The organism is Streptacidiphilus jiangxiensis (assembly GCF_900109465.1).
In the GTDB taxonomy this organism is placed as follows: Bacteria; Actinomycetota; Actinomycetes; order Streptomycetales; family Streptomycetaceae; genus Streptacidiphilus; species Streptacidiphilus jiangxiensis.
Genome location: NZ_FOAZ01000027.1, coordinates 1 through 53,937, shown reverse-complemented (window position 1 = coordinate 53,937; position 53,937 = coordinate 1). Strand labels below are relative to the sequence as shown.

The 53,937-nt window shown below is 72.1% G+C and carries 59 protein-coding genes, 2 tRNA genes, 2 rRNA genes, 1 pseudogene and 2 riboswitches (1 of these 66 only partly in view); of the genes and pseudogenes, 24 read left to right on the top strand and 40 right to left on the bottom strand.

Going from position 1 to position 53,937, the window contains the following annotated elements; all coding sequences use genetic code 11:
- Positions 1-566, bottom strand: the 5' portion of a protein-coding gene (locus tag BMY61_RS36630) for a hypothetical protein (RefSeq protein ID WP_042455970.1). The gene continues 325 nt to the left of window position 1, outside the view; the window shows 566 of its 891 coding nt (coding positions 1-566); the start codon lies at positions 564-566; its stop codon lies off the left edge, out of view.
- 246 nt (positions 567-812) lie between these two features.
- Between BMY61_RS36630 and BMY61_RS45580 the strand changes: the two genes are divergently transcribed.
- Both BMY61_RS45580 and BMY61_RS36620 read left to right on the top strand, forming a co-directional pair.
- Positions 813-1,067 (top strand): hypothetical protein, encoded by a 255-nt coding sequence (locus tag BMY61_RS45580; RefSeq protein ID WP_042455968.1) that lies wholly within the window; start codon positions 813-815, stop codon positions 1,065-1,067.
- Between the two features lie 9 nt (positions 1,068-1,076).
- Positions 1,077-1,685 (top strand): cysteine hydrolase family protein, encoded by a 609-nt coding sequence (locus BMY61_RS36620; RefSeq protein WP_042456045.1) that lies wholly within the window; start codon positions 1,077-1,079, stop codon positions 1,683-1,685.
- A 15-nt stretch (positions 1,686-1,700) separates the two neighbouring features.
- Here the strand turns inward: BMY61_RS36620 and BMY61_RS36615 are convergent, their stop codons facing one another.
- Entirely contained in the window at positions 1,701-1,880 is a 180-nt protein-coding gene (locus tag BMY61_RS36615) for a DUF6126 family protein (protein WP_042455966.1), read from the bottom strand.
- Positions 1,873-2,481 (bottom strand): helix-turn-helix domain-containing protein, encoded by a 609-nt coding sequence (locus BMY61_RS36610; protein ID WP_042455964.1) that lies wholly within the window; start codon positions 2,479-2,481, stop codon positions 1,873-1,875. The genes BMY61_RS36615 and BMY61_RS36610 overlap by 8 nt, the downstream gene beginning before the upstream one ends.
- Before the next feature lie 153 nt (positions 2,482-2,634).
- Here BMY61_RS36610 and BMY61_RS36605 point away from each other — a divergent pair, with 153 nt between their 5' ends.
- Entirely contained in the window at positions 2,635-4,932 is a 2,298-nt protein-coding gene (locus BMY61_RS36605) for an ATP-binding SpoIIE family protein phosphatase (RefSeq protein WP_042455962.1), read from the top strand.
- Here BMY61_RS36605 and BMY61_RS36600 read toward each other — a convergent pair.
- A complete protein-coding gene (locus tag BMY61_RS36600; RefSeq protein WP_042455960.1) occupies positions 4,917-5,339 on the bottom strand; it encodes a DUF3224 domain-containing protein in 423 nt (140 codons plus the stop codon). The genes BMY61_RS36605 and BMY61_RS36600 overlap by 16 nt on opposite strands.
- Before the next feature lie 89 nt (positions 5,340-5,428).
- Between BMY61_RS36600 and BMY61_RS36595 the strand changes: the two genes are divergently transcribed.
- The 3 genes from BMY61_RS36595 (at position 5,429) to BMY61_RS36585 (ending at position 7,309) form a co-directional block, all read left to right on the top strand.
- Positions 5,429-6,196: a Mut7-C RNAse domain-containing protein gene (locus BMY61_RS36595; protein ID WP_042455956.1), complete on the top strand. Its 768-nt coding sequence runs from the start codon at positions 5,429-5,431 to the stop codon at positions 6,194-6,196.
- Positions 6,197-6,231: 35 nt separating this feature from the next.
- Complete coding sequence (locus BMY61_RS36590; RefSeq protein WP_042455953.1) at positions 6,232-6,918, top strand: class I SAM-dependent methyltransferase; 687 nt, start codon at positions 6,232-6,234, stop codon at positions 6,916-6,918.
- Between the two features lie 67 nt (positions 6,919-6,985).
- Positions 6,986-7,309 carry a hypothetical protein gene (locus BMY61_RS36585; protein WP_042455950.1) on the top strand — a complete coding sequence of 108 codons (324 nt, stop codon included), beginning with the start codon at positions 6,986-6,988 and terminating at the stop codon, positions 7,307-7,309.
- On the opposite strand, the gene BMY61_RS36580 is transcribed toward BMY61_RS36585, so the two are convergent.
- Entirely contained in the window at positions 7,310-7,768 is a 459-nt protein-coding gene (locus tag BMY61_RS36580; protein ID WP_042455943.1) for a universal stress protein, read from the bottom strand.
- Positions 7,769-7,902: 134 nt separating this feature from the next.
- The gene (locus tag BMY61_RS36575) at positions 7,903-8,232 is read right to left on the bottom strand and encodes a hypothetical protein (protein ID WP_052439248.1); all 330 of its coding nucleotides are present in this window, start codon (positions 8,230-8,232) and stop codon (positions 7,903-7,905) included.
- Positions 8,233-8,348: 116 nt separating this feature from the next.
- Between BMY61_RS36575 and BMY61_RS36570 the strand changes: the two genes are divergently transcribed.
- Positions 8,349-9,482 carry an FAD-dependent oxidoreductase gene (locus tag BMY61_RS36570; protein WP_042455940.1) on the top strand — a complete coding sequence of 378 codons (1,134 nt, stop codon included), beginning with the start codon at positions 8,349-8,351 and terminating at the stop codon, positions 9,480-9,482.
- A gap of 391 nt (positions 9,483-9,873) precedes the next feature.
- On the opposite strand, the pseudogene BMY61_RS36565 reads toward BMY61_RS36570, so the two are convergent.
- The 3 genes and pseudogenes from BMY61_RS36565 to BMY61_RS36555 form a co-directional block, all read right to left on the bottom strand.
- Positions 9,874-10,716: pseudogene (locus tag BMY61_RS36565) on the bottom strand (DMT family transporter); the annotation flags it as partial.
- 92 nt (positions 10,717-10,808) lie between these two features.
- A complete protein-coding gene (gene lgt, locus BMY61_RS36560; protein ID WP_042455937.1) occupies positions 10,809-11,834 on the bottom strand; it encodes a prolipoprotein diacylglyceryl transferase in 1,026 nt (341 codons plus the stop codon).
- Positions 11,835-11,946: 112 nt separating this feature from the next.
- A complete protein-coding gene (locus BMY61_RS36555; RefSeq protein WP_042455934.1) occupies positions 11,947-12,360 on the bottom strand; it encodes an organic hydroperoxide resistance protein in 414 nt (137 codons plus the stop codon).
- Between the two features lie 104 nt (positions 12,361-12,464).
- Here BMY61_RS36555 and BMY61_RS36550 point away from each other — a divergent pair, with 104 nt between their 5' ends.
- Both BMY61_RS36550 and BMY61_RS36545 read left to right on the top strand, forming a co-directional pair.
- On the top strand, positions 12,465-12,953 hold the full coding sequence (locus BMY61_RS36550) for a MarR family winged helix-turn-helix transcriptional regulator (protein WP_042455930.1): 489 nt from the start codon (positions 12,465-12,467) through the stop codon (positions 12,951-12,953).
- Positions 12,954-13,015: 62 nt separating this feature from the next.
- The gene (locus tag BMY61_RS36545) at positions 13,016-13,243 is read left to right on the top strand and encodes a DUF5302 domain-containing protein (protein WP_052439247.1); all 228 of its coding nucleotides are present in this window, start codon (positions 13,016-13,018) and stop codon (positions 13,241-13,243) included.
- 362 nt (positions 13,244-13,605) lie between these two features.
- Here the strand turns inward: BMY61_RS36545 and paaE are convergent, their stop codons facing one another.
- The 6 genes from paaE to BMY61_RS36510 all read right to left on the bottom strand — a co-directional run bounded on the left by paaE (position 13,606) and on the right by BMY61_RS36510 (position 18,804).
- Entirely contained in the window at positions 13,606-14,673 is a 1,068-nt protein-coding gene (paaE, locus tag BMY61_RS36535) for a 1,2-phenylacetyl-CoA epoxidase subunit PaaE (protein WP_236656572.1), read from the bottom strand.
- Positions 14,673-15,122, bottom strand: a complete 450-nt coding sequence (gene paaD / locus BMY61_RS36530; RefSeq protein ID WP_201777634.1) for a 1,2-phenylacetyl-CoA epoxidase subunit PaaD — start codon at positions 15,120-15,122, stop codon at positions 14,673-14,675. The genes paaE and paaD overlap by 1 nt, the downstream gene beginning before the upstream one ends.
- Positions 15,123-15,199: 77 nt before the next feature.
- Positions 15,200-16,039 (bottom strand): 1,2-phenylacetyl-CoA epoxidase subunit PaaC, encoded by an 840-nt coding sequence (gene paaC, locus BMY61_RS36525; protein WP_042455918.1) that lies wholly within the window; start codon positions 16,037-16,039, stop codon positions 15,200-15,202.
- A 14-nt stretch (positions 16,040-16,053) separates the two neighbouring features.
- Complete coding sequence (paaB, locus tag BMY61_RS36520) at positions 16,054-16,338, bottom strand: 1,2-phenylacetyl-CoA epoxidase subunit PaaB (RefSeq protein WP_042455915.1); 285 nt, start codon at positions 16,336-16,338, stop codon at positions 16,054-16,056.
- Entirely contained in the window at positions 16,335-17,315 is a 981-nt protein-coding gene (gene paaA, locus BMY61_RS36515; RefSeq protein WP_042455913.1) for a 1,2-phenylacetyl-CoA epoxidase subunit PaaA, read from the bottom strand. Before paaA ends, paaB begins: the two co-directional genes overlap by 4 nt.
- A gap of 121 nt (positions 17,316-17,436) precedes the next feature.
- On the bottom strand, positions 17,437-18,804 hold the full coding sequence (locus BMY61_RS36510) for an aminotransferase class I/II-fold pyridoxal phosphate-dependent enzyme (RefSeq protein ID WP_042455910.1): 1,368 nt from the start codon (positions 18,802-18,804) through the stop codon (positions 17,437-17,439).
- A 49-nt stretch (positions 18,805-18,853) separates the two neighbouring features.
- On the opposite strand from BMY61_RS36510, the gene BMY61_RS36505 reads away from it, so the two are divergent.
- A complete protein-coding gene (locus tag BMY61_RS36505) occupies positions 18,854-19,471 on the top strand; it encodes an FMN-binding negative transcriptional regulator (protein WP_042455907.1) in 618 nt (205 codons plus the stop codon).
- 237 nt (positions 19,472-19,708) lie between these two features.
- Positions 19,709-21,151 carry a sugar porter family MFS transporter gene (locus tag BMY61_RS36500; protein WP_425314732.1) on the top strand — a complete coding sequence of 481 codons (1,443 nt, stop codon included), beginning with the start codon at positions 19,709-19,711 and terminating at the stop codon, positions 21,149-21,151.
- A 45-nt stretch (positions 21,152-21,196) separates the two neighbouring features.
- On the opposite strand, the gene BMY61_RS45575 is transcribed toward BMY61_RS36500, so the two are convergent.
- Complete coding sequence (locus BMY61_RS45575; protein WP_143094698.1) at positions 21,197-21,427, bottom strand: hypothetical protein; 231 nt, start codon at positions 21,425-21,427, stop codon at positions 21,197-21,199.
- An 88-nt stretch (positions 21,428-21,515) separates the two neighbouring features.
- On the opposite strand from BMY61_RS45575, the gene BMY61_RS45570 reads away from it, so the two are divergent.
- A complete protein-coding gene (locus BMY61_RS45570; RefSeq protein ID WP_042455903.1) occupies positions 21,516-21,824 on the top strand; it encodes a hypothetical protein in 309 nt (102 codons plus the stop codon).
- Positions 21,825-21,950: 126 nt separating this feature from the next.
- Here BMY61_RS45570 and BMY61_RS36490 read toward each other — a convergent pair whose 3' ends face one another.
- Complete coding sequence (locus tag BMY61_RS36490) at positions 21,951-22,652, bottom strand: TetR/AcrR family transcriptional regulator (protein WP_042455900.1); 702 nt, start codon at positions 22,650-22,652, stop codon at positions 21,951-21,953.
- Between the two features lie 131 nt (positions 22,653-22,783).
- Between BMY61_RS36490 and BMY61_RS36485 the strand changes: the two genes are divergently transcribed.
- Positions 22,784-24,007, top strand: coding sequence for a saccharopine dehydrogenase family protein (locus BMY61_RS36485; RefSeq protein ID WP_042455898.1), 1,224 nt, complete (start codon positions 22,784-22,786; stop codon positions 24,005-24,007).
- A gap of 36 nt (positions 24,008-24,043) precedes the next feature.
- Here the strand turns inward: BMY61_RS36485 and BMY61_RS36480 are convergent, their stop codons facing one another.
- Positions 24,044-24,601 (bottom strand): EF-hand domain-containing protein, encoded by a 558-nt coding sequence (locus BMY61_RS36480; RefSeq protein WP_042455896.1) that lies wholly within the window; start codon positions 24,599-24,601, stop codon positions 24,044-24,046.
- Positions 24,602-24,800: 199 nt separating this feature from the next.
- Between BMY61_RS36480 and BMY61_RS36475 the strand changes: the two genes are divergently transcribed.
- A complete protein-coding gene (locus BMY61_RS36475) occupies positions 24,801-26,384 on the top strand; it encodes an alkaline phosphatase family protein (RefSeq protein WP_052439246.1) in 1,584 nt (527 codons plus the stop codon).
- A gap of 37 nt (positions 26,385-26,421) precedes the next feature.
- Here BMY61_RS36475 and BMY61_RS36470 read toward each other — a convergent pair whose 3' ends face one another.
- Positions 26,422-26,628, bottom strand: coding sequence for a hypothetical protein (locus BMY61_RS36470; RefSeq protein ID WP_042456033.1), 207 nt, complete (start codon positions 26,626-26,628; stop codon positions 26,422-26,424).
- A gap of 104 nt (positions 26,629-26,732) precedes the next feature.
- Here BMY61_RS36470 and BMY61_RS36465 point away from each other — a divergent pair, with 104 nt between their 5' ends.
- A complete protein-coding gene (locus BMY61_RS36465) occupies positions 26,733-26,939 on the top strand; it encodes an antitoxin (RefSeq protein WP_042455893.1) in 207 nt (68 codons plus the stop codon).
- A gap of 121 nt (positions 26,940-27,060) precedes the next feature.
- Here the strand turns inward: BMY61_RS36465 and BMY61_RS46740 are convergent, their stop codons facing one another.
- The gene (locus BMY61_RS46740) at positions 27,061-27,594 is read right to left on the bottom strand and encodes a Clp protease N-terminal domain-containing protein (RefSeq protein WP_052439244.1); all 534 of its coding nucleotides are present in this window, start codon (positions 27,592-27,594) and stop codon (positions 27,061-27,063) included.
- A gap of 485 nt (positions 27,595-28,079) precedes the next feature.
- On the opposite strand from BMY61_RS46740, the gene BMY61_RS36455 reads away from it, so the two are divergent.
- Positions 28,080-28,583 (top strand): HAD domain-containing protein, encoded by a 504-nt coding sequence (locus tag BMY61_RS36455; RefSeq protein WP_177240404.1) that lies wholly within the window; start codon positions 28,080-28,082, stop codon positions 28,581-28,583.
- On the opposite strand, the gene BMY61_RS36450 is transcribed toward BMY61_RS36455, so the two are convergent.
- Positions 28,519-29,172, bottom strand: a complete 654-nt coding sequence (locus BMY61_RS36450) for a PadR family transcriptional regulator (RefSeq protein ID WP_075004202.1) — start codon at positions 29,170-29,172, stop codon at positions 28,519-28,521. The genes BMY61_RS36455 and BMY61_RS36450 overlap by 65 nt on opposite strands.
- 202 nt (positions 29,173-29,374) lie before the next feature.
- Between BMY61_RS36450 and BMY61_RS45565 the strand changes: the two genes are divergently transcribed.
- The 4 genes from BMY61_RS45565 (at position 29,375) to BMY61_RS36435 (ending at position 30,506) form a co-directional block, all read left to right on the top strand.
- Positions 29,375-29,605, top strand: coding sequence for a hypothetical protein (locus BMY61_RS45565; protein WP_143094697.1), 231 nt, complete (start codon positions 29,375-29,377; stop codon positions 29,603-29,605).
- Positions 29,606-29,722: 117 nt separating this feature from the next.
- Complete coding sequence (locus BMY61_RS36440) at positions 29,723-30,301, top strand: hypothetical protein (protein ID WP_174514561.1); 579 nt, start codon at positions 29,723-29,725, stop codon at positions 30,299-30,301.
- Positions 30,302-30,332: 31 nt separating this feature from the next.
- A tRNA-Leu gene (locus tag BMY61_RS46735) sits at positions 30,333-30,405 on the top strand.
- A gap of 16 nt (positions 30,406-30,421) precedes the next feature.
- Positions 30,422-30,506, top strand: a tRNA-Ser gene (locus BMY61_RS36435).
- Between the two features lie 23 nt (positions 30,507-30,529).
- Here the strand turns inward: BMY61_RS36435 and BMY61_RS36430 are convergent.
- Together BMY61_RS36430 and BMY61_RS36425 are read right to left on the bottom strand one after the other, a co-directional pair.
- Positions 30,530-30,787 carry a hypothetical protein gene (locus tag BMY61_RS36430; RefSeq protein WP_143094696.1) on the bottom strand — a complete coding sequence of 86 codons (258 nt, stop codon included), beginning with the start codon at positions 30,785-30,787 and terminating at the stop codon, positions 30,530-30,532.
- 40 nt (positions 30,788-30,827) lie between these two features.
- On the bottom strand, positions 30,828-31,760 hold the full coding sequence (locus tag BMY61_RS36425) for a hypothetical protein (protein ID WP_236656571.1): 933 nt from the start codon (positions 31,758-31,760) through the stop codon (positions 30,828-30,830).
- 245 nt (positions 31,761-32,005) lie between these two features.
- On the opposite strand from BMY61_RS36425, the gene BMY61_RS36420 reads away from it, so the two are divergent.
- Positions 32,006-32,854 (top strand): PhzF family phenazine biosynthesis protein, encoded by an 849-nt coding sequence (locus tag BMY61_RS36420; RefSeq protein ID WP_042455883.1) that lies wholly within the window; start codon positions 32,006-32,008, stop codon positions 32,852-32,854.
- Between the two features lie 30 nt (positions 32,855-32,884).
- Here BMY61_RS36420 and BMY61_RS36415 read toward each other — a convergent pair whose 3' ends face one another.
- Together BMY61_RS36415 and BMY61_RS36410 are read right to left on the bottom strand one after the other, a co-directional pair.
- Positions 32,885-33,679, bottom strand: a complete 795-nt coding sequence (locus BMY61_RS36415; protein WP_042455881.1) for a CPBP family intramembrane glutamic endopeptidase — start codon at positions 33,677-33,679, stop codon at positions 32,885-32,887.
- 149 nt (positions 33,680-33,828) lie between these two features.
- Positions 33,829-35,331: a glutamate-cysteine ligase family protein gene (locus tag BMY61_RS36410; protein ID WP_042455878.1), complete on the bottom strand. Its 1,503-nt coding sequence runs from the start codon at positions 35,329-35,331 to the stop codon at positions 33,829-33,831.
- A 388-nt stretch (positions 35,332-35,719) separates the two neighbouring features.
- Here BMY61_RS36410 and BMY61_RS36405 point away from each other — a divergent pair, with 388 nt between their 5' ends.
- Both BMY61_RS36405 and BMY61_RS36400 read left to right on the top strand, forming a co-directional pair.
- Positions 35,720-36,340 carry a hypothetical protein gene (locus tag BMY61_RS36405; RefSeq protein WP_042455876.1) on the top strand — a complete coding sequence of 207 codons (621 nt, stop codon included), beginning with the start codon at positions 35,720-35,722 and terminating at the stop codon, positions 36,338-36,340.
- A 240-nt stretch (positions 36,341-36,580) separates the two neighbouring features.
- Complete coding sequence (locus BMY61_RS36400) at positions 36,581-36,772, top strand: DUF5999 family protein (RefSeq protein ID WP_042455874.1); 192 nt, start codon at positions 36,581-36,583, stop codon at positions 36,770-36,772.
- A gap of 148 nt (positions 36,773-36,920) precedes the next feature.
- On the opposite strand, the gene gcvP is transcribed toward BMY61_RS36400, so the two are convergent.
- Positions 36,921-39,806 (bottom strand): aminomethyl-transferring glycine dehydrogenase, encoded by a 2,886-nt coding sequence (gcvP, locus tag BMY61_RS36395; RefSeq protein WP_042455871.1) that lies wholly within the window; start codon positions 39,804-39,806, stop codon positions 36,921-36,923.
- Between the two features lie 53 nt (positions 39,807-39,859).
- Positions 39,860-39,975, bottom strand: a riboswitch (glycine riboswitch).
- Position 39,976: 1 nt separating this feature from the next.
- A riboswitch (glycine riboswitch) is annotated at positions 39,977-40,077 on the bottom strand.
- A gap of 205 nt (positions 40,078-40,282) precedes the next feature.
- Here gcvP and BMY61_RS44495 point away from each other — a divergent pair.
- Complete coding sequence (locus BMY61_RS44495; protein ID WP_143094695.1) at positions 40,283-41,752, top strand: PRC and DUF2382 domain-containing protein; 1,470 nt, start codon at positions 40,283-40,285, stop codon at positions 41,750-41,752.
- Positions 41,753-41,758: 6 nt separating this feature from the next.
- Here BMY61_RS44495 and BMY61_RS48085 read toward each other — a convergent pair whose 3' ends face one another.
- The 14 genes from BMY61_RS48085 to BMY61_RS36310 form a co-directional block, all read right to left on the bottom strand.
- Positions 41,759-42,115, bottom strand: coding sequence for a helix-turn-helix transcriptional regulator (locus tag BMY61_RS48085; protein WP_236656569.1), 357 nt, complete (start codon positions 42,113-42,115; stop codon positions 41,759-41,761).
- Between the two features lie 315 nt (positions 42,116-42,430).
- Entirely contained in the window at positions 42,431-43,828 is a 1,398-nt protein-coding gene (locus BMY61_RS36370) for a DNA polymerase IV (protein ID WP_042455865.1), read from the bottom strand.
- A gap of 34 nt (positions 43,829-43,862) precedes the next feature.
- A complete protein-coding gene (locus tag BMY61_RS36365) occupies positions 43,863-44,549 on the bottom strand; it encodes a SanA/YdcF family protein (protein WP_042455863.1) in 687 nt (228 codons plus the stop codon).
- Positions 44,550-44,603: 54 nt separating this feature from the next.
- Positions 44,604-45,143 carry a MerR family transcriptional regulator gene (locus tag BMY61_RS36360; protein ID WP_425314731.1) on the bottom strand — a complete coding sequence of 180 codons (540 nt, stop codon included), beginning with the start codon at positions 45,141-45,143 and terminating at the stop codon, positions 44,604-44,606.
- Positions 45,144-45,479: 336 nt separating this feature from the next.
- A complete protein-coding gene (locus tag BMY61_RS36355; RefSeq protein ID WP_042455857.1) occupies positions 45,480-45,956 on the bottom strand; it encodes a bifunctional nuclease family protein in 477 nt (158 codons plus the stop codon).
- Between the two features lie 212 nt (positions 45,957-46,168).
- Positions 46,169-46,915: a transcriptional regulator FtsR gene (gene ftsR / locus BMY61_RS36350; RefSeq protein WP_042456018.1), complete on the bottom strand. Its 747-nt coding sequence runs from the start codon at positions 46,913-46,915 to the stop codon at positions 46,169-46,171.
- 70 nt (positions 46,916-46,985) lie between these two features.
- Positions 46,986-47,825 (bottom strand): zinc-ribbon and FHA domain-containing protein, encoded by an 840-nt coding sequence (locus BMY61_RS36345; RefSeq protein WP_075004199.1) that lies wholly within the window; start codon positions 47,823-47,825, stop codon positions 46,986-46,988.
- Between the two features lie 106 nt (positions 47,826-47,931).
- On the bottom strand, positions 47,932-48,810 hold the full coding sequence (locus tag BMY61_RS36340; protein ID WP_042455851.1) for a DUF881 domain-containing protein: 879 nt from the start codon (positions 48,808-48,810) through the stop codon (positions 47,932-47,934).
- Between the two features lie 117 nt (positions 48,811-48,927).
- Entirely contained in the window at positions 48,928-49,260 is a 333-nt protein-coding gene (locus tag BMY61_RS36335; RefSeq protein ID WP_042455848.1) for a small basic family protein, read from the bottom strand.
- On the bottom strand, positions 49,257-50,168 hold the full coding sequence (locus BMY61_RS36330) for a DUF881 domain-containing protein (protein WP_042455846.1): 912 nt from the start codon (positions 50,166-50,168) through the stop codon (positions 49,257-49,259). The genes BMY61_RS36335 and BMY61_RS36330 overlap by 4 nt, the downstream gene beginning before the upstream one ends.
- Before the next feature lie 220 nt (positions 50,169-50,388).
- The gene (locus tag BMY61_RS36325; protein ID WP_042455843.1) at positions 50,389-52,893 is read right to left on the bottom strand and encodes a mannose-1-phosphate guanyltransferase; all 2,505 of its coding nucleotides are present in this window, start codon (positions 52,891-52,893) and stop codon (positions 50,389-50,391) included.
- A gap of 16 nt (positions 52,894-52,909) precedes the next feature.
- On the bottom strand, positions 52,910-53,527 hold the full coding sequence (gene clsA, locus BMY61_RS36320) for a cardiolipin synthase ClsA (RefSeq protein WP_042455839.1): 618 nt from the start codon (positions 53,525-53,527) through the stop codon (positions 52,910-52,912).
- Positions 53,528-53,645: 118 nt separating this feature from the next.
- Positions 53,646-53,762: ribosomal RNA gene (gene rrf, locus BMY61_RS36315) — 5S ribosomal RNA — on the bottom strand.
- Positions 53,763-53,821: 59 nt separating this feature from the next.
- Positions 53,822-53,937 (bottom strand): 23S ribosomal RNA (locus BMY61_RS36310); the annotation flags it as partial.

Genomic DNA, 53,937 nt, shown 5'->3' with positions numbered 1-53,937 from the left:
CGCGGTCCGGCCTTCGTGTCCACCTGGTCGATCTCGCCGTCGACCTTGGGCAGCCAGTCGCGGAACGGGCCCTTGACGTCCAGACGGTGGAAGACCGGCGGCGGCGCGTTCGGGACGAAGAACTGGCCGAAGTCGAAGAACCAGTAGGTCCCCGCGCAGAGCGGGATGGTGTCGTCGACGACCGTGCTGGGCTCCACGGCCGCCCCGCCCACCAGCGTCGCGTCGCGCTGGACCTGCCGGATGCCCTTGGCGGCGGTCTTGGGGTCGGGGCTGACCGCCAGGCGGATGTCGGCGATCAGCTGCGCCTGGGTCACGCCCTTGTGCAGCCGGACGCCCTGAAGATCGTGTCCGTTGGCGTCCTTCGTACTGACCTCGAAGGTGACGAAGCCGGCCCGGACCTCCCTGGGGAGGGTGAAGCCCTTGTTGGTCATGTCGACAGTGACGGTCCGGCCATGGGGCTTGTCCGGGGTCGCCGCCTGGGCGACAGGTCCGGCGACGAGCGCCGGGCCGACGAGAGCCACGGCAGCCGTGGTGATCGCGGCAGCGAGCTTGGTCGGTCTCAGCATGCAGCGTCCTCTTTTCGGTTTCCGCGGGGCCCCTCCGCAGCCCTGAACGTGCGGCAGCCCCGCGACCATGCTCCGACCGGGCCTGGTGCGCGACGGCCTCGTCGCCACCGTGTCCGAGCCAAATCGCCCGAACGGGCGCCAAGGCGGAACATGAGTTCCCACATGGCACATGAGGACGAATCACCCAGGCACGTCTGAGTAGGAACGCCCTGGTTCGACCAGCCGTCCTGCCAAGAGGATCACGGCATGCAAGCTTTCCTGGGTCTGCTGCTGCGCCGACGCGCCCACGTCTGCGTGAGCAGCGACGAGATCATCGTGCTCCGTGCCCGCCTGGAGGCGGCCGAGACGGCCGTCGCGGCGCTCTCCGCCGAGACCCGTCGCCTGGCCCGGGAGCACGACCAGCTCGCGGTCCTGCTCCGACGCCGCGGGGGCGCGCGGGTCCCCGAGCAGCGGGCGGATCACCCGCAGGTGGTCTCGTCACCACCCGCCGCGCATGCTTGAGTGGAGGCCATGACGACTCTCGAACCGGCCACCACCGCCCTGCTCCTGATCGAGTTTCAGAACGAGTTCGTCTCCGAGGGCGGGGTGCTGCACGAGGCCGTGCGCCCGGTCATGGAGGCCACCGGGATGCTCGACAACACCCGTGCGCTGGTCGCCTCCGCCCGCGAGGCGGGCGTGACGATCGTCCACGCCCCGATCTCCTTCGCCCCCGGCTACCACGAGATCACCCGCCACCCGTACGGCATCCTCAAGGGAGTCGTCGACGGCAACGCCTTCGTCAAGGGCACCTGGGGAGCGGAGATCGCCGACGCCCTCGCGCCGCAGCCGGGCGACATCGTGGTGGAGGGCAAGCGCGGCCTCGACACCTTCGCCAGCACCAACCTGGACTTCATCCTCCGCAGCAAGGGCATCACCACGCTGGTGATCGCCGGCTTCCTCACCAACTGCTGCGTCGAGTCGACGATGCGCACGGGGTACGAGAACGGCTACCAGGTCGTCACGCTGACGGACTGCATGGCGGCGGCCTCCAAGGAGGAGCACGAGAACGCGATCGCCTACGACTTCCCGATGTTCTCCACCCCGCAGACCTCTGCGGAGATCGCCGCGCGCCTGCCGTGAGCTCCGGCCCGGGGCTCAGCCGCGGTGGGCGCCCGTGTAGAAGAGCAGCATCACGAAGGCCCCGAAGAGGTGCAGGCCGATGACGTAGATGAAGACACGGACGTTGACCCGCCGCGCGGTGGTCTCGGCGCCGTCCTCGACGCCGGGGACGTCGTTGGCGTGCATGGTGCCGCGGAAGGGGAGGTGATCAGCCAAGGCACAACTCCGAGGTCGGGCTCTGCAGCAGCGTGTGCAGGAAGAGCAGATCGGTGCCGGACGGCGTGTCCGCCGCCAGGCGGTGGGGGCGCATGGAGTCGAAGTGGGCGGAGTCGCCCGGCTCCAGCAGGTGGCGCTCCTTGTCCAGGGTGAGGATCAGGCGGCCGGTGAGGACGTAGAGCCACTCCTCGCCGGGGTGGACCCGCACCACCGCGTCCTGGATGCCCGGTGGCACGTGCACGCGCAGCGCCTGCATCGCACGGCCTGGCGCACCGGCCGGCCGGTAGGTCCAGCCGCCGGCGACGCTCGGCTCGGCCGCGCCGCCGCGGATCACCGCGGCGGGCGCGGTCGGGGACTCCCCGAGCAGGACGTCGAGCGGGACGGCGTAAGCTCGGGAGAGGCCCAGCAGCACGGGCAAGGAGGGCTGCCGTTTGGCGGTCTCCAGCCGGGAGAGGTGGGCCGGCGAGAGCCCGACCCGCGCGGCGGCGGCCTCCAACGTCAGGCCGCTGCGCAGGCGGCGCTCGCGCAGCCGGGCTCCGAGCCCGGGGAGGTCCTCGGGTCGCAGTTCCGTACCGACGGCGTCGGGGGCGCTTTCGTCCATGGCCATGGCTCCAGTGGACACCCGAGCGACCCGATAGGCAAGTTTCTTGCCCCTGAGGCAAAATTCACGCGAAGATCACCGTTGTCGTCGCGACCCGTGGGGCTACCGGGTCGTAAGGTAAGCGCATAAATCCGTAGTCGAAGGGGCTTGTCGATGGCGAGCGCATCAGACCCGGTCGCGCGCGCCGCCGAGCTGACCACCGCCGTCCTCACCTCCGTCGGCATCGGGGTGTGGCGGTGGAACCGGGGCGAGGGTGTTCTGGAGGCCGACGCGCGCACGCGCGAGCTGCTCGACCTCCCGGCCGATGGACCGCTGCCGAGTGCCGCCACCATCCGCGCCCGCCTGCACGGCGAGGACTTCGTCCGGCTCAGCGCGTTGGCCCAGCTGACAGCCGGCGAGCAGCGCCCCGACGAGATCCGGGTCCGCGTGGTCTCCCCGGACGGGCGCTTGCTGCGCGGGCTCCACGTGCAGCTCTCTCCTGGGCCCGCGGGCAGCCCCTACAGCGTGCAGGGCACCGTCCTGGACGGGCGGTCGCGGTTCTGCGGCACCGATGCGAGCACGACGCCCGGCTTCGCAGCGGCCGTCCGGCCGGCCGCGGCCCGGCCCTCGGCCGTCCCCGGGGACGCCCCCCTCGACGCCAACAGTCGACGCCCCGGCGCGGCCGAGTCTCCCGCCGCCGTCCCCGCCCCGGGCGCCGAGGACGAGGACCGCGAACACCGCCAGATCCGCGAGCTCAACGCACTGCCCGCGGCCGCTCCCCGGCTGCCCGCCGCCGACCTGCGCCGCTCCCGCGAGGCGTTCCTGCTCGACGCCGGGCGGGCGCTGGCCGAGGCCGGGACCACCAGCGAGGTGCTGCGGGTCGCCGCCACGCTCGCGATGCCGGGCTTCTCGCCCGACGGGCAGGCCGTGTTCGGCGTCAAGGGCACCAAGCTCACGGTGGTCGGCCATCACGGCCACACCGCCGCCCAGGCCGTCCCGTTCGAGATGCCGCTGGACACCGAGTACCCGGCGGCGACCGTGGTCCGCACCGGACGGCCGATCTACCTCTCCTCGCCCGCCGCCTACCAGCGCGACTTCCCGGCGACCTGGCCGCTGGCCGCCGGCTTCGGTCGTCAGTCCTGGGCGTTCCTCCCGCTGGTGACGGCGGGCCGGACGACCGGGGCATGGCTCGCCGCCTTCGAGACGGCGGTGGGCTTCACCCCCGACGAGCGGGCCGTGCTCTCCACCGTGGCCCGGATGCTCTCGCAGGCCCTGGAACGCGCCCACACCAACGAGGCCGAAAGGGCCCTCTCCCGCGGACTGCGCCGCAGCATGGGCGACTCGGCCCGCGAGATCGACGGTCTGACCGTGACCGCCCGCTACGTGCCCACCGGCGGCGGGCTGCTCGTCGGCGGGGACTGGTACGACGTCATCGACCTGCCGGGCGGCCGGATCGCGCTGGTCGTCGGCGACGTGCAGGGCCACGACGTCCACGCCGCCGGCGTGATGTCCCGGCTGCGCACGGCCGTGCACGCCTACGCCGTCGAGGGCCACCGGCCCGACGCCGTGCTGTCGCGCGCCTCGCGGTTCCTGGCCAGCGTCGACGAGGACCGGTTCGCCACCTGCCTCTACATCGAGGCCGACCCGGCGCGCGGCCGCCTGGAGATCGCCCGCGCCGGCCACCCGCACCCGGTGCTGCGGATGCCCGACGGCACGACCGTGATCCGGCACGTCGACGGCGGCCTGCCACTGGGACTGGCCCCGGAGGGCGAGGACTACCCCGTCACCGAAGTGGAGCTCCAGGTCGGCGAGATCCTCATGGTCTGCACCGACGGTTTGATCGAGACCGGCGGACACGACATGTTCAGCGGCTGGGTCCGCGTCCGGGACGTCATGGCGCCCGGGCCCGCCCATGACCTGGAGGGCATGGCGGACGCCCTGATCCGGGCCGTGCACGGCCCGGGCTCGCACCGTGGGCCGGGCCGGCTCGCGGACCGCCGCGAGGACGACATCGCCCTGCTGCTGCTCCGTCGCGACCCGATCGACGGCGCGCCGAGGCCCGTCGGGCGGCGGCTGATGCTGACCGTCGGCCAGGGCCAGCCGGCCAAGGTCGGCGCGGCCAGGCGCGAGCTGCGCGCCATCCTCCAGGACTGGAACAGCCAGGACGCGGCCGACGCCGCCGTGCTGCTCGTCTCCGAACTGCTGACCAACGTGCTGCTGCACACCGACCAGGAGGGCGCGCTTCTCGCCGAGCTGTGGGGCGCGCCGGGCGAGCGGCGGCTGCGCATCGAGGTCTCGGACGGCAGCGACGAGCTGCCGCACCGCCGCTCCCCGGGCGAGATGGCCTCCTCCGGCCGCGGCCTGGTCCTGCTCGACCTGCTGGCCGAGCGCTGGGGCGTGCGCCCCAGCGGCGAGGGCAAGGTCGTCTGGTTCGAGATGAACGAGAAGCCGGACGGTCAGTCGAGCGTGTAGTCGAGCCAGATGCGGTGGGTCCCGTCGGCGTCCACGGTCATGCCGCCCGTGCCGGCTATCCCGGCGAGCCCGCCGGTGCCGCTGCCCGGCACCAGGACGAAGAACTCGCTCTGCCGGTCCGCGCCTGTCGTGGAGGCGGAGTGGGCGAAGTTGAACGTGCCCGCGTGGCCGTCGACCGTGCCCTCGAAGGACTCCAGGGCGAGATAGGTGCCGATGCCGCGCGCCGCGTCGAAGGCGGCGGTGAAGATCGTCTCCGAGCGGCCCTCGATGGCGCCCGCGAAGTGCTTCTCCATGATGGAGACGCCGGTGGCCAGCGCCGTCACAACCGTGCCGGAGAGCTTGTCGGAAAGCTCTCCGGCCGGGACGGGCTCCATGCTGACGACGGAAAAGGTGCCGTTGGCTCGCATGACGCCAAGCTATCGGCCGCCACTGACAACCGCGCACGAACCGGAAAAGGCGGTGGCCACGGTTGCCGCGCCGGTGCCATGCTGGCCGCGTGGACGGACCGGAGATCATCATCAGCTTCGCCCCCGAGCTGCACCTCTTCGTCGCGGCCGCGCGCCGCGCCGCGGAGGGCGCTGCGGTGCGCACCGACGGATCGTCCACGCTGGGCCACGTCGTGGAGTCCCTCGGCGTGCCGCTGACCGAGGTCGGCGGCCTGACGCTCGCCGCAGCGCCTTGCGACACCGGCTACGTGCCCGTCGCGGGCGACCGCGTCCACGTCTCCCCGGTCGTGCGCCCCCAGGCGCTGCCCGGGCCGGCGCGCTTCCTGCTCGACGTGCACCTCGGCACTCTCGCGCGCCGGCTGCGGCTGCTCGGCGTCGACGCCGCCTACGAGCGGCTCGACATCGGCGACGCGGCGCTCGCCGCCCAGTCCGCCCGCGAGCAGCGGGTGATGCTCTCGCGCGACCGCGGCCTGCTGCACCGTCGCGAGCTGTGGGCCGGCGCGTACGTGTACAGCCACCGCCCCGAGGAGCAGCTCACCGACGTGCTGGAGCGGTTCGCGCCGCCGCTCGCGCCGTGGACCCGCTGCACCGCATGCAACGGCGAGCTGCGTCCGGCGACGCTGGACGAGGTGCGCCCGCAGCTGCGTGAGGGCACCGAGCGCTCGTACGACACCTTCGCCCGCTGCACCGCCTGCGGCCGCGCGTACTGGCGCGGCGCGCACCAGGACGGCCTCAACGACATCGTCGCGGACGCGCTGCGTCTGGTGGGCGGATCCGGAGAGCCGGGAGCGGGCGTGCGAGGATCGGGGCAGGGCTGAGCGCCGGACTCGCCCGCCGCTCAGGAGCCACCCCCATGACCCGTTCCACCGCCGACCAGCCCCACGAGAGGGAGGCCGGGCTCGCCGCCGAGCAGCGCCGTCACTGGGAGCGGACGTACGCCGCGAACCCCGGCATGTACGGCGCGGAGGCGTCCGGCCCCGCCCGGCACGCGGCGCGGGCCTTCGGTGAGGCCGGCGCGCACGAGGTGCTGGAGCTCGGCGCCGGCCACGGTCGCGACGCCCTCTCCTTCGCCCGCGCGGGCTTCTCGGTCCTGGCCACGGACTTCAGCGATGTCGGCCTGGCCCAGCTGCGCGCGCAGGCCGCCGCGGACGGCCTCGCCGACCTGGTCCGGACCGCGACCCACGACGTCCGGACGCCGCTGCCGCTGCCCGACGCGAGCGTCGACGCCGTCTACGCCCACATGCTGCTGTGCATGGCGCTCTCCACGGCGGAGATCCGCGCGCTGGTGCGGGAGGTCGCCCGGGTGCTGCGCCCCGGCGGCACCTTCGCGTACACCGTCCGCCACGACGGCGACGCCCACTACGGCGCGGGCACGGACCGCGGCGACGACATCTGGGAGCACGGCGGCTTCGCGGTGCACTTCTTCTCGCGCGCGCTGGTGGAGGAGCTGGCGCAGGGCTGGACGCTGCGCGAGGTCCACGCCTTCGAGGAGGGGGAGCTGCCGCGCCGCCTGTGGCGCGTCACGCAGACCAGGCCCTGAGCGGTCCGTCCCCTGAACGGCGCCGCGCGCGCTGCGGCGACCGGGCGACGGGTGTTCGCTGGAGGGCATGACCATCGCTACCGCGAAACTCTCCGACCCCGTCGTCCGCCGCCTCGTCGAGGCGATCAACGGCCACGACCGCAACGCGTTCGTGGGCCTGCTGACGACGGACGCGACCATGTCCGACGACGGCTCGGACCGGAACCTGCAGGAATGGATCGACCGCGAGATCTTCGACGCGGGCGGCCGCATGGACGTCCAGAAGGAGTCGGACGGCGGGCACACCCTGCTGGCCAGGTTCCGCAACGACACCTGGGGCGAGATGAGCACCGTCTGGCGCTTCGACGTCCACGACGGCCGCGTCAGCCGCTTCGAGACCGGCCAGGCCTGATCAGCGGTCCGCTGCGGACCGCACGATCAGCACCGAGCAGGGTGCGTACTGCGCGAGGTGCTGGCTGACCGAGCCCAGCATGATGCCCTTGAACCCGCCGTAGCCGCGGCTGCCGACCACCAGCAGCCGCGCGTCCTGCGCGGCGTCCAGCAGCACCTGGGTGGGGCTCCCCTGCACCACCCGCCGCCGGATCCGCGGCTGCGGCCCCGGACCGACGGCCTCGGCGACGGCCTCCGCGAGTCGGTGCTCGGCCTGCTCCTCGAAGCTCTTCCCCTCCAGCCCCGGCGCGGGCTCGGGCACGGAGAAGATGCTGGGCCACTCCCACGCCAGCACGGCGTGCACCAGGCTGTCGGTCAACTCGGCCTGCCGCAGGGCGGCGCGCAGCGCCTCGGCACCGTGCGGCGAGCCGTCCACACCGACGACGACGATGTCGGGCACCTGGTCGGCGGTCGAAGTCATATGATTCCTCCCTGTTTGTCGCGCTTGCCCACGCTCTCATCCCTCCACGGCTGCGCCGAGCCGCCACGCCCAGTTGCACTCCCCGCAGGGGCGCGGGGAACTGCGCGACAGGTCACCGCCCCTGGGGAGTGCGACTATCGGCGCCAGCTCTCGCCGTACTGGCGCCACTGTTCGCCCGTCTCGCGGCCGCGCTGTTCCGCGTCGCGGCCGATGTCGCGGCCGATGTCGCGGCTGCGATCCCCCGCGCCGCGCGGGGAGGTCGGGGTGGGCTGCTCCGGTGTGGGCGCAGCGGGCGGGGGCGCAGCCGGCGTCTGCGTGGACGGGGGTGCGGTGGCCGGCGCAGTCGTGGGAGGCGGGTCGGCGACCTCCTGGTCGCTGCCGCAGGCGGTGAGCGCGGCAAAGGCCGCGCCCAGCACGGCGACCGTCAGGAATGCGCGGGCCCGTCGGCGAGTGATCGTTCGCATGGTGCCATCCTCGGCGCCACCGCCCCGCGCCCCGCCCGCCGAAGGACCCCTCTCCACCCGTCCTAGGTCCCCTCCCCGCCCGGGAAGCACGGCCGCCCACTCGATGTTTCACCAACGTGACTGTTGAGAGCGCAACCAATCTCGAAGTCGTGGTCATCGGCGCCGGCCAGGCGGGCCTGTCGGCCGCCTACCACCTGCGGCGGCGTGGCCTGCGGCCCTTCGACGACTTCGTCGTCCTGGACGCCGACGACGCGCCGGGAGGCGCCTGGCAGCACCGTCCGCCGACGCTCACCATGGCCATGGTGCACGGCTTCCACGAACTGCCGGACGCCCCGCTGCCGCCGCTCGCGCCGCAACTGCCCGCCAGGGACGTGCTGCCGCAGTACTTCGCGGCGTACGAGCGCGACCACGAGCTGCCCGTCGTCCGGCCGGTCACCGTCACCTCCGTGCGCGCGCTCTCCGCGGACCCGCAGTCCCTGCTGCTGACCGAGACCGACCACGGGTCCTTCTCCTCCCGCGCGATCATCAACGCCACCGGGACGTGGACCCGCCCGTTCCTGCCGCGCTACCCGGGCATGGAGCGGTTCCGCGGCCGGATGCTGCACAGCTCCGCCTACCAGGGCCCGGAGGAGTTCCGCGGCGGCACGGTGCTGGTCGTCGGCGGCGGGGCGTCGGCGATCCAGATCCTCGCGGAGACCGCGGCCGTGGCGCGGACGCTGTGGGTGACCCGTCGGCCACCCGTCTTCCGCGAGGAGCGCTTCGTGCCGGAGGAGCTCGGGCGGGCCGCCGTGGCCATGGTCGCGGAGCGGGTCCGCGCGGGGCTGCCGCCCGCGAGTGTCGTCTCGGTGACGGGGCTGCCGCCCTCCCCCGCGCTGCTGCGAGCGCGGGAGCTGGACGCGCTGCACCGGCTGCCGCTGTTCGAGCGGATCACCGAGACCGGCGTGGTCTGGGCCGACGGGCACGAGGAGGCGGTCGACGCCATCGTCTGGGCCACGGGGTTCCGCGCGGCCGTCGGGCATCTGGCGCCGCTCGGGCTGCGCGAGCCGGGCGGCGGCATCCGGATGGACGGCACGCAGGCGGCCCGTGATCCGCGGGTCCACCTCGTCGGCTACGGGCCCTCGGCCAGCACGATCGGCGCCAACCGAGCGGGCCGCGCCGCCGCAGTGGCCGTCGACCGCCACCTGCGCGGCGGGCCCCGGAGCTCAGCCCTCCTCGGCGCGGACCTCCCCGCTCGAGCCCACGCCGGGTGACGGACGGCTCGCTCCTGCCCCCGCCCGTCGTACCGGCCGTGCCCGGCCATGACGTCCTGCCCTGTTCCCCACCCGGGGCGAGGCTACGCGGCCCCCACGGGTCCGCCACGCGACGCGGCGGTGGTCAGCCGTTCGGCGGCCCGTTGGGCACCGAGGGCCGACCGGAGCGCGCGCTCGAGCCGAGCCCGCCGACGCGGCGGTCGTCACCTGCGTCGTCGCCGCCGGCCAGGTCGGCGTCGGAATCGTCCGCGTCGAGGCCGTCCGCGTCGGGGTCGTCGTCAACGGAACGGGACCGGTCCGCGTCAGGGCCGTGGTCCCCGGACGGGTCCGTCGACGGGTCGGCGCCCGCCCCCGGGCCCGGCCGCGCCTGCGCCTCGCCCTCCTGCGGCTGCATCTGCAGTCGGGAGAGCCCGATGGCACCGAGCGCGACCAGCAGTACGCCGATGATCTCGGGGATCAGCCACCAGCCGACCCGGACCGACTCGTTGTAGAGGGTCACTCCGAGCGACAGGCTGACCAGGGCGTCACCGAGGGTCAGCGCGGGCTGGGAGGCGACCAGCGGTCCGGCCTGCATCGCGTTCTCCAGCAGGAACAGCGCGCAGACTCCGACGGCCGCGAAGCCGTAGGTCTGCCAGGCGCCGAAGAACGCGGCGATGCCCTCGCGGTTCAGGGTGTCGGTGGCGGACTTCATCAGCGCCGCCGTGAGCGCGTAGCCGATGGCCGCGGCCAGGCCGAGGCAGACGGCGCGGGCGCGGCCCACCGGACGGCGCAGCGCGGCCAGGCAGAGCACGATCATGGCGCCGCCGCAGCTGGTCAGGGCCAGCAGCCACAGCCCGACGGCGGGCTGCTGCGATCCGCCGCTCGGGGCGGCCGCGGCGAGCGCCAGCCCGAGTCCGCCCACCAGGCAGGCGACCCAGACCCAGGCGAGCGTCGGCATCCGGCGCCGGAACACGATCCCGCCGATCAGCAGCGCGGCCGGCAGCTCCAGCACGAAGATCGGCTGCACCACGGCCAGCGGCCCCGTCGCCAGGGCGAGGCCCTGGAAGAGGGCGGCGAAGACGACGCCGAGTATCCCGAAGAGCCAGACCGGCGTGCGCAGCAGGTCCCACATCAGACCGAGCCGGAATCCCTGCGACCGGGGCACGATCAGCGCGGCCCGCCGCTGCAGCACGGTACCCAGCGCGTTGCTGAACGCGGCGCAGACCGCGAACACCACCGACAGCACCGCTGTCACAGACACGTCGCTCCCACAGCTTCGCCCCGACTCCCTGTGGGCATGCTACCCAGCGGAGCGCCGGAACCGGCGCGTCCGCAAGGTGCCGTGCGTCAGGCGTGCTGCTTGGGGCCCGCTCCGGCGGATCCGTTGGTGTTGTTGTCGTCGTCCTCCGCGCCGTCCGGCTCCGTCGACGTCTCCGGCTCCGCCGCGTCGGCGGCCGTGTCGCCGGCCGCGTCCTCGTCCGCGTCCTCCGGCGCACCCGACGGCTCGGCCTGCGACGGATCGGCCTGCGACGGATCGACTGCGGGCGGGGCGATCCGGGAGGCGCCGATCGGGTTCTCCGGAACGGGCTTGTTGCGCGTCGCGATCAGGAAGATCACCGACGCCGCGAAGAGCAGCAGCGCGGTCCAGTCGTTCAGGCGCAGGCCCAGGAAGCGGTTGGCGTGGTCGCTGCGCAGCGCCTCGACCCAGAAGCGGCCGAGGGTGTAGCCGGCCACGTAGAGGGCGAAGAGACGCCCGTTGTGCATCTTCCAGCGCCGGTCGGCGTAGAGCAGCAGGCCGACGATGGCCAGGTCCCACAGGCACTCGTAGAGGAAGGTGGGCTGGAAGACGCCGTGCACGGAGGTCCCGTCGGCGTTGATCTTGTCGATCTTCAGGCCCCACGGCAGCGTGGTCGGGTTGCCGTAGAGCTCCTGGTTGAACCAGTTGCCCCAGCGGCCGATCGCCTGCGCGAGGATCAGGCCGGGGGCCAGCGCGTCGGCGAAGCCGCTGAGCGGGATGCCCTTGCGGCGGCAGCCGATCCACGCGCCGACGGCGCCGAGCGCGACGGCGCCCCAGATGCCGAGGCCGCCGTCCCAGATGTAGAGGGCCCGGATCGGCTGCTCGCCGGCCTTGAAGTACAGCTCCGGGTCGGTGATCACGTGGTACAGCCGGCCGCCGACGATCCCGAACGGAACGGCCCACAGGGCGACGTCGAAGACGTCCTCCGGATTGCCGCCGAGCTTGATCCAGCGCTTGCGGGTCAGCCAGATCGCGGCGGCGATGCCCGCCAGGATGCACAGCGCGTACGCGCGGATCGGCACAGGGCCCAGGTGCCAGACGCCCTGCGAAGGGCTGGGGATGTACGCGAGTTCCATCGGGGCCGTTTCCCTCGAGACCGGTGCGAAGCACCCGTGCGCACGCGCGTGGGGCCCGCAGACTGCGGGCCCCACCCTACATGCGCACGTCCCGCGCCCGACCGTGCGACGACTACTCGACGACGAGCTGGACCTCGATGTTGCCGCGGGTGGCGTTGGAGTACGGGCACACCTGGTGCGCGCGCTCGACCAGGCCGTGACCGGTCTCGTTCTGCAGCGCGTCCGGCAGCTCGACGCGGAGGATCACCGCGAGGCCGTAGGTGCCGTCGCCGACGGCGCCGATGGTGACCTCGGCGGTCACCGACGCCTCGCTGGTGTCGACCTTGGCCAACCGGCCGACGGCGCCCAGCGCGCTGGCGAAGCACGCGGCGTACCCGGCGGCGAAGAGCTGCTCGGGGTTGGTGCCGGCGCCGTTGCCGCCCAGCGCGGGCGGCATGGCCAGGGCCAGGTCGAGGATGCCGTCGGAGCTGACAGCACGACCCTCGCGGCCGTTGGCGGTGGCGACAGCGGTGTACAGGGCGTTCATGGGGCGGTCCCTCGTCTCGTCCGTGGAGCAGTTCCGGTTCAAGCTTCGAGCAATATAAGAGCACACAATTCAATTGCGCACAACTCACTAGTACACTGGACTCCATGACCGAGACGCCGACGACCGGGACGAACGCCGGGGACCTGCTCCGCCTCGAGCACCAGGTCTGCTTCGCCCTGCACAACGCGACGCGTGCCTTCGGCGCGCTCTACCGCGACGCGCTCAAGGACCTGGGGCTCACCTACCCCCAGTACCTGGCCATGTTGGCCCTCTGGGAGCACGACGAACTCAGCGTCAAGCGCCTCGGCGAGCTGCTCCGTCTCGACTCCGGCACGCTCTCGCCGCTGCTCAAGCGACTGGAGACGGCGGGCCTGGTGATCCGTGAACGCAGCCCCCTGGACGAGCGCTCCGTCCTGATCAGCACGACTGCGGCGGGCGCGGCCCTGCGGGAGCAGGCCACCCGCGTCCCGGCCGAGGTCGCCGCACGGACCGGGTTCGATCTCGACGAGATGCGGCAACTGCGCGGCCTGCTGGCCCGCCTGACGGACCGCCTGGACACGGCGAACGGGGCGGGCGCCGCACAGGAGTGCTGATCGCGGCCGGTGTCGTGCCATGACAGACTGTCCGCTGCAGCTCTTCCCCGATGGAGGCACCCATGTCGGACCCCGCCGAGACCCCCGAAAACACCACCGGCCAGGGCCCGGTCGACGCCGAGCACACCGGCCCCGAGGACGACGTCAAGCGGAAGTTCCGCGAGGCCCTGGCCCGCAAGCGCGGACCTCAGGCCGAGGCGGGCAGCTCCCGTGGCGGCGACCCGTCCAAGATCCACGGCACCCACGCCAAGTCGGGCGGCCAGAAGAACTTCCGCCGCAAGAGCGGCTGACGCCGCGAGCCCGCTCACCGCTCACCGTCAGGTCGACGCACGGTGAGCGGGCTCTCCGCGTCCATACGCCCCAGCCGGTCCGGCCTGGACGCCCAGTCCGCGACGCAGCCAGTCGGACTCCATGGTCCAGCGCGGTGCGGAGTCGGCCAGGCCGCCCGGCGCCGGAAGGTCCGGGTAGGCGGGGCCGTCCCAGCAGTTCACCTCATGCCCCAGGGGGAGCCCCGAGGCCGACTGGTCCACGAACGCCGCGAACGACCGATCCTCCCCGACCAGAATCTCGCCCCCGCCGTGGCAGTTCACGAACTCCTGGTAGTCGGAGGGGAAGGCGAAGCCGCACTCCGCCTTCGACCGCTCCCGCAGCCTCAGGAGTCGAAGTCGAGAACGACCCGCTCCCCCACGGGCTCAGCCTGGCACGCCAGGACGTAGCCCGCCGCCAACTCCGAGTCCTCCAGGGCGAAGTTGCGGCGCATCCGGACCTCGCCCTCGCACAGCAGGGCGCGGCAGGTGCCGCAGACGCCGCCCTTGCAGGCGAACGGGAGGTCGGGGCGGACGCGCTGGGCCGCGTCGAGGACGGTGGTGCCGGTGAGCGGCATGGCGAGGGTGGTGACCCGGCCGTCGAGGGTCAGTTCGACCGTGGCGCTGGGGCCGTCGACCCCGGCCTCGGTGTGCGTGACCGGCGCCGGCGGCTCCTCGTCCTCCGCGTAGAAGAGCTCACGGTGCACGCGCTCCGCGGGGACCTCGAACGCGGCCAGCACGTCGCGCGCGTCCTCCGTCATGCCGAGCGGGCCGCAGAGCCACCAGTGGTCGACGTCCGGCACGTCCACCAGTCCGCTCAGGACCGCCCGCAGGTGCTCCGCGTCCAGGCGGCAGCTCAGCAGCTCACTCTCGCGCGGCTCGCGGGAGAGGACGTGCACGAGGTGGAAACGGTCCGGGTAGCGGTCCTTCAGGTCCGCCAGCTCGTCGACGAACATGACGGAGTCGCTGCGGCGGTTGCCGTAGAGCAGCGTCACCCGCGACTTGGGGTCCGCCAGGGCCGTCGCCGCGATGGAGAGCAGCGGCGTGATGCCCGAGCCCGCTCCGATCAGGGCGTGGTGGGCCGGGGCGGAGAGGTCCGGGACGAAGGAGCCGAGCGGCGGCAGGGTCTCCACGACGTCACCGGGCCTGAGGTCACGCACCAGCCAGGAGGAGAACAGACCGCCGGGCACCTCCCGGACGCCGATCCGCAGCGGGCCGCCCTGGGGGGCGCACAGCGAGTACGAGCGGCGCTCGTCACGGCCGTCGACGACCCGGCGCAGCGTCAGGGACTGTCCGGCCCGGAAGGCGTAGCGCTCCGCGAGCTCGTCCGGCACCGCGAAGGTGATGGCCGCGGCGTCGTCGCACAGCGGCTCCACGGCGGCGACCGTCAGCGGATGGAAGCTGGTGCGCAGCACTAGATCTCCTTGACCTGCTCGAAGGGTTCGCGGCAGGCGCGACAGCGGCGCAGCGCCTTGCAGGCGGTGGCGCCGAAACGACTGGTCTCCTCGGTGTCCGCGGAGCCGCAGCGCGGGCACGCGACGACGGCGGCCGCGTGGGTCGGGCCGAGCGTCAGCGGCACGGGCCCGGCCGCCCGGCGCGGCGCGGTGCCGGGCGGCGCGATGCCGGCCTCGGCGAGCTTGCGGCGGCCCTCGGCGGTGATGTCGTCGGTGCTCCACGGGGGGCTGAGCTGCGTCTCGACCCGCGCCTCGGCGAACCCGGCGCCGCGCAGCGCGGCGACGACGTCGGCCCGCATCTCGGCGAGCGCCGGGCAGCCGGTGTAGGTGGGGGTGAGCACGGCGGTCACCCCACCGTCGCCGTCCACCCGCACCTCCCGCAGCACCCCGAGATCGGCGAGGGTCAGCATGGGCAGCTCGGGGTCGCACACGGCCGAGGCCGCGGCGGTGGCCGCCACCTGCGACCACTCCTCCACCAGGGTGGTGTTCACCACGTCGCCTCCGGGTCCGCCCGGGCGACGCTCTGCAGCTCGGCGAGCAGCTCGGCGAGGTGTTCCGTGTGCTCGCCCGAGCGGCCGGAGGCCGTCGCGGTCGGGGCGTCCGTCGGGGCGGAGAGGTGGGCCGCGTCGAGGACCTGGGCAAGGACGGCCTCGACCTCGTCGCGGGTCTGCGGCGCCGCCGCGTACAGCTCCGCGCGGTACGGCCACAGCTCGGCGAGGGCCGCGCTCGTGCGACGCGCGGACTCCTCCGTCCCGTCGCCCAGCCGGACGACCCACTGCGCGGCGTGGTCGCGGTGGTAGGTCAGCTCGCTGACCCCCTTGCGGGCGACCGCGGCGAGCACCGGGTCGGGGTGCTCGGTGAGCCCGGTGAGCTCGGCCAGGCGCCAACTGGACAGCAGCAGCAGCTTGACGACGCAGTGCGCGAAGTCGCCGTTCGGCAGCTCGGCCAGGACGACGTTGCGGAAGTCGGCCTGGTCGCGGAAGTACGCGAGCGCGTCCTCGTCCCGCCCGGCACCCTCCGCCTGGCCGGCGCGGGCGTAGAGCAGGCGGGCCTGGCCGAGCAGGTCGAGGCCGATGTTGGCGAGCGCGACCTCCTCCTCCAGCTCGGGGGCCAGCGTGATCCACTGGGCCAGCCGCTGCGCGGCGACCAGCGCGTCGTCGGCGAGCGCCAGGCACAGCGCGGTCAGCGCCCCGGCGTCGACGCCGGGCGGCAGGGTCGTGTCCACGCCGTGCAGCGGGTCCTCGAAACCGGTGCCGAAGGCCCACCGCGCGTCGTCAGCGTGCCCCTCGGCGAGCGAGAGGTAGACGTGGTCGTCGTCGCTGCTCATGGAAGTACCGGCTCCTAGATGTGCGGGACGTCGTCGGGGATGGCGTAGAACGTCGGGTGGCGGTAGACCTTGTCGCCGCTCGGGGAGAAGAACGGGTCCTTCTCGTCCGGCGTCGAGGCGGTGATCGCGTCGGAGCGGACCACCCAGATGCTGACGCCCTCGTTGCGGCGGGTGTACAGGTCGCGGGCGTTGGTCAGCGCCATCCGCTCGTCGGCCGCGTGCAGCGAGCCGACGTGCACGTGGTTGAGGCCGCGCTTGCCGCGCACGAACACCTCGTACAGGGGCCAACTGCTGCTCATGCCGCCGTTCCTTCCTTGGTCGTCTCACGCAGCGCCTGCTGCTTGGCCGCGTGGGCCGCGGCCGCCTCACGCACCCAGGCGCCGTCCTCGTGCGCCTTGGTCCGCCGCTCCATCCGCTGCGCGTTGCACGGACCGTCGCCCTTGATGACCCGCATCAGCTCGGCGTAGTCGGGGGTGCCGAAGTCGTGGGTACCGCGCTCCTCGTTCCAGCGCAGCTCCGGGTCGGGCAGCGTGACGCCGAGGAACTCGGCCTGGGGCACGGTCATGTCGACGAAGCGCCGGCGCAGTTCGTCGTTGCTGTGGCGCTTGATCTTCCAGGCCATGGACTGCGCGCTGTTGGGCGAGTCGTCGTCCGGCGGCCCGAACATCATCAGCGACGGCCACCACCAGCGGTCCACCGCGTCCTGCACCTGCGCACGCTGGGCCTCGGTGCCGCGCATCATCGTCAGCAGCAACTCGAAGCCCTGGCGCTGGTGGAAGGACTCCTCCTTGCAGACCCGCACCATCGCCCGGGCGTAGGGCCCGTAGCTGGACCGGCACAGCGGGACCTGGTTGCAGATCGCGGCGCCGTCGACGAACCACCCGATGACGCCGACGTCGGCGAAGCTCAGCGTCGGGTAGTTGAAGATCGAGGAGTACTTCTGCCGGCCCTGGAGAAGGCGCTCGGTCAGTTCGTCACGGTCGATGCCGAGGGTCTCGGCGGCGGAGTAGAGGTAGAGCCCGTGGCCCGCCTCGTCCTGCACCTTGGCGAAGAGGATCGCCTTGCGGCGCAGGGAGGGAGCCTTGGTGATCCACTCCCCCTCCGGCTGCATGCCGATGATCTCGCTGTGCGCGTGCTGCGCGATCTGGCGCACCAGCGTGGCGCGGTAGCCGTCCGGCATCCAGTCACGCGGCTCGATGCGCTGGTCGTGCGCGATCGTCGCGTCGAAGTGCGCGGAGAGGCGCGTAGCGCTCTCGGCACTGTCGGTACCGCTCATGGCAGCCAACCCTCCGGTCCTTGGTCCCATCAGACTACCGAACGGTCGGTCGGCCAACAAGATGCCCCGGCGTGTGCACGGGAGGCAGGCCGGATCCGGACCGGGGCCGGACCGACCGGGGTCAGACTCCTCGCACCGAGGACGTCGCCCCGGGCCGCCTCAGCAGGACCGCGGCGAGGTCCGCGGCGAGCGGGGCACAGTCGGACAGGTCGAGGGTGGAGACGGTGAGGCGCAGGCCCGGGGCGGCATGAAGGCGGTAGCGCGCCCCCGGGGAGACCGCCCAGCCCCGTTGCAGGAGACCGGCCACCGCCGAGGTCTCGTCCGCGACGGGGATCCACACATACAGGCCGCTGCGCCCGTGCGCCGCGATGCCGTGGCTGGCGAGCGCCGCCACCAGCGCGTCGCGACGGGCCCGGTAGGACGCGGCCGTGGGTGCGGGGTCGTAGGCCTCCCACAGTGCCGCCGCGGTGCGCTGGAGCAGGTGACTCACCCAGCCCGCGCCCAGACGCTGACGGCCGCGGACACGGTCGACCGTCTCGCGGTCACCGGCGACGACGGCCACCCGCAGGTCGGGGCCGAGCGACTTGGCGACGGAGCGGACCACCGCCCAGTGCCGGACCGTCGCGGCGCCCTGCGCGCCGCCGCCGGGCGCCGCGCACAACGCCTGGTAGGCCTGGTCGACGATGCCGTGGCCGTGGTCGTCCTCGACCAACAGCACCTCGGGATGGCCGGCCAGTAGGGCCCGCAGCTGCGTCGCGCGCTCCGCGCCGAGCGTCGCGCCGGTCGGGTTCTGGGCGCGGGCCGTCACCACGACCGCGCGCACGCCCGCGTCGAGCGCCTCGCGCAGGCCCTCGACGGTCATGCCGTCGTCGTCGACGGCCACCGGTCGGGGCTTCAGCCCGAGCGCGGGCAGCAGGTCGAACAGACTGCCCCAGCCCGGGTCCTCGACCGCGACGGCGTCGCCGGGGCGCAGCCACGCCTGGAAGATCCGCTCCTGCGCGTCGAGCGCGCCGGACGCGACGCCGATCGCCTCGGCGGGCACGCCGTCGGCGACGAAGGAACGACGGGCGACGGCCAGCAGGCCCGGGTCGGCCTCCGGGCCGCCGTAGCGGCCCGCGCCGGGGACGGCCCCGCGGCCGGCGGCCGCGAGCGCGGTGGTGGGATCGGGCAGCAGCCGGGCGTCGGGGTTGCCGTCGGCGAGGTCGCGGACCCCCTCCGGGACCTCCAGCGCGGTGTAGTCGCGCGGGGTGAGCGCGGGGCGCGGCAGGATGCGACTGCCGCGCCGGCCGGCGGTCTCGATGACCCCGCGCTCACGCAGCAGCCGGTACGCGGCGGCCACGGTGTTCGGGTTCACGCCGAGCTCCACCGCGAGGTCCCGCAGCGGCGGCAGCGCCGCGCCCGGCGCGAGGACGCCGGAGGCGACGAGCGCCTCGACCTCGGCGGCGATCTCGGTGGCACGGCGGGCAGTGATCCGATAATCTCCTAGCACAAAGGGGATTATGCACTAGTTCAAAGGGCTGCGCCAGTGGGAGGCCGCCATGCTCATCCATCCGTGGGACCACGCCGACGAGGCCACCTGGCGCCCGTGGCTCGCCGCCCGAGACTTCGGTGTCCTCGCCGCCAACGGCGTCGACGGCGCGCCGCCGATGCTCGTCCCCACACACTTCCTCTATCAGGGGGGCGACGAGGTCCTGCTGCACCTGGCCCGCCCCAACCCGTTCTGGGCCGCGCTCGACGCCAACCCCCGGCTCACCCTCGCGGTGACGGACGACTACGCCTTCATCCCCGGCACGTGGCGGGCCACGCCGGACATGGACCCGGACCACGGCGTGCCGACCAGCTTCTACACCTCCGTGCACCTGACCGGCACCGGCACCGTCGTCGACGACCCCGCCGAGAAGGGCGTCCTGCTCGCCCGTCAGTTCGCCCGCTTCCAGCCCGAGTCGAAGTCGGAGCCCATCGTCCCCGGCGAGGGCCCCTTCGGCCGGATGCTCTCCGCGATCCGCGTCCTGCGCCTCCACGTGGAGGAGGTCCGCGCGAAGGCCAAGTACGACGCCCACAAGGACGCCGCCCTCGCCACCCGCGTCCGCACCGGCCTGACGGCGCGGGGCCTCCCCCAGGACACCGCCGCAGCCGCGCATCTGCACTCTGCCTGAGCCGCACTTTCCAGGGGCGCGGGAAACTGCGCGAACAACCACCCGAGGCGGATGGCCCTGCGCCTTGAGGACCATCCGCAGGTCAGTGGCTTGTCGCGCAGTTCCCCGCGCCCCTGGAGGGAGCTGCGCTCCCCTGGGCTAGGGCAACCGGGTGATAGTCGTACCGCCGCAAGCCCTGCTCCCGTCGCGCCGCGCGTCCGCCGCCGCCGGGGCTCCCTACGCTGCCCGGACGGACCCATCCGCGCCGCGCACCCCGGGAGCCCCCCACTGTCCAACACGCGATCATCGACCGCCGCCGCCGAAGGACACCTCGGGCATGTCGTCTTCATCGCGGCCGCGGCCGCCATGGGCGGCTTCCTGTTCGGGTACGACAGTGCCGTCATCAACGGAGCGGTGACCGGCATCCAGCACCACTTCGGCGTCGGCAACGGCGAGACCTCCCTCGTGGTCTCCGCCGCCCTCCTCGGCTCCGCGGTCGGCGCCGTCTGCGCCGGCTGGCTCGCCGACCACTTCGGTCGCATCAAGGTGATGCAGCTGGCCGCCCTGCTCTTCTTCGCCAGCGGCCTCGGCACCATGTTCCCGCCCAACATCGTGATGTTGGGCGTGTGGCGCGTGATCGGCGGCATCGCCATCGGCATCGCCTCCGTCGTCGCCCCCGCCTACATCGCCGAGGTCGCGCCGCCGGCGGTCCGCGGGCGGCTCGCCTCGTTCCAGCAGGCGGCGATCGTGCTGGGCATCTTCATCTCCCAGCTCATCAACTACGCGCTGAACCAGGCCGCCGGCGGCAACCCCAACGACCACCTCGCGGGCATCCAGGCCTGGCAGTGGATGCTCGGCGCGGAGACCATCCCGGCCCTGATCTACGGCCTGTTCTCGCTCGCCATCCCGGAGTCGCCGCGCTACCTGATCTCCTCCGGCGACCTGGCGCGGGCCAAGAAGGTCCTGACCGACGTCGAGGCGCCCGGCACCGACATCGACGCCCGGATCGGCGAGATCCAGCACGTCATGGCGACCGAGCACAAACCGCGGATGAAGGACCTGATGGGCGGCCGGGCAGGGCTCCAGACGATCGTCTGGATCGGCATCGGTGCCTCGGTGTTCCAGCAGTTCGTCGGCATCAACGTGATCTTCTACTACTCGTCGTTGCTGTGGCAGTCGGTGGGCATCAACGCGAGCAACTCGCTGCTGATCTCCGTCTCCACCTCGCTGGTCAACATCGTCGGCACGGTGATCGCCGTGGTCCTGGTCGACCGCGTCGGCCGCAGGCCGCTGGCGCTGGTCGGCTCGGCCGGCATGGCGGTGACCCTGGGCATGGCGGCGTGGGCCTTCTCCTACCGCGTCGGCACCGGCACCAACGCCCACCTGGCCGACACCCAGGCGACGGTGGCGCTGGTGGCGGCCCACATCTACGTGCTCTGCTTCGCCTTCTCCTGGGGCGTGGTGGTCTGGGTCCTGCTGGGTGAGATGTTCCCCAACAAGATCCGCGCGCTGGCCCTCTCCGTCGCCGCCTCGGCGCAGTGGATCGCCAACTGGCTCATCACGGTGAGCTTCCCGACCATGTCGGACTGGAACCTGTCGGCCACCTACGTGATCTACGCCTGCTTCGCGCTGCTGTCGATCCCGTTCGTCTACTTCTGCATCCGCGAGACCAAGGGCAAGTCGCTGGAGGAGATGGGCTGACCGGTTGCACGGCGGCGGCCCGCGACAACCGGACAGTGGCCCGACTCAGGTGATCGTCTCCCCGAAACGGAGCGAGATGGCCTTGAGCCGGGCCACCTCCACGTCGTGGCACTCGTGCTCACAGCCGTGCAGCTTGCCGCCGATCACCCGAACCCCGACGGAACAGGTGTGCGACTCGCCCGGGTCCACTCCCTTGCATCCGGGCGCGTGGTACTTCTCGGGCGGCGTCCACAGGCCGCCGTACGGTTTCCCCGGGTCCGGAGTCGTCTGCGCCATGAACCAAGTGTGCGTCAGATCGCTTGCCAGGAAAGGGCGAACGCCGGAGATCACCGGCCCCGATGTGCCAGGCCGTAGGGTTGCGGCCATGACAGAAACGCCGGCACACCGCAGCGACGACATCGCACACCACGACACTCCCGAGGACGAGGCGCCGCTGCGTCGCCGCATCCACCTCACCAACCTCGTCGCCGGCTCCAACTGGCTGCTGCTCAACACCGACCGGGAGACCATGGCCGCCAACGGCCCGGCGCTGCGCGCCATGGCGGGCGTCATCGAGGCCCTCCACGAGATCGGCTGGCACCTCAACCAGCCCGACGCCACGCGCCTCGCCACCGCGCAGGCCCACCTGGACGCGGCTCAGCGGGAGTTGCGGGCGGCCCTGGAAGGCCACTGACCCGCCGCCACTGACCCGCCGCCACGGCCCGTCCTCGGCGCGTGCGGAGTCGACCACGCCGTCGTACGGCCCGGTGCGCAGGATGGCCGCCCCGCGCGCGGGCGCCCGCAGATGCGCCGCGACGCGCTACGCGTCGACCAGTTCCGCCGCCGCGGCGGCGAGGAGGAGGTCCAGGGCGGCCGGATACGCGCTCGCGTTCATGCGCTGCGCGAGCAGCTGCGCGGTCGCGGCGATGTTGGGGTGGGTCTCGGCGGGCAGGCGGGCGTAGGTCGCGTGCCAGACGGCCTCGTCCGTCTCGCGCGCGTCCGCCGGGAGGGCCAGGGACGCGGCGTCCAGCGCCGCGAAGGCCAGGCTCTGGTCGATGAAGACGTGGTAGATCCGGACCGCCGCCGGATCGGCGAAGCCCGCGCCGCGCAGCACGCCGAGGACCGCCTCGTCGGCGGCGATCTCGTGGACGCGGCCGCTGACACGGCTCGCCGCGAGGACCGCGGCCTGGGGGTGGGCCAGGTAGGAGGCGTGAATGCGCAGACCCAGGTCGCGCAGGTCCGCCCGCCAGGCGCCGGCCGGCGCCCAGCGGCGCATGGCGCGGTGCATCAGCTCGTCGGCGATGGCGCGGGTCAGCTCGTCGAGACCGGCGAAGTACCGGTAGACGGTGCTCGCGTCCGCCCCCAGCGCGAGGCCGAGCCTGCGCGCGGTGAAGCCCTGCGCGCCGTGCTCGCGCAGCATCCGCAGGGCGGTGTCCACGATCAGGTCGTGGGTCAGCACCGTGCCCTGCTTGGTCGGCCTGCGCCTGCGGCGCCGCTCCTCGGGGACCGCCGTCTTCGCCATGCCGCCCACCCTAACCGGCACCGCGATCCTTATGCCAACGCGGTTGACGTTCGTGTGGGCCGGGGCGTTTCATCAGGTCAGCGGCCGCTCAACCGTTCTTTCCTGCACGCCCGAACCACCAGGAGACCCTCATGCGTGTGCTGCTCGTCGGCGCCGGAGGCGTCGGCACCGCGATCACGCGGATCGCCGCCCGCCGTCCCTTCCTCACCCACATGGTCGTCGCCGACTACGACCTGGCCCGTGCCGAGGCCGCCGTCGCCGCCCTCGGCACGGAGCAGGCGGAGCGTTTCAGCGCGGCCCGCGTCGACGCGAGCGACCAGGAGGCCGTCGCCGCCCTGCTGCGCGCCGAGCGCTGCGAGGTGCTGCTCAACGCGACCGACCCCCGCTTCGTGATGCCGCTGTTCGAGGCCGCCCTCGCCGCCGACGCGCACTACCTGGACATGGCGATGTCCCTCTCCCGCCCGCACCCCGAGCAGCCGCACGCCCTGACCGGCGTGAAGCTCGGCGACGAGCAGTTCGCCCGTGCGGAGGCCTGGGAGAAGGCCGGGCGGCTCGCCCTGGTCGGCATCGGTGTCGAGCCGGGCCTGTCCGACGTCTTCGCCCGCTACGCCGCGGACGAGCTCTTCGACGAGATCGAGGAGGTCGGCATCCGTGACGGGGCGAACCTGACCGTCGACGGCTACGAGTTCGCGCCCTCGTTCAACATCTGGACCACGATCGAGGAGTGCCTGAACCCGCCGGTGGTCTACGAGGCCGACCGCGGCTGGTTCACCACCCCGCCGTTCAGCGAGCCCGAGGTCTTCGACTTCCCCGACGGCATCGGCCCGGTCGAGTGCGTCAACGTCGAGCACGAGGAGGTGCTGCTGGTCCCGCGCTGGGTGGACGCCAAGCGGGTCACCTTCAAGTACGGGCTGGGCGAGGACTTCATCTCCAAGCTCAAGACCCTGCACGCGCTCGGCCTGGACCGCACCGAGCCGCTGACCGTCCGCTCCGCCGACGGCCCGGTGCAGGTCTCCCCGCGCGACGTGGTCGCCGCGGCCCTGCCGGACCCGGCCACGCTGGGCGACCGCATGCACGGCAAGACCTGCGCCGGCACCTGGGTCAAGGGGACCAAGGACGGCGCCCCGCGCGAGGTGTACCTCTACCACGTGGTCGACAACCAGTGGTCGATGAAGGAGTACGGCTCCCAGGCCGTGGTGTGGCAGACGGCGATCAACCCCGTCGTCGCCCTGGAGCTGCTCGCCTCCGGTGCCTGGTCGGGGCAGGGCGTGCTGGGCCCGGAGGCCTTCGCGCCCCGCCCGTTCCTGGACCTGCTGGTCGAGTACGGCTCCCCGTGGGGCCTGCGCGAGCAGTGAGTCGCTGACCGGGCGGGCCCCGACGTGACCGGAGCGTCAGAACCGGGGCTCGCCCGCCCACCAGTTGCCCGGCGCCGCCGGGTCGCTGCTGGTCCAGAACTCCACGATGGCGGCGACGAACTCACCGGCGTCCAGGCTGCCGTCACCGTCCCGGTCCAGCCTCGCGAAGGCCTGGGCCGCATGATCGCGGGTGAAGCCGGCGAAGTGGCCGCGCTGGAAGTGGAAGAACTCGTCGAGGTCGACGCGCCCGTCCCGGTTCTCGTCGGCGATGGCGAGGAAGGCCTCGGCCAACCCGCCGAGGATCACCCGGGCGGCGTCCGGCTGGTCGGCGAGGGAGCCGGTCGAGCCGACGAACTGCTCCCGCGTGATCGCGTCCACCCCCTCGGGCAGGTAGGGCGCGTGCAGCTCGCGCCAGATGGCGAGGTAGGCGTCGACGATCCGCGCCTCCTCCGCGCCTCCGGCCGGATGCCCGAGCGAAGCGGCGACGGAGCGGCCCATGCTCCGATGGTCGGCCTCGGTGAGACGGCCGTCGCCGTCGGCGTCGAGGTGGTCGAAGCCCCAGCCGATCTTCGCGTCGAGGAAGTCCTGACTCACGGGTGTGCCCTTCTCTGGCGTGATGCGTGGCCGCTGTGAATGGACAGCGCCGGCAGTGGATTGACGGAGCATCGACACGCTAGCGGTCGAACGGCGTGCCCGCGCGTAGTTCGCCCACCGTTCCCCTCCGACCCCTTCTCCTCGCTGACCGGAACGCGTCACACTGCGGGCGCCCGCTTCCCTCGACGGAGAGGACGCCATGCCCACCACGCTGTCAGCCCGGTCCCGCCAGCGTCGGCGCCACGGCGCGACCGCGCTCGTGCTCGCCCTGCTCGGCGCACTGCTCGGCCTCGCCGGCACCGCGCCCGCGGCCCACGCCGCGACCAGCAGCCCCAACCTGATCCTCGACGGCAGCGGCCAGAACGCCGCGTGCTCCGGCTCGGGCTACGACGAGACCTCCGACCCCGGCTGGACCATCACCGCCGGTGACCCGAACGTGGTCTGCTACACCAACAACGGCGGCTTCCCCGGCGCCTCCACCCCCGGGGCGCAGGCCGGCAACGGCTACTTCACCGGCGGTACCCGCGGCAACGGCACCCTGACCCAGACCGCCGACGTCTCCGCCGCGGCCACCACGATCGACGCGGGCACCGCGACGTACAACCTGTCGGGCTGGCTCGGCGGCTTCGGCAAGCAGAACGACACCGCCGCCCTGGTCGCCACCTTCCGGTCGGCGACGGGCACCTCCCTCGGCACCACGCAGATCGGCCCGGTCACCGCCACCGACCGCAAGAGCCGCACCGAGTTCCTGCAGCGCACCGCGACCGGCACCCTCCCGGCCGGCACCCGCACGGTCCGCCTGGACCTCCAGTTCACCTGGACCACCGGCGGCACCACGGACGGCTACGCGCAGGGCCTCTCACTGACCGTCAGCCCGACCGTCCCGGCCCCGGTCCTGGCCGCCCCGGCCTCGACCGTGCCCGGCTTCGACCACGTCTTCGTCGTCTACATGGAGAACGAGAACTACTCCGCCACCAGCAACACCGTCGACGGCGGCGCGGGCATCATCGGCAACTCCGCCGCGCCCTACCTCAACGGCCTGACGGCGAACGCGGCTCTGCTGACCGGCTACCACGCGGTCGTGCACAACTCCGACCCGAACTACCTCGCCCTGGCGGGCGGCAGCACCTTCGGCCAGAGCGCGGGCAACAGCGGCACCAGCAACTGCATCGCCACCTGCACCTACAGCACCCCCAGCCTGGGCGACCGGGTGGACCAGGCCGGCAAGACGTGGAAGCAGTACACCGACGGCGCCAACGGCAACTGCGACCAGACCACGCACGGCTCCTACTACCCGGACGACGCGCCCTTCGGCTACTTCTCCGACGTGAAGAACAACGCCACCTACTGCCAGGCCCACTGGCAGCCGCTCACGCAGTTGTCGACCGATCTCGCGTCCACGGCCACCACCCCGAACTTCGCCTGGCTCGCCGCCGACGACTGCAACGACATGGAGTCCTGCGGCGTCTCCGCCGGCGACACCTGGCTCAGGAACACGCTGCCGACGCTCTTCAACTCCCCCGCCTGGACCACGCAGCGCTCGCTGCTGGTGATCACCTGGGACGAGGACGGCAACAACCTGCCCGGCGGCTTCGGCCCCGGCCAGACCAACCAGGTCGCCACCTTCGTCCTCGGCTCCCCCGGCACGGTCAAGGCGGGCACCCGGATCTCCACCCGCTACGACCACTACAGCACCGCCCGCACCGTCGAGCAGGCGCTGGGCCTCACACCGATGACCGCCAACGACACCTACGCCGTGCCCATGAACGACGTCTTCAACTGACCCTCTCTCCTTATCTCTTTGTCTCTCCACCGGTCGCCTACTCGCCCGGCCACTCCCCGGGGTGGTCGGTCCAGGCGACCAGCTCACTGTCGTACGGGTCCTCGCCCGGGTAGTCCTCCGCCATCCGCTCCTCGAACTGGCTCCGGGACATCGGCACGTGGTGCGCTCCACAGAAGGAGATCAGCCGGTACTGATGGTCGTCCGCATACGGTCCGACCTGCACTGGAGGCTCGGTTTCGCTCATGCGCCCAGCGTGCGTCCGGCCCGTGTGCCCCGCCACCCGAGTGGCGGGGCACGGCACGGCGGCGCAAGGTGGGAAGACCGTCATCCGGGAGGAGTGCTTCCACCATGAGCGTTCTCGACAAGGTCAAAGGCATGCTCAAGGGCCACGAGAGTCAGGCGTCGCAGGCCGTGGACAAGGCCGGAGACATGATCGACGACAAGACCGGCGGCAAGTACGCGAGCCAGGTCGACATGGCCCAGGACCAGGCGAAGAAGCAGCTCGGCGTCGACGACCAGGCACCCCCGCCCGTCGACGGCGGCCAGTCGGCGTAAGCGCCCCACAGGGGCGCGAGGAACTGCACGACAAGCCACTCACCTGCGGGTGGTCCTCGACGTTCAGGACCCTCCGCACGCAGGTGGCTTCTCGTGCAGTTCCTCGCGCCCCTGAATGCAACTACCAGGCAGCGCGATCCGCGCCCTGCGCGGTCGCGCAGCGTTGGACCACCGCCGCCGGGTCGATCGCCGCGCCGCGGAGAATCTCGGCGGCGCGGGAGTCCGGGACCGTGGCCAGCTCGCGCAGCAGGTCCAGGACCGTGCCGTCTCCACCCCCGCTCCGCGCGGCGCGCGCCAGCGCGCCGGCCGCGGTCGCGCTCCAGGCCAGCCCCGCCGAGCGTTCCTGCTCGCGGTCCGCGACGCCCTCGCCGAAGCGCCACAGCCGGCCGAAGCCGATGCTGCGCTGCACCAGGTACCCCATGAGCCGCGTGGCCTGAACCGGCAGCGGCGCCGCGACCCCCAGCGCGGAGTCGTCGGTCTCCAGCAGGGCGTGCAGCAGGTGACCGGTGTCGACCTCCGGATCACCCGCACGCAGCGCGCGCCGACGGGCGCGGGCGGCGACGACCGCGAGCGTCCCGACGGTGACGGGTTCGTCCCGGCGCGCGGCAGCGGCGTTCGCGGCTGCCGCGGCAATCCGGAGGGGCTCAGGAGGCAAGAGGTCTCCACCGTGAGGTCGAGCGAGGGGGCGACACAGGCCCGAAGGGCCTCGAACGGCGCCGCGGGCCGCGGGCCGTTGCTGCAGTGAGTCAGCGCGGTCGGCTCCGAGCACACGAGGGCCGCCCGGGAAGTCTGCTGCGCAGGGTGACCATTCGTCAACCCACAGATACGATCTTCCCATGGTCCTCGGTGGCCAGTGCGCCGCCCATGACCGCCCCCGCGCGACTGACCTGCACGGATGCCCGGGGCGCGTGCGGCGTGTGCCACGGGCGCGCGGGGGTGTCCGCAGGCGCACGCTCCGCGCCGGCACCCCCATTCGGCTGCAACCACCCCTGTCCCCCGACCGTCGAACACAACACGGACCTCACTCGTTCCGCGTACCGGGTCCGCCCGTCCGCAGTCCGTCCGCACTCCGTCCGGCCCAGGAGCCCCCACCTGACCACCGTCGCCCCGACGCCCACGAAGCCGCTGCTCTATCTCGATGTGGACGGCGTGCTCAACCCCGTCTGCCCACACCCCGGGAGCGGCTACACCCGGCATCTGCTGCTGCGCAGCGAGGTGCTGCTGAGCGCGACGCACGGGGAGTGGCTCCGGGAGCTGGCCGAGGTCTACGAGCTCGCGTGGGCGAGCACCTGGGAGGCGTGGGCCAACCAGTGCATCGCGCCGCTGCTCGGCCTGCCGCCGCTGCCCTGGGTCGCCTGCGGGGGCTTCAACTCCGGGGCACGGGACGGGGATTTCGCACCGATCGTGCGCCACGCGGCGGGACGGCCGTTCGCCTGGTTGGACGACCTGATCCCGCCGCGTCTGCTGCGCCGCTACGCGGATCGCAGCGATGTGCTGTTGCTGCCGGTCGAGCCGGGGCAGGGCCTGCGGCGTCGCCACGTGGACCGGCTGCTGTCACGGCCACCACGGGCCGCGCACCTCAGCCCCGGTCCTCCGGGCTCGCGTCCGTCGGAGCCGGCTCCGAGTCCGCGTCGGCCAGGATGAGGTAGAGCCGCTTGCGCGTGTCCGCGAGGACCGCGAGCGCCTTGGCCCGCTGCTCCGGCGTACCGGTCATCACGACCTGCCGCAGCGCGTCCTTGACGGCACCGCCGGCCCGGCCGAACTCCCGGACGACCTCCCAGTGCTCGCCCTGCTCGGCCTCCTCCCATGGGGCGTCCGGCCCCTGCTCGGCCTCGGCGCGGCCGGCCTCGGTGAGCGAGAACAGCTTCTTGCCGCCGTCCTCCGCGCTCGTGATCAGGCCTTCCTCGTCGAGCATCTGCAGGGTCGGGTAGACCGAGCCGGGGCTGGGCCGCCAGCTGCCGCCCGAGCGCTCCGCGATCTCGCGGATCATCTCGTAGCCGTGCATCGGGCGCTCCTTGAGCAGCGCGAGCAGCGAGGCACGCACGTCCCCACGCCGCGCCCGGCCCCCGGGACGCCCCCGTCCGCCACGGCCCTTGTGCCCCCACGGTCCGAACGGCCCGGGCCCGAACGGCCCCGGCCCCCCGAACCCGGGCGGCCCGAACTCCCCGAACGCGGGCCGACCAGGGCCCCTTCCATTGCTGTTCCTCGGATCGAATTGGTGTCGGGTTCGCATGATCGAACTCCTCTGTCGAGACATGAATAGGTCATATCGACGACAGTCCATCGACTGTCTCGATGCATCAACGATATATCGGTAACTGTCGTTCGACAACCCCTGCCGACAACCCCGGCGGTCGACATCGCCCGAAGGCATCGGTTCATCGCTCCTGATCGGGCTGCTCGTTCACGGTGCGACCTGCACGTACTGTGTCGACGTGGCTCTGACTGACACCGAGATGGGCGTCTTGCTCGCGCCAGCCGGGCTCCGGCTCGTCGAACGGGTCCGGCACGCTGTTCGCCTGCCCCCGCTGCCGGAGGGGGGGCGCTTCGGCTCCGAACCGGACGAGGTCGCCGACGTGGACGACCCGGACTTCGCGGACAAGGTCAACGCGGGCTGGCATCGCATGTTCCGGAGTTCACGGTGGTGTCCCTGGACGGCCGGATGATGCTGCAGACCACGGTGTGGGGTAACGGCACCGTCAGCAGCATCGTGATCCGCCCGTAGCAGCGCTGACGACAGAGGGCCCTTGTCGTCCGCGCACGAGAAGTCGGACGATCAGCCCATGTCCATGAGCCGAGACACCTTCGACGATGTACCGCTGAGCACGCTGTTCCCCGAGCTGTCTGCCGCCGACTGTGGATCCCTGCGGCGCGCGGCGCTCAGCGTCGGCCTGGCCCGGCCCGGGGCCGTCGCACCGAAGTGGGAGTGGAAAGCGGAGCATGCGGTCTTCACGGGCCCGCAGTCCCGGACACACGTGATCCTCCTTCTGTGCGTGGTTCAGCCGGCGCGCGGAAGCGACTGGTTGGAGTTCCAGCTTCAGGTGGGCTGGACGGCCCAGGGTCAGCACGACGTGACCGCCTCGGTCAACGTGGGTTGCTGGTGCGAGACCGACCACGGCACCCACGACGTCGAGGTCCTCAACTCCGTCGTCGGTGACGAGATCTCGCTGCCCGAGGCCTTCGAAGCCTGCGCCGATCGCATGGCGGGGTGGCTGGCCGACCCACGCGACGCGGACTTCTGGCGTGCCCGCGAGGACTTGCCGACTCGCCCTCTGCCTAGGTCGGGCTCCGGCACGAAAACCGTTCGACCCCACCCTGACCGCCGCCTAACCTCGAGTCAGCACGGAGGAGCAGCCCGGTAGCACGTCAGACGGGCGATCCGCTCCGTGGCACGGCGTCGTACCCCAACGGCAGAGGGAACCGGTTCAGGACCGGTCCAGTGTGCGTTCGAATCGCACCGACGCTACGCACGAGCCCGCCATGGAGAGGTGGCCGAGTGGTAAGGCAGCGGCTTGCTAAGCCGTCGTCAGGGGCGACCCTGCGCGCGTTCGATCCGCGCTCTCTCCGCAGAACCGCTCCGTGAGGGGTGGTCAGTACGAGCTGTCGACGTCGGACAGGGAGTCGGCCTCGGCGTTGAGCTGCTGTCGGGCGGACGCGCCGAGGAAAGGGATCAGCGCGCCGCAGTCGAGGCAGGCGCGCGCGAAGCAGGCGTCGTAGGACGGGCGGGGACGGAAGATGCCCGTCCTCGGGAAGGCCAGCCGCAGGAAACGCTGATCGCCTATCCGATTGCCCGAGGTCAGCTCGCCGAGGGCGCTCAGCCGTTCGGATCCGCACACCGCACATCGCATGGGGCGAGAGCGTACCCGATCGTTTCGGGTGGGGATCCGCTCAGAACGGTCGCAGGAACGGCCGTTCCGCCATGCGTTCGGCGAGGGCGAGCAGCCATGGGGTGCGGGCCTTCGGAAGGCGGGTCAGGGTGTGGTGGAAGACCGTCCAGTCCGGGTGAAAGACCCACGCGGGGTGGCGCGGGAGGGGGTCGTCGCGCTCGACGCCCGGCGGGAGCCCGCCGGTCACCGGAAGGCGTGACGGGTCGCGGCCGCAGGCCAGGTGGAGCCAGACCTCCGCCGCCAACGGCACCGGCGTGCCGGCCGGTTCGCCCGGCCGGGACGGTGGGGCCCAGACCTCGCCGGTCTGCGGGTGACGTGGGACCAGGGCGAGGTCGGGTGCCCGTCCCGGAGACGACAGGCCCGGGCCGGCCAGCGACAGGGTCAGGGTCTTCGTCGGTGGGCCGGGTGGCAGCAGCCCGGCAAGCGCCGGGCCGAGCACCGTCGTGAGCAGGCCCGGCGGCAGAGCGACGGCCGCGCCCTCGGAGGCCACCAGCAGGTGCGCCAGCGCAGCGCCGATCGCGGCCCGCCAGCGCGCATCCCACCAGCCGATCGGTTCCACCGGGGGCCAGGCCTCGTAGGCGTCCCCCAGGACCTCCCAAGGGACGGGCGCACGCACCGGGCCCGGAACGGGCATGCGGTGCACCGCCGACGGGAGCAGGCTGGTCGTCTGCCAGTAGGAGCAGTCGTCGACCCGGATGGCGACCGGCTGACCGCAGCCCGCGCAGGCGAGGTTGGGGCCGCCGCAGCCGGTGAGGCCGAGGCAGTAGCCGTCCAGGCGGTCGGGGATGAGCACCAGGCCGCGAGCGTCGCCGGGCGCGAGTACGACTGCGCCAGGCTCCCCGAAGGAGGGCCGTCGCGGCGGCCCGGACGGCTGCTCGTCGACGGCGTACGTCCCGGCTTCCAACAGCGGGGCGAGGAAGTCGTGCTGGCACATCGCGACGGCGTGGTCGGGCAGGGCGACCCGAGTGACGGGTGCGGTCAGTACGGCCGCGCAGCGCGCGCAGGCGAAGACATCGGTGATGCGGTGCCCCCTTGCCCTGGGTCGGTGAGTCCGTGGGCCGTGATTCCGTGATTCCGTGGGTCCGTGGGTCACGGACAGCAGGCGATTATGCGGCTCAGCGCCATGGGCGCGCCAACGGGTTTTCGTGGCGGCCGGACGCGCGGCGCTACGCTCGCGACATGAGGATGAGGATCATCGACGCGTTCACCGACGAGCCCTTCGCAGGAAATCCGGCGGCCGTGTGCCTGCTGCCCGAGGGGGCCTGGCCCGACGAGGGCTGGATGGCCCGGGTGGGGGCGGAGATGAACCTGTCGGAGACGGCGTTCCTGCGACCGCTCGGGTCGTCGGACGAGGGTCGGTGGGCGATCAGGTGGTTCACGCCCGCCGTCGAGGTGGACCTGTGCGGCCACGCGACGCTGGCCGCCACCCACGCGCTGGCGTCCGACGGGCTGGTCGCGCCCGGGGGCGAGGTGGTGTTCGAGTCGAACAGCGGGCCGCTGCGGGCGAAGGTCGCGGAGGACGGCGGCATCACGCTCGACTTCCCGCTCAACCCGCCGAAGCCGGGCTCCGCGCCGGCCGCGCTGGCGGAGGCGCTCGGCACGGACGCGTGGATCGCGGTGTGGGAGACCGGGGCGCTGGGTGACCTGATGCTGGAGTTCGTCGACGAGGCCTCCGTCCGGGCGCTGCGGCCCGACCACACGCGGCTCGCCGCGCTCGTGGACGCGGGCATCCCGCGCGGGGTGATCGTCACCGCCCGCGCCGACGACCCGGAGACGAGCGGCTACGACTTCGTCTCCCGCTGGTTCGGTACCGGCGTGGACGTCGGGGAGGACCCGGTCACCGGGAGCGCGCACACCGCGCTGCTGCCGCTGTGGGTCGCGCACCTGAACCGGGACACGCTCGTCGGCCGTCAGGTCTCGCGGCGCGGTGGGACCGTCCGACTCCACCTGGAGGGCGACCGGGCGCTGCTCAAGGGTCGCGCGGTCACCATGCTGGACGGGACGCTCGCCGAGGCCGCCCGGCCGTAGCACGCCGAGCCCGTCCGCGGGGGGCCGGGATCAGGTCGGCAGCCAGCTGACGTGCCCGGCCAGGAGCACGAAGCCGACGAAGGCGACCGTGTCGATCAGCGTGTGCGCGATCGCCAGCGGCATGACCCGGCCCCAACGGCGGTAGAGGTAGCAGAAGATCACACCCATCACCACGTTGCCGACGAAGCCGCCGACGCCCTGGTAGAGGTGGTAGGACCCGCGCAGCAGCGCGCTCGCCGCGACCATGGCGGGCCAGGACCACCCCAGCTGGCCGAGGCGGCGCAGCATGTAGCCGACCACGATGACCTCCTCCACCACCGCGTTCTGCGCGGCGGAGAGGATCAGCACCGGGATGCGCCACCAGACGTCGGGCAGACCGCTCGGCACCACGGTGAGGTTCGCGCCGGAGGCGCGCGCGCCGAGGTAGAGGGCGAGGCCGGACCCGCCGATCGCGGCGGCCACGACCACGCCCTTGCCGAGGTCGCTCCAGCGGCGGGTGAGGTCGAAGCCGAGGGCCCGCAGGGACGATCCCTCGCGGAACAGCAGGTAGGCGACCAGCAGGACGGGCACCAGGGCCGAGGCGATGTCGAAGAGGTGCCAGGTGAGGTCGAGCCAGGGGCGGCCGGGTGTGATCGAGCCGTTCAGGGTGGCCGTCTGCGACTTGAGCGACTTCTCCGCCGTCAGCGAGCCGACGAAGCTGATCAGCGCGGAGACTCCGCTGGCGCCGAGCGAGAGGCCCAGCACGATCAGCAGTTCCTGCCCCAGCAGGCGGCGGGTCAGCCGGATCGGTTGCGGGAGCGCGGGGAGCGTGTCGGTGCTGCTCACAGGGTTACTCCGACGGCGACGGCGGGACGATCAGGCGCGGCGGGGCCGACGATGATCGGGCGGGTTCGCCCGATCATCGCACAGCGCCCTGTGCCCACCGTCCTGCCCGACGCGGCAGCTCCCTCGGGAGAGCCCCGGCCGGGGGCGCGTCAGCGCAGCGGCCAGGTGTGGACCGGTTCGCCCGCGCGGGAGAGCTCCATGTAGCGGCGGGTCATCGCCGCCAGCGCGGGGCCGCGGTCCAGGCCCAGGCGGTCCATGCCGTCGTGGAAGACCGCGCTCTGCCAGGCCGCGCCGTTGATCCCGGTGCGGCAGCGTCCCTCGATGATCCCCAGGTACCGGTCCCGGTCGACCGGGTCGACCCCCCACGCGTCAAGACCCTGATGAGCCATCGGCAGCAGTTCGCGCTGCACCAGTTCGCGGGCGGGCACGCGGGCCACCCCGCCGCCCCGGCGTCCGCCGGGGCGCGGCCACCACAGCTCGGCGTCGAGGCCGAGGCGGGCGGCGGTGTGGAAGTTCTCCGTGGCCAGCTCGAAGGGCATCCGCTGCCAGACCGGACGCGGCTGGTCGGCCAGGGTGCGCACCAGGCCGTAGTAGAAGGCCGCGTTGGCCAGCGTGTCGACGACGGTCGGCCCGGCCGGCAGCGCCCGGTTCTCGACGCGCAGGTGCGGCACGCCGTCGGCGATGTCGTAGACAGGACGGTTCCAGCGGTAGATGGTGCCGTTGTGCAGACGCAGCTCGCGCAGCGCGGGGACGCCGCCGGCGGCGAGGGTCTTGAGCGGGTCCTCCTCGTCGCAGATGGGCAGCAGCGAGGGGAAGTAGCGCAGGTTCTCCTCGAACAGGTCGGTGACGGAGTCGACCCAGCGTTCCCCGAACCAGGTGATCGGCCGCACGCCCTGGGCCTTGAGCTCCGCCGGACGGGTGTCGCAGGCCTGCTCGAACAGGACCGGGCGGGTCTCCCGCCACAGCTCGCGCCCGAACAGGAACGGCGCGTTCGCGCCGAGCGCGAGCTGCGCGCCGGTCAGCGCCTGCGCCGCGTTCCACACCCCGGCGAAGCGGCGCGGGGTCACCTGGAGGTGCAGTTGCAGCGAGGTGCAGGCGGCCTCGGCGACGATGGACACGGCGTCCACCCGGAGCCGCTCGACGCCCTCGATGTCGAGGGTGATGTCCTCCCCGCGGGCGGCGAGGATCCGGTCGTTGAGCAGGCGGTAGCGGTCACCTGCGGAGATGTTGTCGAGGACGGCGTGGTCCACGGTCAGCGTCGGCAGGATGCCGACGGTGACGATGCGCGCGCCGGCGCGCTGGGCGCGGCGGTCCGCGTAGGCCAGGCCGACGGCGAGCTCCTCGCGCAGTTCCTCGAAGACACGCCCGCCCAGCCGGTGCGGGGCGATGTTGACCTCGATGTTGAACTGCCCCAGCTCGGTCTGGAAGTCCCCGCTGGCGATCTGCTCGAGCACGGCCTCGTTGCGCATGGCGGGGAGCCCCGCGTCGTCGGCGAGGTTGATCTCGATCTCCAGGCCCATCATGGCCCTGGCCCGGTCGAACCGCTCCTCGGCGAGGAGTCTCTCCAACGCGTCCACGCACTGACGCAGCTTGTGTCGGTAGAGCTGACGGTCAGCCAGGTCCGCGCTGCCGGCGACGACCTTCTCCCCCATGGGCGGCGGCCCCTCCCTCGATCGGCGGTATGGGGGAGCATGCCCCGAAGGGGTGATCGACACTCCGCCCGCGGGCGCGAGAGGGCATGTGCCAAAAAGGCCCCGGGTATACGAACTGCCCGAAATCTCCCTTGCGGCCATGCACGGACAGTAGTAGAAGAGTCACGCCGTGCACCCGTTCGTATAGACTCGTCAGTTACAGGTACGCATGGCCCGACGCCGCCGGGAGCGCCCGGCCCCTTGGGCCTGCCCTGCACCACGATCTGATGTCGACCCGCACCGCGCGGGCCATCGGCCTGCGCCCTGCGCAGCTTCACGCGCTTTTCATCAGCTCAGCTCAGCTCATTCCAGCCCCGCCTGTCTCTGCTGCCACGAGAGGCGAACCGACATGTCCTTGCAGCTGCCCCAGCCGCCCGCCGCCGCCCTGCGTGCCGTTCTCGACGCCCTGGGCGATCCGGACGCACCCGGCGCCCTGCCCGTCCGCTCCTCGGCGATGCGACGCTGCATCGGGCCGCTCACCCCCGCTCATCCCCTGCCCGTCCACCTCCTCGATCCAGCGCTGTCACCCGGGGACGGCGCGGCGCAGCTCGCCTGCGCGCGCCGCACCGGCTGGCGCTTCCTGGTCAAGGACGGGGAGGAGGTGGTCGCCGCGGCGGACACGCTGGAACTCGACTCCGAGCCGGCCGGGCTGGCACCCGGCGAGGCGCACGTCTTCTCGCACTTCGCCGAGGGCCCCTACCCGGCGGCGACGCTGCGCGCGCTGCAGCAGGCCCGCCTGCACACGGCGGGGACGCCGACCACGTACCTGCCGCGGCTGCTGACCGTGCCGGCCCACTACATGACCGCGCTCTGGCTGCACCCCGTGCTCACGGCCGCGCCCACGCCGGACCTGCTGATCCCCCTGGTCCCGGCGCCGCTCGGGGTCACCCCGCACATCCCCCACCACGCGGAGGAACTGCTGGCCCTCCTGGCGCTGACCAGCGGAGCCCTGCTCACCAGTACGGCCTGACCCGGGAGCACCCCCTGACACCACCCGTTGTGACCACTAGGCACATGGTCACAACGGGTGGTTTCTGCTGCTCGGGCCAGATCTTGCGTGACGCATGTCACCAAATGGCTGCGCTTCGGCCTCAGGAGCCGGAGACTGAGAACCAGCGGACCAAGCCCAACGTCCTACCCGGCGAGAAGGCACTTCACACCTCCGCATCCGCAGATCCGCGGCCGGTTTTTCGAAACGAGGGTACGAGCTATGTGCCAGCACCGTCCTGAGTGCCCGTCCGCCGACTCGCCGGACCGCGAGGCGGCCGTGATCGTCGCCAGCCACCCGGAGCAGGGGTGGAACCTCCTGTGCAACGGCGTCCTCGTCTTCGAGGACACCGGCGAGATCCTCCCCGACGGCCGCGCGGTCGCCCCGAGGCGCGCCATGGCAGGGGCTGCGTAGTTCTGCAGCCAGGGCCCGTTGCCACACCAAGGGGCGCGAGGAACTGCGCGACAGGCCACCGACGTGCGGATGGTCCCCAAAGTTCGGGACCATCCGCACAGGGTGGTTGCTCGCGCAGTTCCTCGCGCCCCTGAAGGCGCTAAGCGCCTCAGCCCTCGTACTCGTCCATGGGCGGGCAGCTGCAGACGAGGTTGCGGTCGCCGTACGCGCCGTCGATGCGGCGGACCGGGGGCCAGTACTTCGTCGTCGGGTTCACGCCCGCCGGGAAGACGGCCTCGGCGCGGGTGTAGGCGTGGTCCCACTCGCCCGCCAGCGCGGCCGCGGTGTGCGGGGCGTTGTGCAGCGGGTTGTCCTCCGCCGGCCACTCGCCGGAGCCGACCTTGTCAATTTCCGCACGGATAGCGATCATCGCCGAGCAGAAGCGGTCAATTTCGGTCAGATCTTCGCTCTCGGTGGGCTCGATCATCAGCGTGCCGGCCACCGGGAACGACATCGTCGGGGCGTGGAAGCCGTAGTCGATCAGGCGCTTGGCCACGTCGTCGACGGAGACGCCCGCCGACTTGGCCAGCGGCCGCAGGTCGATGATGCACTCGTGCGCGACGAGACCACCGGGGCCGGTGAAGAGCACCGGGAAGTACGGGGCCAGGCGCTTGGCGATGTAGTTCGCGTTCAGCACGGCCACCTGCGTGGCGCGCTTGAGGCCCTCGCCGCCCATCAGGCGGACGTACGACCAGGAGATCGGCAGGATCGCCGCCGAGCCCCACGGCGCGGCCGAGATCGGGCCGACACCCGTCTCCGGGCCGGCGGTCGGCTGGAGCGGGTGGTTCGGCAGGAACGGCGCGAGGTGCGCGCGGACCGCGACCGGACCGACACCCGGGCCGCCACCGCCGTGCGGGATGCAGAAGGTCTTGTGCAGGTTCAGGTGCGAGACGTCCGCGCCGAACTTGCCCGGCTTGGCCAGGCCGACCAGCGCGTTGAGGTTGGCGCCGTCGACGTAGACCTGGCCGCCCGCCTCGTGGATCGCGGCGCAGATGTCGCCGATGTTCTCCTCGAACACGCCGTGCGTGGACGGGTAGGTGACCATCAGGACGGCGAGCGAGTCGCGGTGCTGCTCGATCTTCGCGCGCAGGTCCTCGACGTCCACGTCACCGTCGGCCAGGGTCTTCACGACCACGACGCGCATGCCCGCCATCACGGCCGAGGCGGCGTTGGTGCCGTGCGCCGAGGAGGGGATCAGGCAGACGTCACGGCCGCTGTCGCCGTTGGACAGGTGGTAGGCGCGGACGGCCAGCAGGCCGGCCAGCTCGCCCTGGGAGCCGGCGTTGGGCTGGATGGATACCTTGTCGTAGCCGGTGACCTCGGCGAGGCGGTCCTCCAGCTCGTTGATCAGCTGCAGGTAGCCGGCGGCCTGCTCGACCGGGGCGAACGGGTGCACGTTCGCAAACTCCGGCCAGGTGATCGCCTCCATCTCGGTGGTGGCGTTCAGCTTCATGGTGCAGGAGCCGAGCGGGATCATGCCGCGGTCCAGCGCGTAGTCCTTGTCGGCGAGCGAGCGCAGGTAGCGCAGCATCGCGGTCTCGGAGCGGTGCGCGTGGAAGGTCGGGTGCGTCAGGTACTCGTCGGTGCGCAGCAGCGCGTCCGGCAGGGAGGCGCCCGCCTCGGCGTCCAGCGCGTCGATGTCCAGCTCCGCGGCCTTGACGTCGAAGGCGCCCCAGACGGCGGCCAGGTCGGCGCGGGTGGTGGTCTCGTCGCAGGCGATGCCGACCAGGTCGGCACCGTCCTGGCGCAGGTTGACGCCGACGGCGGCAGCGGCCGCGACGACCTCGGCCGCGCGGCCCTCGACGCGGGCGGTGACGGTGTCGAAGAACGAACCGGTGACGACCTCGACGCCGCCGCGGCGCAGGCCCTCGGCCAGCACGGAGGCGTAGCGGTGGGTGCGCGAGGCGATCTTCGCCAGGCCGTCCGGGCCGTGGTAGACGGCGTACATCGAGGCCATGACGGCCAGCAGCACCTGGGCGGTGCAGATGTTGGAGGTGGCCTTCTCGCGGCGGATGTGCTGCTCGCGGGTCTGCAGGGCCAGGCGGTAGGCGCGGTTGCCGTCGGCGTCGACGGAGACGCCGACCAGGCGGCCGGGCAGGCTGCGCGCGAACTCGGCACGCACGGACATGTAGCCGGCGTGCGGGCCGCCGAAGCCCATCGGGACGCCGAAGCGCTGGGTGGTGCCGACGGCGATGTCCGCGCCGAGCTCGCCCGGGGACTTCAGCAGCGTCAGCGCCAGCAGGTCGGCGGCGACGGTGACGACCGCGCCGAGCTCCTTGGCCTGAGCGATGACGGGGGTCAGGTCGCGCACGGCCCCGGAGGCGCCCGGGTACTGGAGCAGCACGCCGAAGACGCCGCGCTCGGCGATCTCGGCCGGGATGCCCTCGCTGAGGTCGGCGACGACGGTCTCGATGCCGGTCGGGACGGTGCGGGTCTCGATGACGGCGGTGGTCTGCGGCAGGGTGTCGGCGTCGATGACGAAGACACCGCCCTTGACCTTGCCCATGCGGCGGGCGAGCGCCACGGCCTCGGCGGCGGCGGTGCCCTCGTCCAGGAGCGAGGCGCCGGCGGTCGGCAGGCCGGTCAGCTCGGTGACGACCGTCTGGAAGTTCAGCAGGGCCTCGAGGCGGCCCTGGGAGATCTCCGGCTGGTACGGCGTGTAGGCCGTGTACCAGGACGGGTTCTCCAGCACGTTGCGCAGGATCACCGGCGGGGTGAAGGTGCCGTAGTAACCCAGGCCGATCATGGAGCGCAGGACCTGGTTGCGACCGGCCAGCTCGCGCAGCTCGTCCAGGACCTCGGCCTCGGACCGGGCGGCGGGCAGGTCCAGCGCGGTCAGGCTGCGGATCGCGTCCGGGACGGCGGCGGCCGTCAGTTCGTCCAGGGAGCCGTAGCCCACCTGCGCCAGCATCTTGGCCTGCGCCTCGGCGGCCGGGCCGATGTGGCGGTTCTCGAACGGGCTGGACTGCTCCAGCTCGGAAAGCGACGACGTCATGGGGAGTCTGGCCTCCTGGTCGGACCGGGTGGACGCTGTGGAGCGCCCGGACGACCTCCCCCTCTGTCATGGGACCTGAGAGCTTCACCGGCTCCTTGGGGGAGCCGACTTTCACCGTCGGTGAGAACCGTTCCGGGGTGCCCGGCACGGTTCTGCTTTCCAGAGTCGACCTCGCCTGCGCGGTACTTCGGCCTGAGAGATTCCGGGGAGGAGTTGCTCCTTCGGCGCCGGTCACCCCTTCGGGGCATCCGGACTCTCCCGCACGTGCTCGACGGTCAATGGCCAGGGTACCAGCGCGGATGATCGGTCCGCCGTGGCCCGGGCCACTCCCGGACCACTCTCGGCAACCCGTACGGCGCAGCGACACACCGATCCGGTCGCATGCGTTCGACAAAGGGATCATTGTGCCTTTTCGTATGAGTTGAACACGTTCGTCGTCTGAACAGACCGGCGCGGCCGATGGAGGAGTGGAACAGGTGCAGACCGAGATCGACCCGAGGGATCTGATCGGACACAAGGCCGTCGACAAGAACGGCGAGAAGATCGGCACGGTGGACGAGGTCTACCTCGACGACGCCACCGGACAGCCGGAGTGGGCGGCGGTGAGGACGGGCCTGTTCGGCCGCGACGCCTTCGTGCCGCTGACGACGAGCGAGTTCGTCTCCGACGAGCTGCGCGTGCCCTACGAGAAGTCGCTGGTGAAGGAGTCCCCCGACTTCGGCGTCGGACAGCACCTCTCCCCCGCGCAGGAGCTGCAGCTCTACCGCTACTACGGCCTGGAGGTGCCGACCGGCACGGGCCAGCACGCGGCCGAGCCGGGCGTGAAGGCCGGCGAGCGGCCGACTGCGGGCACCGCCGGGGCGGCGGCCGGGCTGGCGGCGGGCGCCGCCGCCGGGTCCGGCTCCGGTGCCGTGGGCCGCGGCGACCAGCGGGACAAGACGGAGACGCACGAGAAGCCGGTGGAGCAGACCCTGACCACGCCGACCGTCCAGCCGCTCGCCAGCGCGGGCCGCACCTCCGCGTTCATGACCGGCACCGCGCCGAACGCCGCGGCCGCGGCCCAGCCCACCGTCCAGCAGCCGACCGTGCAGCAGCCGACCGTGCAGCAGTCCGGCAGCCAGCTGTCCGGTGTCGCGGGCCCGGCGGTGGCCGCGGCGGGCGCCGCGGCCGCCATGTCCACTCCGTCCGCCCCGACCTCCTCCGGTGCGCCGACGGTGCACACGCCGCCGGCCGCGCCCTTCCCGGGCACCGTCGCCGGCACGGGCGCCGCGGCGGGCACGGCCGCAGCGGGGACGCAGCGTCGCCCCGACCCGCTCACCGACCCGCTGCCCGGGCTCGGCATCCCGGCGGCCTCGGGCAGCGCGAAGGACCCGGTGCCGGACCCGGTCGAGTTCGTCTGCCGCGAGGAGCGGCTGGACATCTCCACCGAGTGGCACGTCCTCGGCCGCGCGCGGCTGCGCAAGTACGTCACCAGCGAGCAGGTCGAGCGTCGCGTCCCGGTCGTCCGCGAGCGCATCCGCGTCGAGCGCGTGCCGGTGAGCGCCGAGGAGCGGGCCCAGCTGACCGAGGCCGAGATCGCGGAGAGCGTCGAGGAGGTGACTCTCCACGAGGAGCGCCTGGTCGTGAAGAAGACCGTGGTCCCGGTCGAGCGCATCCGTCTGGTGACCGAGCGGGTCACCGAGGAGGAGGTGGTCCGCGAGCAGCTCCACCGCGAGCACATCCAGGTCCAGGACGGCAGCCGCCCCGGCGGCACCCCGGTCACCCCGACGACCCCCGCCGCCGTCACCGCGGGTACCGCCGGCACCCCGGGCACTGCAGGCATGCCCAGCAACGGTGCGTACGGCGCGCCGGGCACGACTCAGCCCCCGGCCACCCCGCTGCGCGCGGCCACCCCGATGGGCCCCAACCGCAACCCGGACCTCCCCGGCCACGCGATGGGGGCGTAGTGCCTTTCAGCGGCGTGGGGCCCCTCGGGGTCCCACGCCGCTCGCTTGTGCGGCGGACCGGTACTCCCTCGGCGCGAGGCCGAACTCCCTGCGGAAGACGCGGCTGAACTCCGCCGCATCCCGGAAGCCCCACCTGACGGCGATCGCACCGATCGAGGTCGTGCCCACCAGGTCGCGACGGGCACGGTCGAGTCGCTGGTCGCGGATCCACGCGGCCACGCTCGTGCCGTCCTGCTGGAAGAGCCGGTGCAGGTGACTGAGCGAGACGTGGTGAGCGGCGGCGAACAGCGCGGAGACCATGTCGATCAGCAACGCGGCCAGTCGCGGGCCGTCCGCGGAGTCGTAGCCGTCGGTGTCGTCCACGATCTGCACAGTGCGTGGGCCAGCAGTCCGCCGTATCCGGACCGGGCCGGGAGCGGCCAGGCGGCGACGCGATCCAACCCGTCGCGTCGCAGCGGCAGCGCGGACCGGGGGATCTCCAGGCCGATCCCGTAGTGATCAAGCGGGCCGTCCGCCGGAACTGCGGGGTCTGGAAGGTGGTCGGCCAGACGGTCACCTGATCGAGTTGGAGTACCCGCTGCCAGGCCCGGAAGTCCTGGGCGTGCGTGCTCCGCAGGTCGACGGGTGCGTGCGTCTCCCGCACCAGGTTCCAGCAGCGTTCGAAGCGCTCAGGCGGCCTCACTGCACCAGGGGCAGCGGTGCTGCCGGGGTGAGCGCGGCGTCGTCCACCGGGAAGGTCCGGACGCGGCCGACGCCCGAGCCGGGGGTCTCGAAGCGGACGGTCACCCGGCCGACGCCGCTGCCCTGGACCCAGCCGTGACCGAGCTCGGTGTGCTCCACGTCCTGCCCCGGTGCCCAGCGGCGCTGGGAGAGCTCGCCGCCCGGGTTGAAGGCACGGGGGGCGCCGGGGCCGCCGTAGGCCGGCTCGTGCTCCGAATCCTCCGAGGCGTCCGGCGCGGCGGCGTCGTCCTCCTCCTGCATGCCCTCCCGCAGCGCCTGGGCGAAGAGGTCCTCCTGAGTCCAGTCGGCGAGCCCGGTCACGCCGACGCCCAGCAGTCGGATGCCGCCCAGCAGCTCCACCGAGTCCAGCAGGCGGCGTGCCATCTGGGCTATCACCAGCGGATCGTCCGTGGGCGCGGGAAGCGTCTCGCTGCGGGTCAGGGTGCTGAAGTCGAAGCGGCGGATCTTGACGACCACCGTCCGGCCCGAACGGCCCGCCGCGCGCAGGCGCCGGACGCAGCGGTCGGCGAGCCGCTCCAGCTCCCCCACGATGTGGTCGCGGTCCAGCAGGTCCACCTCGAAGGTGTCCTCCACCGAGACCGACTTGGCGTCCCGCTCGGCGACGACCGGGCGCTCGTCGTGGCCCAGCGCCAGCTCGTGGACGCCGGCGCCGTGCGCACGGCCGAGCAGGTGCACCAGCTCCTCCTGCGGGAGCGCGGCGACGTCGGAGATCATCGGCAGGCCGGCGCGCCGCAGTGTCTCCTCGGTGGCCGGGCCGACGCCCGGCAGCGCGCGGACCGGCAGCGCGTCCAGCACCTCGCGCTCGCGACCGGCCTCGATCATCACCAGTCCGTCCGGCTTCGCCTGCTCGGAGGCGATCTTGGCAAGGAACTTCGTGGTCGACAGGCCCACCGAGCCCGTCAGGCCGACCTTGCGCTCGATGTCGGCCCGCAGGTCCTCCCCCAGGGCGCGCGCCAGCTCCGCACCCTCCGTCTCCAGGGCCGGACCGTACGGCCCGGCAGCCAGGTCGACGAAGGCCTCGTCCAGGCTGAGCGGCTCGACCAGCGGGGACAGCTCCCGCAGCAGCGCCATGACCTCGTCGCTCACCCGGCGGTACACCTCGAAGCGAGGGATCAGGTACGCGGCGTTCGGAGCCAGCCGGCGCGCGTGGGCCATCGCCATCGCCGAGTGCACGCCGAAGCGGCGCGCCTCGTACGACGCGGTGGAGACGACCCCCCGCGCGCCGAGGCCGCCGACGATCACCGGCTTTCCGCGCAGGCTCGGCTTGGACGCCTGCTCCACCGAGGCGAAGAAGGCGTCCATGTCGAGATGCAGGATCGTCGGCACGGCGCGCACACCCCGATCATCGCGCACAGGTACGACAACGCCGTCAGGGCGCGGCGGCCTCCGCCGAGGCCAGCGAGGTGGCCTCGTCCGGGCCCAGCAGGTGCGGATCGGGTTGGAACAGCTCGTCCAGCAGGATCGCCTTGTCCATGGAGGCGATCTCGCGGACCACCCCGGCCTGCCAGGTCCGGTCGTGCCACTCCTCCACGCCGATGCCGTAGGAGTCGATACCCGCCGCCTGGCACAACGAGACCGCGCGCCGAATCGCGTAGCCCTGGTTGACCAGCAGCGCCCGGGTGACCCCGAAGATCCGCCGGGCCCGGGCGCAGGAGTCCCAGGTGTTGAAGCCGGCGTAGTCGCGCACCACGTGGTCGGCCGGCACCCCGTGCTGGACCAGGTAGGTGCGCATCGCGTCGGGCTCGTCGTAGCTCACCCGGCTGTTGTCGCCCGACACCAGCACCGCGTGGACGCGGCCGGCCTTGTAGAGCGCGATGGCGGCGTCGAGCCGGTGCGCCAGGTAGGGGGACGGTTTGCCGCCGTCCAGCCCGGCGCCGAAGACCAGTACGACGGGCTCGGCGGGCGCGTCCGCGACGGTACGCAGCCGCGGGCCGCCCTGGAACCAGACCACCGCCGTCGGCAGCAGCACGGCGAGTGCCGCCGCGCACAGCAACTGGAAGCCCCGCCGCTGCGTTCTCCGCTCCCGCCAGCGCACACGTGGCAGCCCGACGCGCATCCATCCCCCACCGGTCGTCGATCGTTTCCGTCTACGACCGACCGGACGCGCGGGTCAGACCGCGCGGTTGCGCCGCCGGGCGAGTTCGTCGGACGGGTCGAAGCCGAGAACGTTCTCGCCGGTGTCGGCCCGCTCGCCGTGCAGACGGCTCAGCGACGCCTCGACCTCGCGCGCCACCGCGCCCACGGCGATGCCGAAGATGCCCTGGCCGCCCTGGAGCAGTTCGACGACCTGGTGCGCCGAGGTGCACTCGTAGACCGTCGCGCCGTCGCTCATCAGGGTGATGCCCGGCAGCGCGTCCTCCGGACGCTGGGCCAGGTGGTCCACGGCCGCCCGGATGCTCTGCAGCGAGACCCCGGCGTCGAGCAGGCGCTTGACCACCTTCAGCACGAGGATGTCGCGGAAGGCGTAGAGGCGCTGGGTGCCCGAGCCCTGGGCCGGACGGACGCTGGGCTCGACCAGGCCGGTGCGGGCCCAGTAGTCCAACTGGCGGTAGGTGATGCCTGCCGCCGCGCAGGCCGTCGGCCCGCGGTACCCGATGAGCTCCGCGCTGGGCAGCAGGTCGTCCTGCGGGTCCGCCGGCAGCGGCACCATCGGCATCCCCTCCCACCCGGAACGCGCCGCACGCGGCAGCGTCCGGACCGGGGTATGGATGGGGCAGGAGCCGCCCGTGGCTGTTCTGTCACCCGTGCTGCTCAACACGACCCTCCGTCCTGTCGACTCCGGAACCGCCTGCGCGGGGGCGCGGGGTGGCACACCCGGGACGTTCACAGTCGAAGGTAGGCAGAAGGCAAGAGCGCGTCAACGATCGCCACGCTCGGCATGGCGGGTGACGTCAGTCTCGCGGGTGGTTTTGCGTGTCCTGGACGGGGGTATGTCCGCGCGAATGGACCGGGCCAAACCCACCCGATCGCGCACGGATCCCGACGCTCACTGGGCGCCGGAGCTGCCGAAATCCTCCGGGGAGATCTGGTCCAGGAACTCGCGGAACCGCTCGACCTCGTCCTCCTGCTCGTCCGGGATCGCGATCCCGGCCTCGTCGAGCACGTCGTCGGCACCGTAGATCGGCGTCCCGGTGCGCAGCGCGAGGGCTATCGCGTCCGAGGGACGCGCACTGACCTCGACGCCGCTGGCGAACACCAGCTCGGCGTAGAACACGCCCTCCCGCAGATCGGTGATCCGCACGGCGGTCAACCGCTGACCGACGGCTTCCAGCACGTTCCGGAAGAGGTCGTGCGTGAGCGGCCGCACGGGAGTCATGCCCTGCTGTGCGAAGGCGATGGCCGTTGCCTCGCCGGGCCCGATCCAGATGGGGAGATAGCGGTCCCCGCCGACCTCGCGCAGCAGCACGATCGGCTGGTTCGACGGCATCTCCACCCTGACGCCCACGACGTCTAGCTCGTTCACAATGCAACCCTAGGGCGCAGGGGCCAGATAGGCCAGTTGCTCTATCTCCGCAGCGGCACCGAGGGCCAGTTGCACTACCCAGGGGCGCGGGGAACTGCGCGACAAGCCACCCTGAGTGGTGAGTCTCTGCACGAGCAGGGCCATCAGCACCGGGTGGTTCCTCGCGCCCCTCGGTGAGTCGGTAGAGCCCCGCGCCCCTGGGTAGTGCAAACCTACGGACGGGCCCGGAGCCCCGCCTGCACCAGTGCGGCGTGGAGACGGACGGAGAGGTTGGCCAGCTCACGCGCCATCGCCGCCGCGTGGGCGCGCGTCTGCGGATTGCGGTGGCGCCGCAGCGGCGCGACGATCTGCTCCACCAGGCCGATCTCCCGGTCCGCCGCGGCCTTGACCGCGCGCAGATGCCGCGGCTCCAGCCCGAAGCGGCCCAACTCCGCGACGAGTCTGGCGACTTGCAGCATCTCCCCGTCGAAACCGCCGTCGGCGTCCGCGCTGACGAGCCCGTAGGACTCCCAGTCGCCCAACTGCTGCTCGCTGATGCCGGCGGCAGCCAACAACTCGGAGCGGCCCAGACGCGGCCCGGACGGCAGCTGCGGGCCGGGCGTGATCGTGACGTCGGCCGCGGGCTCGTCAGCCCCGCCGGGCCCCGGCAGCGCCGGGGGGTTCTCGCCGCGGTCCAGCGCGGCGAGGTGCTCGCGGATGACGCGCAGCGGCAGGTAGTGGTCGCGCTGCATCCGCAGAACGTACGCCAGCCGCTCCACGTCGGCCTCGCTGAACTTGCGGTACCCCGAAGGCGTCCGCTGCGGCTCGACCAGCCGCTCCGCCTCCAGGAAGCGGATCTTGGAGATCGTGACCTCCGGGAACTCCGCCTGCAGTTCGGTCAGGACCGCACCGATGCTCAGCAACTGCGGCCGGACCACGACCGTACCGGCCCGACGGCCGGGAGGAACGAAGGGCGCCACCGCCCCCGAGGTACCGCTGTCGGCTTGCACGACGGTTGACTCACTCCTCCCAGGGGCGGGGCACCGCGTCTCAGTACCCCGGGCGGGCGGCGAAGAAGACCAGCCGGTACTTCCCGATCTGCACCTCGTCGCCGGTGTTCAGCGGCACCTCGTCGATCCGCTCACGGTTGACGTAGGTGCCGTTCAGGCTGCCCACGTCGGCGACGGTGAAGGCACCGCCCTGGTGGCGCCGGAACTCCACGTGGCGACGCGAGACGGTGATGTCGTCCAGGAAGATGTCGCTCTGGGTGTCACGGCCTGCCGTGGTCAGGTCGGTGTTGAGCAGGAAACGGCTGCCCGAGTTCGGACCACGACGCACCACCAGCAGGGCCGAGCCCAGCGGAAGAGCGTCCACCGCCGCCTGCGCCTCCGGAGACAGCCCGGGGACCTGCGTCGCCACCTCGGGCTCGTAGGCCTCCAGACCGGAGATCGAGATCGTGGACGTCGTCTCCGACGGACGCTCCACCCCACCGACACGGGCCCGCAGCGGGGCACCGCAGTTGGAGCAGAAGCGGGCGGAATCGGGGTTGTTGTATCCGCATCGGGTGCACAACGTCACGCCTGCGGCCTCCTGTCGCGGATCGCCTGACTGGCCTTGGGAATACGGATCGGCCGCAAACCCTCCACCTGAGCTTGAGGGTACCGGCTGGGGGGCTATAGGACCGCCACTCGGCGCGCCCGCGTGTCGGCCGTCCTCGTCGCGGAACAGCGGCCGCTCACCGGTCGGCGCGTAGTTGTCGCCCTCCGGCGCGCGCATGCCCGGCACAGCGGACCCGTACTCGGCGTCCGCCCTGCGGTGGCGGGCGGTGGGCGCCTCGACCGCAGCGCCCTCACGGGACTTCCGGCCGAACAGCTTCGAGAACAGACTCACGGGCGATACCCCTTGCGTGACACGGACCCGCCCGTGGGGCGAGGTGGAGCCATCGTGGACAGGACTGGTACGGGCGGAACTTGAGTAACTGGTGAGGCGAAAGACGTCATGGGTGCGTCGTGTGAGCGTAGTCGGGCGTGCTCAAAGGGATCAAGGCAGTCACGGCCAGGGACTGCGAGCGCCTCACCGTCGCGGTCCCGTTGTCACGGTCCACCGACTGCACCACACCCCCCGGAATGTTCATCGCGGTGTCGAGATCCTGTGGATTGCCGATGACCGTGAACACGTACGGCTGCGAGACGGTCGTTCCGCTCACCGTCACCGTGCCCCGGTTGGCATCCGAGAACCAGGTGCCCGCCACCACCCGGACATTGTTGATCTGTACCGCCTCCGCCCCTGCCGCGCGCAGCTCCTCCAGCGTGTTGAGCAGCATAGCCGCCTGGACGTTGCCGCCCGGGTCCTTGATGGTCAGCGTCACCCCGGGGCCGGTCGCCGCGACCGTCCCCGCGAGAATGCCGAGCTGCTGCTCCTTCAGCTTCGTCTGGGCCTGCGCCTCCTTCGCCTGGTTCGAACTGGTCTGCAACTGCGTCAACGACGTCTGCAGCTGCTGGCGTTCCTGATCGAGGCGCTGCTGCCGGGAGTCGACCTCGTCGAGGATGCGTACGAGATCATCCTCACGTGCGCCGCGCAGCTGGTTCTCGGTGGTGTTGGCCCGCACCTGGAAGGCGACGCCGAGGCCCAGCGCGAACAGCAGCAGGGCGACGACGAGCTGGGCCCGGTTGACGCGCGGCGGCCACAGCGCGGCCGCGAGGCGCTGACGCCCGCTGAGCACGGGCCCCGGCTCCTCCTCCGGCGCGGGCTCGACCGACTCCTCGACCGACTCCTCGACCTCGGCGTCGACGTTCCTCGCTGCGGTCTCCTCCGGCTCCGGGGCGCGCTCGGGCTCCTGGTCCCCGCGGACCTCAGGTGCCTCGTCGCCGCTCACGGTGCCACTCCCACATCTGTCACGTCTGTCGTACGCCGACCCTCGCGGATCATCCTGCCACCCGTCCTACCCCGGTATTCGCTCACTGCACTCCGGTTCTGTCACAGAACGTCACGGCTAGGCCCGGAACACATGGCGCCGAATGGCCGCCACGTTCGAGAAGATCCGGATTCCCAGCACGACGATCACACCGGTCGACAGCTGCGAGCCGACGCCGAGCTGGTCGCCCAGGAAGACGATCAGCGCCGCCACGACGACGTTGGAGAGGAACGAGACGACGAAGACCTTGTCGGAGAAGATCCCGTCCAGCATCGCCCTGACCCCGCCGAAGACCGCGTCGAGCGCGGCGACGATGGCGATCGGCAGGTACGGAACCAGCGCAGCGGGGATGTCCGGCTGCACGAACAGCCCGACGACGACTCCGAGCACCAGCCCGAGTACGGCGATCACGGTCGCTTGGTCCCTTCCGACGGAGACGGGTGTGCGTTGAGCAGAGGCCCGACGCTCGCCGCCGGCAGCGAGAGACTGCCCTGTGCGGAGACGTCGTAGCGGATCTGGTAGTTCTGCTTCAGCTGCGCCAGATACAGCCCGCCGTAGGCGTTGTTCTGGAAGGACTGCTGCAGGCCCGGGCCGCCGATGGCCTGCACGGAGTAGGGCAGCGTCAGCGGGTGGTCGTTGACCAGTATCGCGTCACCGGCGGCGCGGATCGCCGACAGGGTCGTCAGCCGCTCACCGTTGATCGCGATCGCCTCCGCCCCGGACTGCCACAGCGCGTTCACCACGAGCTGCAGGTCGCTGTCGCGCACCCGCCCGGTGTCGCCGAAGCCCGCGCCCGCCCGCGGGCTCGCGTTGTTCAGATCCGTCCCGGCCGACGCCGCGTCGTCCACGGTCACCTGCACGCCCGGCCCGCTGACGGGCGTCTCGCCCACCACCAGCTGCAAGGTGCTGAGCTGCGTGTCACTCCCCTGGGTGCCGACCGCGCTCGCCCGCGCCTGGTCCAGTTGGGCCTGCAACTGGGTGACCTGCTGCTGCAGGCCGTCGGCGGTCGAGGTGGACTGGTCGATCCTGTCGATCAGCGCCTGGCGCTGCTTGGCGGCGACGGGAGCGCTCTGACGCACCTGGTCCGCGCCGATGGTGAGGATCGTCGCCACCATCGCGAGCCCGAGCCCGAGGACCAGCCGGCCCTTCAGCGTCCGAGGCAGCCGGCTGCTGCCGTAGTGGCCGGTCCGCCGCGCCTCGTCGGCGTAGCCGTCATCAAGGCTGTGCTCGATCACGTCCGTGAGCAGCGACATCGACGCGTCCGGCCGCGCGTAGCGCGCGTCCGCGCGCTCCTCGGGTCGGGGTGCGGTCGTCGACATGGGGGATATCGTCCCACGTCGCTGTCCTCGCCCTCTCCCAGGGGCGCGAGCGGAACTGTGCGCAGGGCAGCTGGTTGCACTACCTAGGGGCGCGGGGAACTGCGCGAGAAACCACCCTGTGCAGATGGCCCTGCGCATTGAGGACCATACGCATGCCGGTGGCTTGTCGCGCAGTGCCCCGCGCCCCTGGGGAGGTGCACCTACCTGCGGGAGCGAAGCCTCAGGTCTGGTCCCTTCCGGCGGACTCCACGACCGCGGCCCACTCGTCCAGCAGCGCCAGGGTCGACGTCTCGTCCGGGCCTTCGGCCCAGAGGTGGGTGACGGCCTCGGCGGGGTCCGGGAGGACCATGGTCCAGCGGCCGTCCTGTTCCACCACGCGGACGCCGTCCGTCGTGTCGACCTCCCGCTCGCCCGCCGCCTCGACGACCGTGCGCATGACCATGCCCTTCGCCGCCCACGGGGTGGCCAGGTCACGGCGGTGCACATGGGCCCGCGGGATGCGGGCGTCGATCTGGCTCAGGGTCAACTGCGTGCGGGCGACCAGCCCCAGCAGGCGCACGAACGCCGCCGTGCCGTCGAAGACCCCGCTGAACTCCGGGACGACGAATCCGCCGCGGCCGTCGCCGCCGAAGACCGTTCCCTCCGAGGACGCAGCGCGGGTGAGGTCGTCGGGTGAGGTCGTGGTCCACAGCACCTGAGTGCCGTGGTAGGCCGCCACCTGCTCGGCGATCCGGGTGGTGGTGACCGGCAGGGCCACCTTGCCGCTGCGGCCCTCCGCCGCGATCAGGTCGAGCATGACCAGCAGCGAGCGGTCGTCCTCGATGATCCGGCCGCGCTCGTCGACGAAGGAGACGCGCTCGCCCACCGGGTCGAACCGCACACCGAACGCCGCCCGCGAGGACGCGACCAGCTCACCGAGCCGGACCAGCCCCGCACGCCGTTCCTCGATGGTCTCCGTCGGCCGTGCCTCGTCCATGCCGGGGTTGACCGTCAGCGCCTCGATGCCGAGCTTGCCGAGGATGCTCGGGAGCAGCAGCGACGCGCTGCCGTTCGCGACGTCCGCGACGACCTTCAGCTTGGCGTCCCGCACGCCACTGGTGTCGATCGCACGCAGCAGGCTGCCCGCGTAGGAGTCGAAGACCGTCGCCGGGAAGGTCAGGTCGCCGATCTCGCCCGGGAACGCGCGACGGTACTCCTGGCGCGCGTAGACGCGGTCCAGCTTGCGCTGGCCGGCCTGGGAGAGGTCCGCGCCGCGCTCGTCGAAGAAGAGGATGTCGAGCGAGTCCGGCACGCCCGGCGTGGTCCGCAGGAAGATGCCGCCGGCGCTGCCGCGGGCCGTCTGCTGGCGCGCCACGGGCATCGGCACGTTCTCCAGGTCGCGCACCTCGATCGCGCTCGCCTGGAGCGCGGAGATCATCGCTCGCTTGAGCGCACGGGCGCCACGGGAGTGGTCACGGGCGATGGTGACCGTCGCGCCCTTCTTCAGCGTCGTGGCGTACGCGCCGGCCAGCCGCACGGCCAGCTCGGGCGTGATCTCGACGTTGATGATCCCGGAGACGCCGCGGGCGCCGAACAGGTGCTCCTGGCCGCGGGACTCCCAGATGACGGAGGTGTTGACGAAGGCCCCGGCCTCGATCGTCTTGAAGGGGTAGACGCGGACGTTGCCCGCGACGATCGACTCCTCCTCGACCAGGCACTCGTCACCGATGACGGCGCCGTCCTCGATCCGGGCCGCGCGCATCACGTCGGTGTTCTTGCCGATGACGCACCCACGCAGGTTCGTCTGGGGGCCGACGTACACGTTGTCGTGGATCACGGCCTTGTGCAGGAAGGCACCGCGCTTGACGACGACGTTGCTGCCGAGCACCGTGTGCTCGCGGATCTCGACGCCGCCCTCGACCTTGGCGTAGTCGCCGATGTACAGGGGGCCGCGCAGCACAGCCTCGCGGTCGACCTCCGCACCCTCGGCGACCCAGACGCCGGGCGCCATCTCGAAGCCCTCGATGTCGACGTCGACCTTGCCCTCGAGGACGTCCGCCTGGGCCTTCACGTAGCTCTCGTGGGTGCCCACGTCCTCCCAGTAGCCCTCGGCGACGAAGCCGTAGATGGGCTTGCCCTCCTTGAGCAACTGCGGGAAGACGTCACCGGACCAGTCCACGGAGGTGTCGGCCGCAACGTAGTCGAAGACCTCCGGTTCCATCACGTAGATGCCGGTGTTCACCGTGTCGGAGAAGACCTGGCCCCAGGTCGGCTTCTCCAGGAAGCGTTCGACCCGACCCTCTTCGTCGAGGATCGTGATCCCGAATTCCAGCGGATTCGGGACGCGGGTCAGGCAGACCGTCACCATCGCCCCCTTGGAGCGGTGGAATTCCATCAGCTCGCTGAGATCGAAATCAGTGAGCGCGTCACCCGAGATGACCAGGAACGAGTCGTCCTTGAGTGCGTCCTCGGCGTTCTTGACGCTGCCGGCCGTGCCGAGAGGTTTCTCCTCGTTGGCGTAGGTCAGCTTCATACCGAGTTCCTCGCCGTCGCCGAAATAGTTCCGGACGAGTGACGCGAGGAACTGCACCGTCACGACCGTGTCGGTCAGGCCGTGCCTCTTGAGCAGCCTGAGCACATGCTCCATGATCGGCCGGTTCACGACCGGTAGCAGTGGCTTGGGCATACTCGCGGTCATCGGGCGGAGACGAGTTCCCTCGCCTCCGGCCATCACAACGGCCTTCATCTCGGCTGGCTCCTCCTCATTCGGACAGGGCGCCCGCCCCCGTCTGCTTCACGAGACGGCGAGTCTGTACCGCGTACAGAATTCCTGCCCACCAGTAGAGCGTCGTACCCCACCAGACGAACGCCCAACCGATGACGCTCGCCACAGTGCCGACCCAGTTGGGGTAGGTCGTCAGCAGCAGCAAAGGGAATGCGTACATCAGATTGAACGTAGCTGCCTTCCCGATGAAGTTCACCTCGGGTGGGCCGTATCCGTGACGCCGCAGGATCGGCAGCAGGCAGGCGATGAAGACCTCGCGGCTGAGCAGGATGGCCGTGAGCCACCAAGGCATGATCCGGCGCGCGGTCAGCCCCACGATCGTCGAGAGGACGAAGAGACGGTCCGCGAGCGGGTCCAGCAGCTGGCCCAGCCGGCTGATCTGGCCCCACCGACGGGCGAGCTTCCCGTCGAGGTAGTCGCTGACACCGCTCAGCATCAGGATGAGGATGGCCCACCCATCGTTCTTGGGCCCGCCGAACACCGGCCACAGGACCAGCCAGAGGAAGACCGGCACCCCGACCAGGCGCGCCATGCTCAGCACATTGGGGATGGTGAACACGCGGTCGGTCTGGACGCGTGTCTCCTGTACCTCCACTGGGGAGCCTCCTGTTGAACCACTTCGAACGACGTACGGTGCGTACGGGTGCAGCCCGACTTTACGGCATGACACAGCAGGCCCCTGACCGTCGGTCAGGGGCCTGCTGGCAAAGGTTGTTCGGCGGCGTCCTACTCTCCCACAGGGTCCCCCCTGCAGTACCATCGGCGCTGTGAGGCTTAGCTTCCGGGTTCGGAATGTAACCGGGCGTTTCCCTCACGCTATGACCACCGAAACACGGTGAAACAAGCGATAGTCGCTGTCTCAGAACAGCACAGTGGACGCGTAGCAGCTATGGACAAGCCCTCGGCCTATTAGTACCGGTCAGCTCCACCCCTCACAGGGCTTCCACATCCGGCCTATCAACCCAGTCGTCTACTGGGAGCCTTACCCCATCAAGTGGGTGGGAG

What these genes read in the sequence shown, in the direction of transcription:
- BMY61_RS45580 (WP_042455968.1), top strand. Translation starts at nt 813, where the DNA reads ATGCAAGCTTTCCTGGGTCTGCTGCTGCGCCGACGCGCCCACGTCTGC.
- BMY61_RS36620 (WP_042456045.1), top strand. Translation starts at nt 1,077, where the DNA reads ATGACGACTCTCGAACCGGCCACCACCGCCCTGCTCCTGATCGAGTTT.
- BMY61_RS36610 (WP_042455964.1), bottom strand. Translation starts at nt 2,481, where the DNA reads ATGGACGAAAGCGCCCCCGACGCCGTCGGTACGGAACTGCGACCCGAG.
- BMY61_RS36605 (WP_042455962.1), top strand. Translation starts at nt 2,635, where the DNA reads ATGGCGAGCGCATCAGACCCGGTCGCGCGCGCCGCCGAGCTGACCACC.
- BMY61_RS36600 (WP_042455960.1), bottom strand. Translation starts at nt 5,339, where the DNA reads ATGCGAGCCAACGGCACCTTTTCCGTCGTCAGCATGGAGCCCGTCCCG.
- BMY61_RS36590 (WP_042455953.1), top strand. Translation starts at nt 6,232, where the DNA reads ATGACCCGTTCCACCGCCGACCAGCCCCACGAGAGGGAGGCCGGGCTC.
- BMY61_RS36585 (WP_042455950.1), top strand. Translation starts at nt 6,986, where the DNA reads ATGACCATCGCTACCGCGAAACTCTCCGACCCCGTCGTCCGCCGCCTC.
- BMY61_RS36580 (WP_042455943.1), bottom strand. Translation starts at nt 7,768, where the DNA reads ATGACTTCGACCGCCGACCAGGTGCCCGACATCGTCGTCGTCGGTGTG.
- BMY61_RS36575 (WP_052439248.1), bottom strand. Translation starts at nt 8,232, where the DNA reads ATGCGAACGATCACTCGCCGACGGGCCCGCGCATTCCTGACGGTCGCC.
- lgt (WP_042455937.1), bottom strand. Translation starts at nt 11,834, where the DNA reads ATGGAACTCGCGTACATCCCCAGCCCTTCGCAGGGCGTCTGGCACCTG.
- BMY61_RS36555 (WP_042455934.1), bottom strand. Translation starts at nt 12,360, where the DNA reads ATGAACGCCCTGTACACCGCTGTCGCCACCGCCAACGGCCGCGAGGGT.
- BMY61_RS36550 (WP_042455930.1), top strand. Translation starts at nt 12,465, where the DNA reads ATGACCGAGACGCCGACGACCGGGACGAACGCCGGGGACCTGCTCCGC.
- BMY61_RS36545 (WP_052439247.1), top strand. Translation starts at nt 13,016, where the DNA reads ATGTCGGACCCCGCCGAGACCCCCGAAAACACCACCGGCCAGGGCCCG.
- paaD (WP_201777634.1), bottom strand. Translation starts at nt 15,122, where the DNA reads ATGCTGACCCTCGCCGATCTCGGGGTGCTGCGGGAGGTGCGGGTGGAC.
- paaC (WP_042455918.1), bottom strand. Translation starts at nt 16,039, where the DNA reads ATGAGCAGCGACGACGACCACGTCTACCTCTCGCTCGCCGAGGGGCAC.
- paaB (WP_042455915.1), bottom strand. Translation starts at nt 16,338, where the DNA reads ATGAGCAGCAGTTGGCCCCTGTACGAGGTGTTCGTGCGCGGCAAGCGC.
- paaA (WP_042455913.1), bottom strand. Translation starts at nt 17,315, where the DNA reads ATGAGCGGTACCGACAGTGCCGAGAGCGCTACGCGCCTCTCCGCGCAC.
- BMY61_RS36505 (WP_042455907.1), top strand. Translation starts at nt 18,854, where the DNA reads ATGCTCATCCATCCGTGGGACCACGCCGACGAGGCCACCTGGCGCCCG.
- BMY61_RS45575 (WP_143094698.1), bottom strand. Translation starts at nt 21,427, where the DNA reads ATGGCGCAGACGACTCCGGACCCGGGGAAACCGTACGGCGGCCTGTGG.
- BMY61_RS45570 (WP_042455903.1), top strand. Translation starts at nt 21,516, where the DNA reads ATGACAGAAACGCCGGCACACCGCAGCGACGACATCGCACACCACGAC.
- BMY61_RS36490 (WP_042455900.1), bottom strand. Translation starts at nt 22,652, where the DNA reads ATGGCGAAGACGGCGGTCCCCGAGGAGCGGCGCCGCAGGCGCAGGCCG.
- BMY61_RS36485 (WP_042455898.1), top strand. Translation starts at nt 22,784, where the DNA reads ATGCGTGTGCTGCTCGTCGGCGCCGGAGGCGTCGGCACCGCGATCACG.
- BMY61_RS36475 (WP_052439246.1), top strand. Translation starts at nt 24,801, where the DNA reads ATGCCCACCACGCTGTCAGCCCGGTCCCGCCAGCGTCGGCGCCACGGC.
- BMY61_RS36470 (WP_042456033.1), bottom strand. Translation starts at nt 26,628, where the DNA reads ATGAGCGAAACCGAGCCTCCAGTGCAGGTCGGACCGTATGCGGACGAC.
- BMY61_RS36465 (WP_042455893.1), top strand. Translation starts at nt 26,733, where the DNA reads ATGAGCGTTCTCGACAAGGTCAAAGGCATGCTCAAGGGCCACGAGAGT.
- BMY61_RS36450 (WP_075004202.1), bottom strand. Translation starts at nt 29,172, where the DNA reads ATGCGAACCCGACACCAATTCGATCCGAGGAACAGCAATGGAAGGGGC.
- BMY61_RS36440 (WP_174514561.1), top strand. Translation starts at nt 29,723, where the DNA reads ATGTCCATGAGCCGAGACACCTTCGACGATGTACCGCTGAGCACGCTG.
- BMY61_RS36430 (WP_143094696.1), bottom strand. Translation starts at nt 30,787, where the DNA reads ATGCGATGTGCGGTGTGCGGATCCGAACGGCTGAGCGCCCTCGGCGAG.
- BMY61_RS36425 (WP_236656571.1), bottom strand. Translation starts at nt 31,760, where the DNA reads ATGTGCCAGCACGACTTCCTCGCCCCGCTGTTGGAAGCCGGGACGTAC.
- BMY61_RS36420 (WP_042455883.1), top strand. Translation starts at nt 32,006, where the DNA reads ATGAGGATGAGGATCATCGACGCGTTCACCGACGAGCCCTTCGCAGGA.
- BMY61_RS36410 (WP_042455878.1), bottom strand. Translation starts at nt 35,331, where the DNA reads ATGGGGGAGAAGGTCGTCGCCGGCAGCGCGGACCTGGCTGACCGTCAG.
- BMY61_RS36405 (WP_042455876.1), top strand. Translation starts at nt 35,720, where the DNA reads ATGTCCTTGCAGCTGCCCCAGCCGCCCGCCGCCGCCCTGCGTGCCGTT.
- BMY61_RS36400 (WP_042455874.1), top strand. Translation starts at nt 36,581, where the DNA reads ATGTGCCAGCACCGTCCTGAGTGCCCGTCCGCCGACTCGCCGGACCGC.
- gcvP (WP_042455871.1), bottom strand. Translation starts at nt 39,806, where the DNA reads ATGACGTCGTCGCTTTCCGAGCTGGAGCAGTCCAGCCCGTTCGAGAAC.
- BMY61_RS36365 (WP_042455863.1), bottom strand. Translation starts at nt 44,549, where the DNA reads ATGCGCGTCGGGCTGCCACGTGTGCGCTGGCGGGAGCGGAGAACGCAG.
- BMY61_RS36360 (WP_425314731.1), bottom strand. Translation starts at nt 45,143, where the DNA reads ATGGTGCCGCTGCCGGCGGACCCGCAGGACGACCTGCTGCCCAGCGCG.
- BMY61_RS36330 (WP_042455846.1), bottom strand. Translation starts at nt 50,168, where the DNA reads ATGTCGACGACCGCACCCCGACCCGAGGAGCGCGCGGACGCGCGCTAC.
- BMY61_RS36325 (WP_042455843.1), bottom strand. Translation starts at nt 52,893, where the DNA reads ATGAAGGCCGTTGTGATGGCCGGAGGCGAGGGAACTCGTCTCCGCCCG.